The following is a 41,443-nucleotide window of genomic DNA, read 5'->3' on the forward strand; positions in this document are numbered from 1 at the left end:
CCGGATCATCCATCCGATAACGCCTCCAAGAGAACCGGCGCCGCCGCCAAGACCAAAGTCCCGCTGGCCGCCGCCGATGAACAGGCTTCTACGGGCCCACAGCCCAACCGTCAACGGCCAAATGACGGATTTGCGAAAAAACTTGCATCCGGCTCGGCAGAAGCCGCCCATGGCCCGCCTGTGCCCCGCAAACGGGATTTCCCGCGAGATGTGCCATTCGAACCGGTGAGCCGTGCCCCTCCGCTCCCCCGCCGTGCCCTGCCTCGGGGCCGTTCCCAGCCGGTTCGGTTGAGCGGAGCCCCCTACCCTCTCGCGGGATCAGGCGGACCGGGCGCCTGCGCGGCGCCTTGCATCGCGAAGCACGTAGGCGGCGGCGCCCAGCACCATGGCTGCGAGGGCGAACCAGGTCAGGGCGTAGACGAGGTGGTTGTCCGGGAACGCCACGACCGTCAGGCCCCCCTGCGGTAGGCCTCCGGGATTGGGTGTCGCATCGGCATCGACGAAATACGGCGCCACCCGCGACAATCCGCGATCGGCGGCGATGGCGGCGACATCGCGCGAGTACCAGCGCCCGGCCGCCGGATCGTTGTCGCGCAGGAAGGCGCCGCCGGGCTCCGACAGACGCAGCAGGCCGGTGACCCGCACGGGACCGGCGACCTGGCCCGCCGCGCGGGTGGCGGGGTCGCGGCGGTCCCTCGGCACGAAGCCGCGATTGACCAGGATCGTCCCCCCCTCCGCCATCAGGGGGGTCAGCACCCAGAACCCCGCCCCGGCCTCGGTCACGGCCTGGACCAGGGTCTCGCGGTCATGGGCGAACAGGCCCGAAACGAAGACGCGGGTGTAGGGCTCGCAGGCCGGGGCACAGTCGGTGGGGGCCGGCACCGGCGCCGCCTGCAGGCGCGCGTCGACCCGGGCGACGAGGTCGTGCTTCCAGGCGCGGCGCTGGAGCTGCCACGTTCCGAGGCAGGCGAGGCCCGCGGCGACGAGGCAGGCGAGGAGCCCGAACAGCCACAGGCCCGCGCGCGGGCGGGCCTGTGGAGCGGGTGCGGTCACGGGCGGCCCGCGCCGGCGATCAATGCTGGTGCTGATGCGGCGCCGGCGCCGCGACCCCCGGTTCGGTCGGCGTCGATTGGGGGGCCGGCATGTGCATGCCGTGGTCGGCCGGCATCATGTTGGTGTCGAGGTGGTACATCACCCACACGGACCCCACGAGGGTGATTAGCACCAGGGTCAGGGTGAAGATCAGGGCGAGAATCGTCCACCCGCCCTCGGACTTCGTGTTCATATGCAGGAAGTAGACCATGTGGACCACGATCTGCACCACGGCGAAGCCCATGACGACGATGCCGGTGAGCCTCGGATTGCCGAGGACGTCGCTCATCACCAGCCAGAACGGGATCGCGGTGAGCACGACCGAGGCCAGGAAGCCGGTCATGTAGTCCCGGAACGTGCCGTGGCCGCCGGGCTCCTCGTGGACGTCGCGCCCACTGCCCCGCGTGTGCAGGTCCTCCGATGCGACGCTCATCTAGAGGACTCCCATGAGGTAGACGAAGGTGAACACGCCGATCCAGACCACGTCGAGGAAGTGCCAGAACATCGACAGGCACATCAGCCGGCGCTTGTTCTCGTCCCCGAGCCCGCGCATCTGGACCTGGATCATGAGGATCACGAGCCAGACGATGCCGAGGCTGACGTGCAGGCCGTGGGTGCCGACCAGGGTGAAGAACGCCGACAGGAACGCGCTGCGCTGGGGCGTCGCCCCCTCGTGGATGAGGTGGTGGAACTCGTAGAGTTCGAGGCCGATGAAGCACAGGCCGAACAGGCCGGTGACGCCGAGCCACAGCAGCATGCGGCCCTGTTTCTCCTTCTCCATCTCCAGCATGGCGAAGCCGTAGGTGATGGAGGAGAACAGCAGCATCGAGGTGTTGAGCGCCACGAGCTTGAGGTCGAACAGGTCCTTCGGCGAAGGACCGGCCGCGTAGTTGCGCCCGAGCACGGCGTAGACGGCGAACAGGGCCGCGAAGATGAGGCAATCGCTCATCAGGTAGAGCCAGAAGCCCAGCATCGTTCCCCCTTCGGGATGATGCTTGCCCTGCGCGTCGTGGAAGACCGGGGTGTCCCCCGGTCCCTTGAAATCGTCGGCGGTGAAGGCCGCCGTGGAATGCGCCGCCATGGTTCTCAGACCCGTTCCGCCAGGAGTGCCGTGCGCGCATTCTCCGTCCGCACGACCTCGTCGACGGGAATGTAGAAGTCGCGGGCGTAGTTGAAGGTGTGACCGATGGTGACCACCGCCAGCGCCACGAAGCTGAGCGCCGCCAGCCACCAGATGTACCAGATCATCGCGAACGAGAAGACGATGCTGAGCATCCCGAGGATGATGCCGGCCGCGGTGCTGCGCGGCATGTGGATCTTGTTGAAGCCGCTCACCGGCCGGACGTAGCCGCGCTTCTTCATGTCCCACCACGCGTCATGGTCGTGGACCACGGGCGTGAAGGCGAAGTTGTAGTCCGGCGGCGGCGAGGAGGTCGCCCATTCGAGGGTACGGCCGTTCCACGGATCGCCGGTCAGGTCGCGCAGTTCCTCGCGCCTCAGGAAACTCACCACCAGGGTGACGATGAACGAGGCGATGCCGAGCAGGATGAGGAACGCCCCGAAGGCCGCGATGACGAACCAGATCTGGAGCGACGGGTCGTCGAAGTGCTGCACCCGGCGCGTCACGCCCATGAGCCCGAGGATGTAGAGCGGCATGAAGGCGAACCAGAAGCCCGTGAGCCAGAACCAGAACGAGGTCTTGCCCCAGAACGGATCGAGCTTGTAGCCGAAGGCCTTCGGGAACCAGTAGGTGATGCCCGCGAGCATGCCGAACAGCACGCCGCCGATGATGACGTTGTGGAAGTGCGCGACGAGGAAAAGCGAGTTGTGCAGCACGAAGTCGGCCGGGGGCACCGCGAGGAGCACGCCGGTCATGCCGCCGACGGTGAAGGTCACCATGAAGCCGACGGTCCAGAGCATCGGCACGTCGAAGTCGATGCGGCCCCTGTACATAGTGAACAGCCAGTTGAAGATCTTGGCCCCCGTCGGGATCGAGATGATCATCGTCGTGATGCCGAAGAAGGAGTTCACGCTGGCGCCCGACCCCATGGTGAAGAAGTGGTGCAGCCACACGAGGTAGGACAGGATCGTGATCACCACCGTGGCGTAGACCATCGAGGCGTAGCCGAAGAGGCGCTTGCGCGAGAACGTCGCGACGATCTCGGAGAACACGCCGAAGGCCGGCAGGATGAGGATGTAGACCTCCGGGTGACCCCAGATCCACACGAGGTTCACGTACATCATCGGGTTGCCGCCGAGATCGTTCGAGAAGAAGTGCGTGCCCACGTAGCGATCGAGGGACAGCATCGACAGAACGGCGGTGAGGACCGGGAAGGCGGCCACGATGAGGATGTTGGTGCAGAGGGACGTCCAGGTGAAGATCGGCATCCGCATCATGCTCATGCCGGGGGCCCGCATCTTCACGATGGTGGCGATGAGGTTGATGCCCGAGAGCAGCGTCCCGATCCCGGCGATCTGCAGCGCCCAGATATAATAGTCGACGCCGACCCCGGGGCTCATGGCCGGTCCCGACAGGGGCGGATAGGCGAGCCAGCCCGTGCGGGCGAATTCGCCGACGAACAGCGAGGCCATCACCGTGAGGGCGCCGCTGACGGTCATCCAGAAGCTGAAGTTGTTGAGGAACGGGAAGGCCACGTCGCGGGCGCCGATCTGCAGGGGCACGACGTAGTTCATCAGGCCCGTCACCAAGGGCATCGCCACGAAGAAGATCATGATCACGCCGTGGGCCGTGAAGATCTGGTCGTAGTGGTGCGGCGGCAGGTAGCCCTCGTTGGCGCCGAAGGCCATGGCCTGCTGGGCCCGCATCATCAGGGCGTCGGCAAAGCCGCGCAGGAGCATGACCAGGGCCAGCACGATGTACATGATGCCGATCTTCTTGTGATCGACGCTCGTGAACCAGTCGCGCCACAGGGGCCCCCAGAGGCGGAAATAGGTGAGGCCGCCGAGGACCACGAGGCCGCCGAGGCCGACCATCGCGAAGGTGACGAGGAGGATCGGCTCATGCAGCGGAACGGCGTCGAGGGTCAGCCGCCCGAACAGGAGCTTCTGAAGATCCGGATTGGAGAACATGGGCCTGTCTCGTGAGAGGAGTGCCGAATGGGGCCGCGGGCGGAGGCGTCCGCGTTATTTGTTGAGCTGACCGGGGGCGACGGGATCGGTGCCGCCGGGTCCGTCGCTCTTGGTTCCGTCCCCGGCCGGAGCGGCATCCCCCGCGCCGGTGGCGTGACCGGAATGATCGTGGCCGGAATGGTCCGATCCCGAATGCGGCTTCACCTCGGGCGCCGTGGATTTCGGCTTCATGCCCTGCGGCTGCTCGGGGCTGTGCGACGACCGCCCCGAACCGCCGACGGTGGCGGCGTTGCCCTCGTCGCCGCGCTCGGCGTAGCGATTGTCGTATTCCAGGCGCGCCCGGTTGGCGTGGCTGTCCTTGCCGGCGCCGCCCTTGGCGTCGATGGCCATCATCTCGTGCATGCACATCTTGCCGGGCACGGCACACATGTTGAGCACCCGCCCGTAGAGGCCGGGATCGACGGAGGAGTAGAACGTCACCGGCTCGCGCTCGCTCGGCCGCTCGAGTTCGAGGTAGGCGTCGCGGCTGAGCGGCTTGTCGGCCGCCTTCGCCTTGGCGACCCAGGCGTCGAAGCCGGCCTGATCGAGGCCGACGAAGCGGAAGTTCATGCGGGAGAAGCCCGAGCCGCTGTAGTTCGCCGACATGCCCTCGAAGGTGCCGGGCTTGTTGATCACGGCGTGCAGCTTCGTCTCCATGCCGGGCATGGCGTAGATCTGCCCGGCCAGCGCGGGGATGAAGAACGAGTTCATCACCGTGGCGGCCGTGATCTTGAACGTGATGGGCACATCGACGGGGGCGGCGATCTCGTTGACGGTGGCGATGCCCTGATCTGGGTAGAAGAACAGCCACTTCCAATCGAGTGCGACGACCTCGACCACCAGGGGCTTCACGTCCTTCGGCAGGGGCCGCGACGCGTCCAGGCGGCTCAGCGGCCGGTAGGGATCGAGGGTGTGGGTGCTGATCCAGGTGAGCGCGCCGAGCGCGATGACGATCACCAGGGGCGCCGACCAGATCAGCACCTCGAGGTGGGTCGAGTGGTGCCAATCAGGATCGTAGGTCGCCGCCTTGTTCGACGCGCGGTAGCGCCAGGCGAAGAACAGGGTCGCGGCGATCACCGGAATGATGATCAGCAGCATCAGCCCCGTGGAGGCGAGGATGAGGTCGCGCTGCCGCATGGCGATGTCGCCCGACGGCTGCATCAGCACCATGTTGCAGCCCGACAGCAGGCCGAACACGGGCAGGAGGAGGAGCGGTCTCAGAATTCTGACGGTCATGGGATCGGCTGACGCGGACTCGATGATGCCGCCCGTGCCGTGCCGCGGATCGGCGTCACGTCGAACGTGGCGCCTAGTGCGATGCAACAGACCGGCCTGACAAGGGGAAAGGTATGCTCTCAGGTAGGCACTGGGAGCATAGCCAAACCCTTTCCCCCGAGGCAATGTCCCTTACCGCCTCAGGGACATTCTCCCGCCCCGGTGGCATCGTGTCCCCGTCCCGGCCGCGGCGCCGCGGCTGCGACAGGGCAGCGCCGTTTCCGGGCCGGAGCGGCTTTCGCTTTGACGGGTGGTGGCGGCAGGCCCTAATCAGGACCGAGACTAGGTCAGGATCGAGACGAAGGGGCCGCGCCCAGGCGGACGCATCGCCCCCCATCCATCAACCCAGCGAGCAGACGTTTCCCGATGAGCGCAGATTACGCAGTGCCGTCCTCGTCGGAGGCGGAGCGCCACGCCCACGAGGCCCTCTCGGACCATACGGTCGCCCCGGGCGAGATCGCCATCGGCGTGGTGATCGGCCGCGCCGCCGAGTATTTCGACTTCTTCGTCTACGGCATCGCCTCGGTGCTCATCTTCCCGAAGGTGTTCTTCCCCTTCGCGACGCCGCTCGCCGGCACGCTGTATTCCTTCGCGCTGTTCGCCCTCGCCTTCGTCGCCCGGCCCATCGGCTCGGCGATCTTCACGGAGATCGACCGGCGGCACGGGCGCGGGGTGAAGCTCACCATCGCGCTGTTCCTGCTCGGCGGCTCCACGGCGGCCATCGCCTTCCTGCCGAACTACGCGACGCTGGGCGCCACCACGATCTGGCTGCTCGCGGCCTTCCGGTTCGGCCAGGGCCTGGCGCTCGGCGGCGCCTGGGACGGCCTCGCCTCGCTGCTCGCCCTCAACGCCCCCGAGGGAAAGCGCGGCTGGTACGCGATGATGCCGCAGCTCGGCGCGCCCATCGGCTTCATGCTGGCCTCGGCCCTGTTCGCGTTCTTCCTCGCCAACCTGTCGGAAGCCGACTTCCTCGATTTCGGCTGGCGCTACCCGTTCTTCGTCGCCTTCACCATCAACGTGGTGGCGTTGTTCGCCCGCCTGCGCCTCGTGGCGACGGAGGAATTCGTCCGCCTCATCGAGATGCGCGAACTCGAGCCGACGCCGGTGCTCGAGACCGTGCGGGTGCATGGCCGCGACATCCTCGTCGGCGCCTTCGTGCCCCTGGCAAGCTTCGCGCTGTTCCACCTCGTGACGGTGTTCCCGATCTCGTGGATCAACCTGTTCACCCAGCGCTCGGTGGGCGAGTTCCTCATGGTGCAGTTCGCCGGGGCGGTCGTCGGTGCCGGCGCCATCGTGATCTCGGGCATCGTCGCCGACCAGATCGGACGCCGGACCCTGGTGGCCATCGCGGCCGGCTTGATCCTGCTGTTCGCCCTCGGCAGCATCGTGGCCCCACTGCTCGTCGGCGACAGCGAGGTCGGCCAGACCATCTACGTGTTGGTGGGCTTCGGTCTGCTCGGTCTCTCGTACGGCCAGACCTCGGGCTCGGTCACGAGCAACCTCGGCACCCGCTACCGCTACACCGGCGCGGCGCTCACCTCGGATCTGGCTTGGCTCATCGGCGCCGGTTTCGCGCCGCTGGTCGCCCTCAGCCTGTCGAGCGAGTTCGGTCTCGCCTGGGTCGGCGTCTACCTGCTGTCCGGTGCCGTCGCGACCCTCGCGGCCCTCGGCTACAACCGGCGCACCACCGCGACGGCCTGAGTGACTCGCCGTTCCACGGATGCGTGGAACGGCGCACCGCCCTACTCGGAACGGTCGCGCCCTGCTTGCGGCGCGGCATCCTCGTCCTCGTCCTCGGCGGTGGGGATCGCGTAGCGATCCGTCAGCCAGCGGCCGAGATCGACGTCGGCGCAGCGGGTCGAGCAGAACGGACGGAACTCCGGCTTGGCCGGCTTGCGGCAGATCGGGCACGCCTCTTCGGGCGCCGTCGGCCAGGGAATCGGTCCGGTCACAGGCTGCTCCCCGGTGCTTGTCCCCACGCTCCCCGAACGGGAAAACCCTCGCCTTCCAAGAGACTTAGGGTCTCGTAGAGCGGCAGGCCGATCACCGCGCTGTGCGAGCCGACGAGCTTGACCACGAAGGCGCCGGCCAGCCCCTGGATGGCGTAGCCGCCGGCCTTGCCGCGCCATTCCTCCGAGGCGACGTAGGCCTCGATCTCGCGACTCGACAGCCGCTTGAACCGCACCCGGGTCTCGACCACGCGTTCGCGCCGGGTGCCCTTCGGCGACAGGAGGCACACCGCCGTGTAGACCCGGTGCTGGCGCCCCGAGAGCAGGCGCAGGCAATCGGCGGCCTCGTCCGCCACCTCGGCCTTCGGCAGGACGCGGCGCCCCACCGCCACCACGGTATCGGCAGCAATCACAAAGGCTTGGCGCATGTCGTCACGCCGCCGCGCCGCATCGCCCGCGACGTCGAGCTTGTCGCGCGCCAGGCGCCGGGCGAGCTCGCGCGGGGTCTCGGACTTGCGCGGCGTCTCGTCGACATCCGCCGGCAGGAGCGCGTCGGGCTCGATCCCGGCCTGCTGCAACAGGGCGAGCCGCCGCGGCGAAGCGGAGGCGAGGACGAGGCGGGCGCCGCCCGATGGCGCGGGTGACCCTGAGGCATCTGCTGTCGTCACGTGCGAACCGTCATGCGAAAAAAGTGATCCAGCCAAAGGACTTACGGGAACCTCCGCCGGCCCGGAGCGACACCGCCCGGCAAGCCGCGCGACGCTATCGGAATCCGGCCCGTATGGGAACGCACGCAGCCCCCATCAAGGCCGTGGACAACGCGACCGTGTCTGGTATGGTCCCTCCCGCGGCCCCAAACGCCGCACCGCAGGCCCCACGCCGCGGCTCGCGGGCGTAGTTCAGTGGTAGAACGTCAGCTTCCCAAGCTGAATATGCGGGTTCGATTCCCGCCGCCCGCTCCAAGCTTTCTCCTTTTAAATGAAACGCTCAGCGCCCTCGGCGTACCTGCTCGGAGTTGCGTCTCACAGACGGATCTCACACAGCCGTCGTTTTTTTCTAGGACGGCAAAGTCTGCTGTTGGGCTTGGCGTTCGAGGGCGGTGAGGTAGGCATCGGGATCGCGTCGGAAGCGGGTTCGTGCGACGCGCGCTTGGCGCCTGTCATCGAGGGATCTGCGCAGGTCTTGCCACCGTGCGCGATCGACCCGGCCGAGATCGCGTCCGGACAGGATTCGAGCCCGCGTGCCGATGCCTGCCACGAGCCGGACCGACCCGCGCAGCACCGCCCCGGGCGAGGCTGTCTTGCGCCCGGTGGCGCGGCGCTCGTGATAGCGCTGCGAGCCGAACAATTGCTCCAGGGCGTTGTTGGTGCGGGGCAGGCCGGCGACGTCGGGCGCGTGGAACAGTCCGGGCCGATAGCTCCGCGCGACCTTGCGGAAGTGGTCGAGGGCCGCGCCAAGATCGACCACGCGCCAACGGTGGCGCTGCATCGCGGCGAGCAAACCGTCGAAGCGCCGCCGGACCTGGGCGCCCGTCTCCCCGGCGGGATCGGCCAGCAGGCGGGCGGCGGCGTGCACGAAGACGAAGCCTTGGCGGACCGCCGGCCAGAGCGCGGCGGTGCGGGCGAACGCCCGCCCGATCAGGAGCGCGAGCCGGGCGAGCGGGCGCGAGGCCCCCCTTTTGAGCGCACCCGCTCCAGGCTGCCGGCCACCATCTCCAAGCGCTCCTTCAACCGCAGCCCTGCCGCATCGAGCGGTGCGCGCCCGTCGTCGGTGATCGCGCTGCGCACGGCGCTGGCGTAGCCGCGCACCACGTTCGCCTCGGCGTCGCTGCGTCCCTCCACCGCCCGCTCGATCGGGCGCACGCCACGCACCGCTTTCTTCAGTTCCTTCTTGGCGTGCCGGTCGGCCTCGAAGATCGGCAGCGCCGCCTCCCGCAGGAAATGGAAGTGGCAGAGTTGATGTGGAACCTCCGGAAGGGCCGTGGCCACCGCCTTGCGGATGGAGTGCTGACCGTCGCTGATCACGCCCGCCACCGGCACGCCCACGGCGTCGACCACCTCGCGCAGTAGCACGGTCAGATCCTCCGCGGTCCCCGACAGCAGGCTGCGCGCCAGCAGGACCGTCCCCGAGAGACAGTCGCGTAGCACCCAGAGCACCTCGTGGCCGACATCCGGCTGCAGACCGTCGAGGGCGAGGACGATCCGGTCCTGCCCACCAAGCTGCCGGCGCAGGTGCTGAGGATCGCCGAGCCGGGTCGACACCACCTCGTCGTAGCGGTCGAGCAGGTTTGTCACGCTGCGCGCGGCGATGGGCACGCCGCGATCACGCAGGATCGCGTGGATCTCCGGCACCGAGCGATGTTCGCGGTGGCGCAAGGCTCCCACCAGCGCCATCACGTCGAGGCCGAACTCGTGCTGCGGCAGCGCCAGTGCGCCTTCGGCCTCCGGGCGGTAGGGCTTGCGGAAGCGGGCGCAGCCCTCGGCCTCGCAGCGGCGGATCTTCAGGCGCAGCCGTTGCGTGCCGGACAGCGTCACCAGCGTGCGTCGGTTCTCGTAGCGGATCCGCATGCTCTGGCCGCAGGCCGGGCAGAGCCGCCGAGCGGGCTGAAGCACCCGTTCCACATCCGGTGTCCGCGATTGCGTTCGCGACATCCCGCGCCTCTCAAAAGGCGCCCCCACCACCAAGCCTACCAAACAGCAGACTTTGCCGTCCTAGTTTTTTTTGGCTGTTTGCCTCTTGCCAGCGCCGGAGGTAGCTGCCCTCTCACATCAGGGAGCGGCGATGCGAATTTCCCATTTCGTTGACATCATGCCGGCGCGAGCCAAGGGAGTAGGACGCCGCTGCGATCGGCCGCCCTACCGCTTATCTGAGCGATTCGACGATCTGGAAGACGCCGCAGAATTCGCCCTGGTCCACCTCGAAGAACGCGGACGGATGCTCACCGAGTGATCGTTCAACATCGTCGACGAAGCAGGCCGCATCATTCTCACGGCTGACAACCCAAAGCCATGAATCGATGCGAGGTCGCCTGCGAAGCGCGCATTGGTTCGCTTGGCCGTATCTCGTCTGCCGCCGGCAACGCGGGGCGGGGGGCCAGTAACCCAACGTCTACGGCGCAAGCTGCAGAGCCAGGCTCGACACGTAGGGCGCGGAGGCGTTTGCCTTCGCTTCGTTCTCCGAAGGACCGAACAATAGATCTGACTAATTTTCAGCGGACCGTTTTCAAGGCTTTAACGCCATATGGAAACCAAGCGCTCGCATGGACTTGAGCTGTATTATAGTCGCCACCAGTCCGAGATCCAGGCAGTTCAGATCTTAACACCCACGTTTGTTTGGGCTGAAAGATCGAATCATTAAATTTGTTGCGAATTCAGCAGAACAAAAAATGGAATCCTGCTGATGATGCCCTTCACAAGCTCGGCCGTTCAAGTAAGTTCTATCACGAGCGCAGAGTTGCGAGCGCCGCTATCCAGCATAAGTCTTGGCATCTTATAAATGCTAGGACGATCAGCTGAGTGTCGCTGTAGAAATTCTGAGCCTTCCCTCGCCTTGGGTGGTTCCTGTGAAGTCTTCGAAAATCGTTCTGAGTACCTTAGCCGCTGCGTTGCTAGGCTGCACATCCCTGATGCCAAGCGCATCGGCTGGCCCGTTGGACGGCTTGGCCGACGGTGCGATCGGATTTGCTCTCGGCGCGATGGTTGCTGCGCCTCGCCATGTCTACCACTCCCCTCGGCCCCAGCGGGTAATTGTCTATCGAGATCGACCGGCCCGTCGTCACGTAGCCGCCGCGCCCGCGCGCCGCAGATCCGCGCCGGTGACGAGCGGTGCCGCCATCAGCACCGTGTCCGATCCGTTCGCGGGATCTGGCGCCGCCCGGCCGATCCCCGTCGCCGGTCGATAGCGCTCGCGGCAAAGGTTGGCACTCATGCGTGTTGTGCGCCCCCTCGTCCTCGGCGCCCTGGCCATTTCGTCCGCATTCTGCGGCCCACGCGAAGCCACCGCCTGGCCCATGCTGAGCGTGGACAAGACGATGGGCAAAGTCTCGGGGTGGTCGATCGGCGTTAGCCGGTCGATGGGCGGCTGCCTTGCCGCCGCGACCTATCAGGACGAAACCACGGTTTGGATGGGCTTCGACGGCGAGAAGGACGAAGCCTTCCTCGCCTTCACCAACCCGAAATGGAGATCCATCGAGGCGGAGCGCATCTATCAGCTTGTCATGCTGACGGGGCGCGGGCGGTGGAAGGGCCAATTCTTGGGCTTGGCGCACGGGGACCACAAGGGTCTCATCGCGTCTGGGCTGAAGAAGGGCTTCGTTGTCGACATCGCCCGAGCCGGCGGGATCGAGGTTGTATTCGAGCAAAAACGGATCGCGAAGCTCTCCTTGTCGGGATCTTCTGACGCCATCGGCGCAATGATCGACTGCCAGAAAGCCATCGTCGAAGCGAAAGCCGAGAGTCCGTCTCCGAAGGGGAAGACAATCCCCGACGGAGGCTCGACGCCACGGCGGAATGGTACCTCTTCGGGCACCGGTTTTTTTGTGTCCGATGCTGGGCACGTGCTCACGAATAATCATGTCATTAGCGGCTGCGCCGAAATCGACGTCGCGAAATTCGGTCTGCCGTCCCTAAGGGCTCGCCTCGTCGCCACCGACGTCCAGAATGACCTCGCCGTGCTGAGCACCGGCTTCGACCACCCCATGGTCCCGGCCCTATCCTTAAAACCGCGGGTCGGCGAAAGCGTTTACGCGTATGGGTTTCCGCTGCCGGACCTGCTGGCCGCATCCGGCAACTTCACGGTGGGAAACATCACGGCGGCGGCGGGCCTTGGTGACGACACGCGGATGCTGCAGATCTCGACACCGGTCCAACCTGGCAACAGCGGCGGGCCCCTGATCGATCAATACGGCGCCGTGGTCGGTGTCATCGCCTCCAAGTTGAATGCTATGACCGTCGCCAAGGTCAACAATGACATTCCGCAGAACGTTAACTTTGCCATCAAGTCGACGATCGCCCTGAACTTCTTGGATTCCAACGGGATCGTCACGCCGACCGGCACGAAAAACGCGACTCCGATGGACCCGGCTTCCGTCGCCGAACAGGCAAAGATGTATACGGTCCACGTCACCTGCCGCTGAGGGCAACTGCCCTCGGCCGGCCGAGATCACCCTGCCGCCCCGTCCTGGTCCGTTCCCCGACAGGACTTTCGCGTCGACGCGCGACTATCTCCGACCGATCAGTTGCAGCCGACGCTGCCGCATAGAGTGTTCGCACCCGTCGCCGACACACTTACGGGCGGCGGCGCGAACAGCGCGGCGCGGGCGAGGCGAGCTTCCTCGTTATCGGGCTTGAGACGGAGAACCTCGTCGTAGTCGCGCGCTGCCGCCGCCCGGTCGCCGAGCTGCGCATGAGACTTGGCGCGGTTCGTGAGCGGCCAAATGAAGGTAGGCCGCAAGATGTGGGCCCGCGTGAAGTCGGCGACAGCGGCAGCATGGTTGTTCAGGCCAGCCTGCGCGATCCCGCGATTCTGGAAGCTGTAGGGGTAAGCGTCATCCGCCCGGATCGCACTCGTGCAGTCGACGACTGCCGCCGGAAAGGCTGAGCGGTCGTTGTGGGCCATGCAGCGCCCATCTAGGGCAATGGCGCGCTGTCGGGGCGTGCGGGCTTCCGCGAGGAGGGCCGAACAGCCGGTCACGCGGGCCTCTGCCTGACCGGACCGGCAGTCCTGCGCCGCATTTGCGAGCGCCCGCGATCCCGGTCCCGCTCCCCACGTGACGAGGATGGCGATGGCGAGGGGAAGGCGCGGGAGGGTTGGTGTACTGAACATCCTCGTGTTTCCTCAGCAGCACCGATTGGTGAAACGGTCACCGCTCGGCAGTTGCATGGAGTTCATCATCTTCAGGAGCTCAGCGCGGTACACCTCCCCGTATTCGGCCGGGAAGCGGCCGCCGATATGTGTGATGGCGCTGCGGTCGTCGCGGCGGATCGAGACGAAGTCGAGGTAGGTCCGGTCGTCGAAGGCGCCTTGGCCGCGGGCAGTCCCGCGTCCTTCGAGGATGAACCCGCTACGACCAGGCGCTGTGATGATCTCCTGCGATCGTGAGACCTGTGTCCGGCGCGGCAGGATCTGCTCGTTCATATACTGCCGGGCATCACCGCAGCGCTCGTTCGGGCTGACCTGAACGTAGATCGCCACCTGTTCCCCGTGCTGGCGCGACTGCCAGACTGTGCTGAAGGATTGCTTCTGCGCGTCGAAATGATCGTCGGCCATGGGTTTGATCTCAAGCAACTGGCTCGAATAATTCAGGGTCCAGCCTGACGCGCTTCGCGCAGGCGTGCGCTGGTTCTGGAGCCTTTCTTCGTCGGCCCTTCGCTGGGCGTCGAGACGTTCTGCTTCGCGGCGGCGCTCTTCATCCGCCTGACGTTGCGTCTCTGCCCGCCGACGGACCTCTTCCTGCCGGTCCCGCTCGCGTTGGGCCTGCTCCTCCCACCGGCGCCGGTCGTCGGCCTCCCGCTGCTGACGCAGTTGATCGGCGTTCTGCTGACGGTCACGGAGGCGGTCGCATTCAAGCACGTGGCCCTCGACGATTCCACGAAACCGGCCGGCCGGGTAGGCGCCAAGATAGCTCGACGCGCTGAGTCGATACGCGAGGGCAATTCGCTCGGCCTCAGATAGGCGGATCTCAACAGGCGGCTCGTGGGGATGGGCGTGCATCTCGCATCCGACTCCTGTTAGAACAGAGGGGGAACAAACCGCATCTCGGCCGGTGGTTCAATCGATACGGCCAAGTCTGGAAAGGCGCCGGTGGACGCCTGTGGAGTGCGGGGTAGAAGCTCAATGCCGACGCGGCTTTACCGCTTCCACTGCACGGACGGGCACGATCTCGTGGTCGATCTGCGCGGTCGGCGGATTCTGACGGTGGCACTGATGCGCCTTCACGCGGAGCAGGTCGCCCTCGACCTCATGGCCCGGGGCGCTCGGCTCGATTGGTCGGACTGGCACGTCGAGGTCTACGACGAGAAGGGCCGCGCGGTGCTGGCGAAGGCGTTCACCGAGGTTCGGTATGACCGGCAGGCCGGGCGTGCCTAACGGGAGATGACCGTGGCAATGAAGACGACGTTCCGGGTGCGGGCCTCCGTGGTCAAGACGAAGCAGCTGGTGCCGGGCGAACTCGAAGCCGCGACGATCCTCGGCCAGTTCGGCGAGGTGCCGCAGGACTTCGCGGAGAGCGTGCAGGGCGGTTGAAGCGGGCATCCGGCGCGGCGGTGATGGGCGAGGTCTACATCGCGGTGGGGCGCCTGCTGCCGTTCGCGGCCGGGCTCGGCGTGGACGAACTTACACTGCGCCTGATCGCCCTGACGGTCTGGACGGACAGCGTGGAGCGGACGGCCGAGGAGAAGGTGGGCGAGGTCCGACGTCGGTTGATGCGGGCGGCGGGGGCATAGAACGACGAAAGCCCCGCGCGGCTCGTGCCGGCGGGGCTCTGGGTAGGAATCAGAAATGACAAGCGGCGATATTTGGAGGGCTGGCTTGGTCGGGGCGGTCTCCGCTGCGATCTTCCTTTGGGGGTATCGTCGGCATTAGAAAGAAATCCGAGACGACCCACGTTTCAAGAAGCTGGACGCCGCCGAGCGCGAACAGAGAACCGGGCTGCCTGAGCGACCGCCCTCGTTTTTCGACCGCCTGTTCAGGCGTAAAAAGCCCGGCGCGCCATGATGGCGGCCGGGCCTGGATCAGAGCAGCTCTGCGGGCTTATGCAGCGATCTTGTAGTTCGTAGGATCCGAGCCGTCGATGCGGATCGGCGCCGTCTCAGCGCTCGGCACGCACCAGCCCGCGATTTCACGAACGCCGGACTCGGGCAGATTTAGCGCCTCTATCGCTCCGAGCCGGATGATAGCCTCGGCGTTGCTGTCGATCTCGATTTCATTGCGCTCCCACCGACTTACGGCCAGCGGCTCGCGATGAACGATCGCCGCCAACTGAGCTTGAGTCATTCCCATCTCCGTTCGCAGGAACCTCAATTCAGGCCCGGTGATTGCCGACTGCTTGATGACGATTCCGTGGGCGATGGCTTGATGCAGGCCATTGATGTTGGGGATCGTCACGCATTCTTCGCCCGCGTCATCTTCGACGAGGTTGCCCCCCTCGATGTAGACGTTGTCGAGACCGCTCTCCTTGTAGCGATACGCGTTCATAGTTTCCCTCGTACAAATAGGCAGGGGTCATCCTTGACCCCAAAAGATGTATCAATTTCTACCGCCGAGCCTTCATTTTTCGTCTTTCCACATTACTGTAACTAATTTGATAAGACCAGAATTAGGGTCTGGAACGGCTACCACACGAACGATCCTGTTGCCCGAATTAGGCGAACGGCTCTCAACGCGGTACTTAAACAGACTAGGTTGGGTAGACTCCTGGGCGGCGTCACAAACGAAACCATGTTTCAGCACGTACAGCGCATCGCCTATGAACAAGTCCCTGATTGAGAGCTGGTCCCGGGCGTGCCCTGAGGATGTCAGATTTAATTGGTCGCTCTTGGCGAGCTTCCAAATTTCATCGGTCGCATCCGCTGGCTTCCAGGGCTGAAGTTTCACCACCCGTTCCCCCGGTGTTGAGCGAAGCACTTATCATGGTGATAAGTTCCTTGCCATACATAATAGGGAGTATGCGCATCACAAGTGGGTGGGACTGTCACCAGGGCAACACTCGCTCGGAATGAACCGCCCGCGCCGAGGGCCTATCAACGCTTGGCCACACAGCGAAGTGCTAAGTCGCACGCACGAAAAACCCGCCACGGCCGGGGCCGGGCGGGTGGAGGTGGAATCCTCGGGAGGAGCGACGCATCCTCTCATTTGATAGGTTTCATGCAAGCCCCCCATCGCTGACGTCCCTTCCGGTCCGTGAACAGACTGCCGAGGATCATGCCGACGAGGGCGGCGATCAGGGCATAGACGGTGCAGAGATCTTGCGGGTCGTGCGGGGGTCCTCGGTAAGTACCCTATGCGAACACGATACGGGAACGACAAAGCCGACGATGGAAAGCTTGGAACCGGCCCCTTCGCCGACAGCTTTCCTGGGGCAATGGCGATCAGGCAGTTGCGGAACGATGATCCTCCCTTGAGGTTGCGACGGATCGGATTTGCCGCGGGAGCTGTGCTCGTCCTCAGCAGCCTCGGCTTTCTCGCGGTCGCCTGGCACCCTGCTATTCCGCCGGTTGAATCCGTCCCGAGAGCCGCACCTGAACACGTTCGCGCCGGCGAGCGCCTGGCAAAACTGGGCTATTGCGCCTCGTGCCACACAGCTGAAGGCGGTCAGCCTTATGCCGGTGGGCGGCCGATCGCGACTCCGTTCGGCACGATCCACGCCACCAACATAACCCCGGACCCAGGTACCGGGATCGGCCGATGGTCCCTCGACGCTTTCACCCGTGCCATGCGGCAAGGGATCGACCGGGACGGACGCCACCTCTATCCAGCGTTCCCCTACACGCACTACACCGGCCTGACGGACGACGATGTCGGTGCACTCTACGCCTACGTGATGAGCCGCCGCCCCGTCGAAGCGACGGCGCCGGCCAACACCCTACCGTTCCCCCTCAACCTGCGTCCGTTGATTGCCGGCTGGAACCTGTTGTTCTTCCGGGAGGGACGGTTCGCCCCCGACCCGGGGCGCGATGAGGCCTGGAACCGGGGCGCCTACCTCGCCGAGGCCCTGAGCCATTGCGGCGCCTGCCACAGTCAGCGCAATTTCCTTGGCGCCGAGGTCACTGCACGAGCCTACACAGGCGGCGAAGCGGACGGCTGGTGGTCGCCGGCCCTCGGGGCCAAGAGCACGGCCGCTCCGCCATGGACTGAAGCGAGCCTCGCCCGCTACCTCGTCGGATGGGATCCGCAACATGGCGGTGCAGCGGGGCCCATGGGTACCGTGCTGAAGGCTCATGCGGGCGTACAAGGCTCCGAGATCAAGGCGCTCGCCCGCTACACGGCCAGCTTGTTCCCAATGCCGGCACCGGACCGAGCACCCCTCGACAGGCCGATACCGGAGGACGATCCTTCACTGACGCGCGGCGCGACGATCTACGCCGGGGCGTGTGCGACCTGCCACGAGAGCGGCGGCTGGGCCGCTGGCGGCGTACCCTACACTGTCACCTCGCTCGGACAGCGCAGTTCCGTGACGGGTCCCGATCCGCGCAACCTGATCCACGTCCTGCGCGACGGGATTGCACCGGAGCAGGACAGCGCCGGCCCGATCATGCCGGCTTATGGCGACACGCTCACCGCCGGCCAGGTCACGGATCTCGCCGCCTATCTTCGAGCTCGGTTCAGCGATGCGGGCCCGTGGCTGAAGCTGGACGAAACCGTTCGTGCCCTGATGCCGAGAGCCCCCGAGCCGCGCAGCGCGACGAAACTGGAGGGCCGGCCTTGATGTCCACGGATACGACCCTTCTGGTGAACGGACGCCATGAAACCTTCTCGGCCGATCCCGAGACCCCGCTGCTGTACGTCCTGCGGGACGACCTTGCCCTCAACGGCGCCAAGTTCGGCTGCGGGCTCGGCCAATGCAGGGCCTGCACCGTGGTGGTGGGCGGGCGGCCTGTCCTGTCCTGCCTCACCCCCATCGCGGCGCTCGCCGGGCGTGCCGTCACCACGGTAGAGGGCCTCAGCACCCCCGAGGCACCGGGCCCCCTGCAACAGGCCTTCATCGACGAAAACGCCGCGCAGTGCGGCTACTGCATCGCCGGCATGCTGATGCGGGCCCATGCCCTGCTCCAGCGCAACCCATCGCCAAACGAGGCCGAGATCCGGGAGGCGATGCGACTGAACCTCTGCCGCTGCGGCACGCATCTGCGCATCCTCGCGGCGATTCGGCGCGCGGCGGACCGCCCCGATACGCGACGGGCGGATGGAGCGCAGCCATGACCCAAGGTCTCAGCATTTCGCGCCGAGCCCTCGTCGGCGGCGGCCTCGCCCTGCTGATCGGAGCTTCGCTCAAGGGAGCGACCGAGGCTCAGGAAGCCGTGACGCCGCCCCCGGTAAGGCCCGGGCTTCCGGGCGGGCTCAAGCACACGCCTCTGGTTGACGCTTGGATCCAGATCGGTTCGGACGGCGGCGTCACCGTCCTCACCGGAAAGGCCGAGCTCGGGCAGGGCATCAAGACGGCCCTCATCCAGGTGGCGGCCGAGGAACTCTCCCTAGCGCCCGCCGGCCTGCGCCTCGTGACTGCCGACACCGGCCTGACGCCGAACGAAGGCTACACCGCCGGCAGCCATTCCATGCAAGATTCGGCCACTGCGATCCGGCACGCGGCGGCCGGCGCCCGTGCGATCCTCGTCGCGGCGGCCGCGCGACGCTGGGGCATCGCGCCAGAAGGCCTCGGCCTCGACAATGGGGCTGTTATGGCGCCGGACGGGCGGCGGCTTCCCTTCGCGGACCTGATCGCGGAGGCCGACCTTCACGTGGAGGCGACGGAGAACACGCCCGTACGCAATTCGAAGGATCACACCGTCGTGGGCCGAGCGCTGCCGCGCATCGACATTCCCGGCAAGGTCGCGGGCGGTGCCGCCTAAGTTCAGGACATTCGCGCGCCCGGCATGGTCCACGCGCGCATCGTGCGACCGCCCCGGGCCGGCGCGCGCCTCGTCGACGTAGAAACTGCAGCGGTGACCGCCCTGAAAGGTGTGATCCGGGTCCATCGGGACGGCGACTTCCTTGCCGTGGTGGCCCGGCGCGAATACGACGCGGTCCTGGCCATGCGCGCCCTTGAGCGGGCCGCGCGCTGGGAGGGTGGCGCAACACTACCCGAGCCCGGGCGCTTGTTTGAGATCCTGGCAGCGTATCCGGCCGAGCGCACCGTGATCCAAGAAGCCGGACAAGCGGCCGCGCCACCGGGAGGGCGAACCCTGACGGCTCGCTATCGGCGACACTACCAGATGCACGGGTCCATTGGCCCGTCCTGCGCGCTCGCGACGTTCGACGGGACGGAGCTGACGGTGTGGAGCCACGCGCAGGGGATGTTTCCCCTCCGCAAGGCCATTGCCGAGATGTTGTCCCTGCCGGAAGATCAGGTTCGCTGCATCCACGCAGAGGGCTCGGGCTGCTACGGACACAACGGCGCCGACGACGCTGCCGCCGACGCGGCGCTCCTCGCCTATGCGCTTCCAAGCCAGCCCGTCCGCGTGCAGTACACCCGCGAGCAGGAACACCTGTGGGATCCCTACGGCGGAGCGATGATAGCCGACGTCTCCGCGACCCTCGGTGCTCACGGCCGCATCTCGGATTGGAATTACTGCGTTCGCAGCCCGACACACCTGACCCGGCCAGGCGGCGCGGGGCAGCTTCTCTCGGCGCGCCTCCTTGCGAAACCATTCGCTGAGCCGCCGCCCAAAGCCCTGCCGCAACCCGAGGGCGGCGGCGACCGTAATGCGATCCCGCTCTACGCACTGCCGCGGGCGAGGGTCGCCCACGACTTCGTCTCGGCAATGCCTCTCCGGGTTTCGGCCCTGCGCAACCTTGGCGCCTACGTCAACGTCTTTGCCATCGAGAGCTTCATCGACGAGCTTGCGGAGGCCACGGGAGCCGATCCGGTCGCCTTTAGGCTCGCCCATCTCGATGATCCACGGGCGAGGAGCGTGATCGAGACGGCCGCGGCGCAGTTCGGATGGGGCAAACCCGTCGGCCCCAGACGCGGAGTCGGGCTCGCCTTCGCTCGATACAAAAACCTTGCGGGCTACGCTGCCGTGGCCCTCGAGGTTTCCGTCGATGCGGACACCGGCCGCGTGCGCATCCAGCGGACTGTGGCGGCCATCGATGCCGGCGAGGTCGTCAATCCGCACGGCATCCGGGACCAGGTCGAGGGCGGGATCATTCAGGCGATGAGCTGGAGCCTCTACGAAGAAGTGCTATTCGACGCCCAGGGCGTTCGAAGCCGGGATTGGAGCACCTACCCCATCGCCCGCTTCACCGATGTGCCCGAGACCATTGCAGTCCATCTCGTCGACCGGCCCGGCCAACCGTTCCTTGGGGTAGGCGAGGTCGTGCAGGGGCCGACCGCCGCCGCCCTCGGCAATGCAATCCGAAACGCGACAGGGGTGCGCCTGCGCGATCTGCCCATGAGGGCAGCGCACATCAAGGAAGCGCTCGCCACTTGAATGCAGTTGGCGACCGTGCGCCAATCACCGCGCTGGCCCGGCCCGAAGGGGATTCGCATGCCGATCGGGCCGAGGTCGCCCCTGGCCCCGTCCGCGATCAACCAATAAGCCCGCCGCCGAAAGTACCGTCGGCGAAGTTCGAGCGCCCTTCATACAAGCCGTACTGCAGGAAATGCTGCATTGGGTTGAGCCCAACCAGCGTGACATCGCCATAGGCCTTCAGATAGTTCGAGGAGTCGAAGCCGACGGACGGGTCGCGTCCTTCCTTCCACCCATACTGATCATAGTGGGTTAGAGGATTGATGTTGGCCCCCGCTACGTCGGTGTAGGCATTGAGGTAGGCTTGGGCCTCGAATACCGCGTTCGGATCGCGGCCCTCTTTCCACCCGTACTGCTCGAAGTGGTTGCGGGCGTAGGCGAAGCTGTCACCCGTCTTCGCCGCTTCCACAGCGACATCGGAATATGACAGGAGGTAGAACTCCGCATCGAAGGCACCACCCTTGAGGTCTGCAGTTCGACCGATGGCCTCATTGATCGAGCGGCCCTGCGCCTGGCCGTACTCGATGTAGTGCTGTAGCGGATTCAGACCGGCCGCGGCCACGTCCGGGTTGCGAGCGAGGTAGTACTCGTTGTCGAACGACGCGCCGGGATCGCGGCCCTGCTTGAAGCCCGCGTCGCGGTACTGGGAGAGGGCATCCGTCCCGGCTTGAACTGCGTCCTGATTGGCGGTGCGGTACCCGCTGGTGGAGAAAAAGGCATTCGGGTCACGGCCCTCGGCAGCACCGTACGCTGCATAGTGCGCGTCGGCATCCTGACCCGCGGCGGCGACATCGCCGTAGCGGTTGAGGTAGTACAGGTCGTCCACCAGGGGAGAGCCGTCTGCCACGTCGACGGTGCGGTCGCTGAACTGGAACTGCTCGATGCCGCGTAGGGTATCAGTACCTTCCGCGCCTGTGATGGTGACGTAGCCATCAGCACTTCGGCCAAGGGTCGCCGAGCCGAGCGTGTAGGCGAAGATCGCCCGGTCTATGCCTGAACCCCCGTCTAGGAGATCATTGCCGCCACCGCCGATGAAGGTGTCGTTGCCGGCACCGCCCGAGAGCGCATCATTGCCAGCGCCTCCGACAAGAAAGTCGTTCGCAGACCCACCGGTGATGACGTCGGCACCCATGCCGCCGTTGATGTAATACGGACGTGCGTCTTGGGTGGCAGCGAGGGTGTCATTACCGGATGTCGCGAGCGTGACGAATTCGAAGCCGTCGCCACGCTGAACGCCGGAGACGAGATCACGTACGTCGAAGGTTGTGCCAGGTGCCGCGGCGAAGGTGATGCCTTCATCATCGAATCGACTGACCGCTCCGGTGAGCGTGTCGTCTGCGCCTTCGGCCTGGAGGCGCACAGCGAAGCCGCTGTCCTGATTGGCCAGCGTACCGCCATCATTGATGTTGCCGTTGCCAACTTCAGCCGAGGTGAAGCTAAGCCGCACTTGTCCAGCGGCAGCCGCAACCACATTGACGAGATCGGAGCCATCGCCAAGATCGACGCTGTCAGCTCCATCCGTTGAGACGTTGAAGGTTGCGGTGTCGTCACCGGCGCCTCCGAAGATCGTGTCGTTGCCCTGGCCGCCCGTCAGGGTGTCGTTGCCGGCGCCGCCATCGAGAATGTCGCTACCAACGCCGCCATTGATGAAGTCGTTACCATCGCTGCCGTAGAGGCTATCGTTCCCAGCGCCGCCAACAATGTAGTCGTTGCCTAGACCGCCGGTAATATTATCACTACCCATACCGCCATTGATATATTGGGGCCGCGTGTCCTGGACGGCAATAAGGGTATCGTCTTCGGACGTTCCAAGAATTACTGAAATAAACCCGCTGCCATAACTTATGTTCGAGCCGCGCTCTTGGACAAAAAGACCAGCCCCGGACTCAAATGTAATGCCTTCATCATCAAACCGAGCACCATTTCCAGTAAAATTATAATCAGTATATCCGCTCAGGTATGAAGAAGATGTTCTTTCAATGGACACGGCCAAATCGCCGTTTGGGTTTGTTAACGTATTTCCAGCCAGAGGACTGCCATTTCCAACCCCGTCCGACTCTAGCGTAAGTCTAGTTTGAAATTGATTAAATTTTATCGGCGGTGTATTTGCAAGGACATTTACCGTATCAAATCCCGAACCAAGATCGGTTTTATCTAATCCGCCTAATGGCGCTTCATAATTTACGGTATCGTTCCCGTCACCGCCGGTAATTATATCATTCCCGGGAAGCCCGTTGATTACATCGTCCTCTGGACCACCGACCAATACATCAGCCCCAAAAGTACCGGTAATTACTGCCATAGAACTAATGCTCCACATCGATACACTCGAGGCAGCATGGGTAACACGCTGTGTGCATCAAATCTTTGATTCGCCTCCCATCGTATGCCAACCTTCGCCAAGGAGGCGAGAAGTTTTTGCCCATTCCCACAGCGCTAACATTCGATCTACCAGATGCTGTGAGACCCTGTTTCATAAGGCTCGGGCCATCCGTCTGACGAGGATCAAAGCTACGGCGAGGACGAAGCAGGTGAGCGCAGAGGACGGAGTAGCCTCATGGTCGCGAAGAGGCTGCGGCAGGGGGCGATCCAACTGAGCGTCCGCTCGATGACCTACCGCCTGGGCTGCACCGCAAAGCCCTTCTGGCCCTCCTTGGGTTCGACGATGTCGACCGTGATGGTTGTGGCAGCGCCAACGCGCTCGCCTCGATAGGCACGGTCGGCAAAGCAGTGCGCCAAAAAGGGAAACAGTCCGCGCGAGGCGCGACGCAGGGCGATCGCGCCGTGGCTGTCTTGCAGGTCAGCGGGTAAGACCGCAGCCACGAGGAGGCGGCCGTCCGTATCCGTCAGCGTGTGGCGTTTGCGCCCGACGACCCGCTAGGCCGGATCGTCACCGCGTTCGCCGGCCACCCCCACGCCACGTCGGAGCGATCTGTCCGGCCCGGGGCGTCGGCGCAGGCTTGGTCATGCCCCGCTGCACCACCGAAGCCATGGCCCATCACCTCGAAGAGATCGCTGCGACCGTCGCTCCGGGTGCCCACGCCGTGCTCCTGCTCGATCAGGCCGGCTGGCACACCACTAGGAAGCTGCCCGTCCCCGTCAAGATCATCCTACTGCCCCTGCCGGCGCGCTCACCCGAACTCAACCCCGTCGAAAACCTCTGGCAGTTCATGCAGGACAACTGGGTCGGCAATCGCTTCTTCCGATCCTATGCCGACATCCTCGACCACTGTTGCGACGCCTGGAACAGGATTATCGCCCAGCCCTGGCGCATCACCTCCATCGGATTGCGCCAATGGGCACATGCGTGCTGATCAATGGGAGTTGGTATTACGTATCATCCGACCGACCCAGCGGAGGGACGCGCAGCTCCGAAGTCCCGCCCTCAGCCCCCTACGCTCGCCTGGCTCACGAACTTCGTGGTGAGGTAGGCCTCGATGGCCTCCGAGCCGCCTTCGCTGCCGTAGCCCGAATCGCCGACGCCGCCGAACGGCGTCTCGGGCAGGGCCAGACCGTGGTGGTTGATGCCGATCATCCCGCTGTGAACCCGTGCGGCGACCTCGGTTGCCCGTGTGCCGGAGCGGGTGTAGGCATAAGCCGCGAGACCGTAGGGCAGGCGGTTGGCCTCGGCGTATGCCGCTTCGTCGTCGGAAAACCGCTGGATCAGCGCGACGGGCCCGAACGGCTCCTCGTTCATGATGCGGGCCTCGACCGGCACGTCGCAGAGCACCGTGGGGGCGAAGAAGTTGCCGCGGTTGCCGATGCGGTGCCCCCCGGTCCGCAGGTCCGCCCCGCGGGCGACGGCGTCGGCGCAGAGGGATTCCATCGCCTCCAGGCGCCGGGCATGGATCAGCGGCCCCATGGTGGTCTCGGGATCGAGACCGTCGCCGACCTTGCGTGCCTCGCTGAAGGCGACGAAGCGATCGCGGAACACTTCATAGATCGAATCGTGGACGAGGAAGCGGGTCGGTGCGACGCAGACCTGTCCGGCATTGCGGAACTTGTTGGCGCCGAGGACGGCCACCGCCTGCTCGATGTCGGCGTCGGCGAAGACGAGGGCCGGGGCATGGCCGCCGAGCTCCATCGTCACCCGCTTCATGTGGCGCCCGGCCAGGGCCGCGAGTTCCTTGCCGACCGCGGTCGAGCCCGTGAACGAGATCTTTGCGATGACCGGGTGCGGGATGAGATACCCCGAGATCGCAGCCGGATCACCATAGACGAGCGAGAGCACGTCGCCCGGCACGCCGGCATCGAGGAAGGCGCGTACGAGTTCGGCGCAGCTCGCCGGGGTGTCCTCCGGTCCCTTCAGGATCGCCGGACAGCCGGTGCAGAGGGCGGCCGAGACCTTGCGGACGGCCTGGTTGATGGGGAAGTTCCAGGGGGTGAAGGCCGCCACCGGCCCCACGGGCTGGCGCAGGACCATCTGGACGACGCCGTCGGCGCGGGCCGGGATGATGCGGCCGTAGGCGCGCTGCCCCTCCGCCGCGAACCAGTCGACGACATCGGCGGCCGCCAGGGTTTCCATCCGCGCCTCGGCCAGGGGCTTGCCCTGCTCCAGGGTCATGATGCGGGCGATGCCGTCGGCGCGCTGACGCAGGAGATCGGCGGCCCTGCGCATGGTCTTGCCGCGCTCGAACGCCGAGACCCGACGCCAGGCTGCAAAGCCGCGTGCGGCGGCCGCGAGCGCGCGGTCGAGATCGGCCGGGGTGGCGATGGCGCAGGTGCCGAGCGTCTCGCCGGTGGCCGGGTTGAGGACCGGCAGGGTCTCGCCGCCGGCGCCCTGGGCCCAGGCACCAGCGATGTGCAGGCTCACGTTCGGATACGTCATCGTCGGCTCCCGCGCAGTTGGACCTGCGCGGGTTGTCCGCCCTTCGCGCGCCGCCCGCAACCCGTGCGGCGCCGCGCCGGACGTCAGGCCGCCATGCGCTCGGCCACGGCCTGATCGGGTCCGCGCAGAACCACGCTGCCCCCGCGCGTCGCCTGGAGGGTACCGCCCTTCGGCACCACGTTCCAGCCTTCGCGGCACCCGTCGATGGGCTCGGAGACCACCACGAGGCCGGTCTCGGTCTGGCGGTAATACAGGCTCGGGGGCCGCCCGTCGCAGGCCCAGCGGTAGGCGGTCAGGGTCTCGCCGTCCGTGACCACGGCGGTGAAGCGCAGGGGCTCGGCCGCTTCGGCGGCCTGCATGAGATCGCGCACGATCGAGAGGGTACGGGCCATCGCACCGACGGGGTCCTCGGCGAGGCCGTTGGCGAGGGCCAGGAGGAAGATCGCCTCCGAATCCGTGGTGCCGCGCCGGACATCGTAGAGATCGTCGGGGATGAGGGCTTCGAGACGGCGCTTGATCTTGTGGTAGCCGCCGATCTGCCCGTTGTGCATGAACAGGTGCCGGCCATGGGCGAAGGGGTGGCAGTTCGCCCGCGTCGTCGCCGTGCCCGTCGAGGCACGGACATGGGCGAAGAACATCCGCGCCCGCACCTGTTGGCATAGGTTGACGAGGTTCTCGTCGGACCAGGCCGGGCAGACATCGCGGTAGAGGCCGGGCTCGGCCCGCTCGCCGTACCAGCCGATGCCGAAACCGTCGCCGTTGGTCTCGGTCTTCGCCTCCGTCGCGTGCAGCGACTGGTGGACCAGCGAATGCGTCGGCGCGCAGACGAGGTCGGTCAGGAAGACGGGGTCACCGGAATAGGCGAGAAAACGGCACATGGCAGGCAGACACCTCCTGTGGGATTCGGGCGGGGCGCCTCCCATCCGCCGGTGAGCGACCCCGCTTCGCGCACCTGCCGTTTCGTCATCGAAGCCCCGACACTCGGGCGATCGTGGTGAACAGAACGTTAACCCGCCGCCGGACCGAGGCTGTGCCGCTTCGATGCAAGAGACGCACCGCATCCCTGCGATGGACCCACACCGTGGCGAGAAGACGATGACGGCGGCGCGAAGGACCACGGATGCCCGACCGGGATCGACGGTTGCGGGAACCGCATAGCCGAATTCGCACTTGCGACCCTTGTCCAACAAGACGTGGCAGCGCAGCATCACTCACAGAGAATCAGCGCTCGAACCGATTGTCTCCTCGATCGGTACCAACGCACGCCGTCGCGCCGACGACCTGCCTTCGATTCAACCCCGACTTCGCTTCAACAGAGCCCGACTTCGCTTCAACAGAGAAGGAGACTTCATGGCCCAGCCCCTGCCAGATTGTCCGATCGCCCTCGTGGTCGAGGACGACGCTGCCGTGCGCGACCTCGCGACGGCCGTGCTCGAAGAGAGCGACCTCGATGTCATCGCCTGTGACAGCGCCGAGGCGGCGATCTCCGTGCTCGAACGCTCCGGCGGCAACGTCGCCCTGCTGTTCGCAGATGTACGCCTCGGCGCCGGCATGGACGGAATCGACCTCGCCACGGCCGTCGGGCGCCGGTGGCCGGACGTGCGGGTGGTGCTGACCTCCGGCGGCGACGCCAAGGGTGCCGGGCGTATCCCGAGCCGGGCGGTCTACATGCAGAAGCCCTGGCGCGCCCTCGACGTCCTGGTCCAGGCCGAGCACGCCACCGTGGCGGTCCGCGCAGCCTGAGTTCTCACGCACCGCCGCTCATCCCTGCGGCGGTACCGTTCCGACAACGAAAAAGCCCGACCGCGAGGCGGCCGGGCTTTTTCGTGACCGGGTCCGATCCTGAAGGGATCGAACCGACGGGATTTCAGGATGCGGCGCCGCCGACGGGGGGCAGCACGGTCGGGGCGGTCGGGGCGAACGGCGAACCGCCCGGGCGACGCGGCGCACCGGCACCGAAACGGGGCTTCGGCTTCGGAGCGGCGATCAGGCCCTCGCGGATGGCGGTCTTGCGCGCCTGCTTGCGGGCGCGGCGGACGGCCTCTGCCTTCTCGCGAGCCTTGCGCACGGAGGGCTTCTCGTAAGCCTTGCGCTGCTTCATCTCGCGGAAGATGCCCTCGCGCTGCATCTTCTTCTTGAGGACGCGGAGAGCCTGATCAACGTTGTTGTCGCGAACGAGTACCTGCAACGGTCTAGATCCTCTGAGACATAGGTTTGTTGAACAGCGCCGATCCCGGGGCCAATCGCGGTCCTGGAAGGAGGATGGAACCGACAAATGCCCCGGACCCGGAATTCTCTTCCGGGCGGGACGTCGGTCGGACGGCCTCGAATCGGCGCAGAAACTGCACTTGGGTGAGGCTCATACACGAAGCCTCCGCCACTTCCAACCGCCGGCACGCGATTCCGACGTCGATGTGTCAGGCGTGCGACTGGATGAAGTTGCGCACCAGCGGATAGGTCTGGCTCTCCCACTTCCGGCCCGAGAACACGCCGTAATGGCCGACGCCCGCCTGGAGGTGATGGCTCTTCATGTGCGGCGGCAGACCCGTACACAGGTCGTGAGCCGCCATTGTCTGGCCGACCGCGCAGATGTCGTCGCGCTCGCCCTCGACGGTCATCAGCGCGGTACGCCGGATCGACCGCATGTCGATGGGGTTGCCCCGGTAGGTGAGCTCGTTCTTGGCCAGGGTGTAATCCTGGAACACTGTCCGGACGGTCTCGATATAGAACTCCGCGGCCAAATCGAGGACCGCGAAATACTCGTCGTAGAACGTTTCGATCTGCTGCGCCTTCTCGGTCTCGCCGTTGGCGAGATGCCAGAACAGATCGGCGTGACCCTGCATGTGGCGCTTGGCGTTCATGGAGACGAAGGCCGAGACCTGCATGAAGCCGGGATAGACCCGTCGGCCCGCCCCCTTGTGGCGCTGGGGCACGGTGGCGATGAGATTCTTCTCGAACCACGCGATGGGCTTCGAAGTGGCGAGGTGGTTCACCGAAGTCGGACTGATGCGGCAATCCACCGGTCCGGCCATGAGGGTCATGCTGCGCGGGTGCGCGACATCCTTCGACTGGGCCATCACGGCGGCGGCGGCCAGAGCCTGCACGGCCGGCTGGCACACGGCGACGAGGTGGGCACCCTCGCCGATGGCGCCGAGGAACTGCACGAGGTGATCGACGTAGTCGTCGAAGCCGAAGGCACCGGCTTCGAGGGGCACGTCTCGGGCGTTGTGCCAGTCGGTGATGTAGACGTCGTGGTCGGCGAGCAACGTCCGCACGGTGCCGCGCAGGAGGGTGGCGAAGTGGCCCGACAGGGGCGCCACAACGAGGACCGGCGGTTGCGGCGTGTCGACGTCCTTGCGGAAGCGCAACAGGGTGCCGAACGGCGTGGCGAAGACGGCCTCCTCGGTCACGGCGACCTCGCGGTTGCCCACCGTGACGGTGTCGATGCCGTAAGCGGGACGCGTGAAGGTCAAGCCCGCGCGCATCATCATGCGGGCGCCAGCCGACCACCAATTCATCGGCTCGCGGTATCCGGCGGCGGTCCAGGGTGAGACCGCGTCGTGGACGAGTCGACCCCACGCACGGGTCTGCTCGGCCAGATCCGTCTGGGCATCGAAGGCACGATAAAGCATGAAGCCTGAACTCCTACACGAACGACCGGATCGCGGAACGTCCGCAGAGGACGGACCAGGCAAAAGGCCCGCCACCGATGGGGCGCTAGGCTGAGCCAGGCGAGCGATCAACGCAACGGGCCTGCCGAGCGATCCCCCGGGGCTGTTGTACACCTGCATCACCGACGCCCTCCGGTCCGAACCGATCCCGCCCCTCGACTCCCGGGCAGAAAAATAGTGCACTCCCGCACCATAGTGCCCGTTCGATTGTGCGAGCATTGCACGGCGGCGCAGCGCGGATCCGCCATGACGTCTCGGTTCCGGCATGACATCTCGGCGGCTCACCCTGCCGAAGCGTTCACGCTTTTGCCCGGATCGGGGCCGGCGAGGCACGATCTCCACTCCGTGGCCCAATCGGCTTGCCGTTCTCGCGGTTCGGCACGAGTCTTGGATCGCCACCAGCCTCGGCCCGTGTGCTCCGCACGCGGTCGACCAGAAACACCGGGGGACCCCCATGCCAGCGGCGACACTTACCATCTCGAGTCGCAACTATTCGTCGTGGTCCCTGCGCGGCTGGCTCGTCTGCCGGATGGCCGGCCTCGACTTCGAGACGGAACTGCTCTCGGGCAACGATGCTTCGACCCGGGCGGAGCTGCTCCACCTCTCGCCGTCCTTCCTGGTGCCGCGCCTGTGCCACGGCGAGATCGTCGTGTGGGACACCCTGGCCATCGCCCAATACCTCAACGAGATTCGACCGGAGGCCGGGTTCTTGCCGAAGGACGCCGTGGCGCGGGCGCATTGCCGGTCCATCGCGGGCGAGATGCATGGCGGCTTCATCAACCTGCGTTCGGCCCTGCCGATGAATCTCAAGGCCCGCCACACCGGGTTCAAGATCTTCAACGGCGCGCGCGGCGACATCGACCGGATCGTCACCATCGTGGACGAGTGCCTGTCGCGCTATTCCGGCCCCTACCTGTTCGGGGAGACGCCGAGCCTGGCCGACGCGATGCTGGCCCCCGTCTGCACCCGGTTCGTGACCTACGACGTCCCGGTCTCTGGCGCGACCGCGGCCTACCGCGACACCATCCTCGCCTGGCCCCTGATGCAGGAATGGCTGGATTCGGCCCTGGCCGAGCCCGACGAGATCGAAGAACTCGACATGGAGTTCTAGGGAGGCAGCTCATACAGCCGATTGCCGCTGCTCGGGTACTCTGTCTTAGGTTTGAAGTTTCCGGTCCCGGAGAATCGGGGGGGGGGGGCAAGGGCTGTCGACGCTCGGATGACGTTTGGGCGTGGATCGAACCGCACCTGCCCCACGGTCAACCGGGTAAAACTCGGGTCAATTAAAGACAAGTCATCGGTCAGTAACCTGCACGTCCTGAAGATGGGTACCGGTGGCAGGTTACGCCCTCGGTTTACGGCTCGCGACACGACGGTCCACGATCACTACAACGGGGGCTCGCAGCGTAGGGTCCGGCAGTGCCTGTTTCTCAGAACAGCGCCAAAGGCCGCATGTCCGACGAGCGGATGCTCGATGCCGTGCACGCGAAGGCAGACCGCTCGGCATCCGGCGAAAAGGTTAAGACCGGAGCCAGACGATCGCCCGCTCGCGCGGCGGTTCGAGGAGTAAAGTCCAATGCTTGGCCGAGCGGTCTCCCTGACGCTCGGCAACGTGTCCGACATCAGTGGAACGCTGCCGCTGCTTCGGGCTGTCGTCCCACCCAGACGTCTGATCGCCGACAAAGCTTACGACGCACGGAGCCCGAGGGATTGGCTGAAGCGCCACCGGGTGAGTGCCGCCATCCTGCAACGGCCACCCGAACCATGGCCTTCGAGTTCAATCGGATCGCCTGCCTGCAGCGCACTCGGATCGAGCGCTTGTTTGGACATCTCAAGAATTCGCGGCGTGTCGCAACCCGCTATGATCGCTTGTCCTGCAACTAACTGGCGGCCGTTGCGCTCGTATCCTACTTCGTCGCACAGGCCACAATGAGTCCCCTACTAACCTTCCGGCTACCCATTGCCGACACGATGCAGTAGCCTCTCAGTCGGCTCGGTCCAAAATACCGGCCAAGTCACTGGGGAACTCGCGATCAGAAGCAGCACGCAAGAAAAGCTGATGCTTCACCGCGATAGCTTGGAGCGGTCGGCGGGAATCGAACCCGCATATTCAGCTTGGGAAGCCCTGATAGGTCTCTGATTTTCAAGGGCGACGTTCCCTGTGTGCGTCCGTTCAAGGTCTCTCTGTTCACGGGCGCGCATGACACCGGACCGCTCCCACCACGGGTGACCAGAAACGCAAAAAGCCCCGCCCAGCCGGAGCCGAGCGGGGCGAAACAGGCAGGTTCCGGCGGGGAATCCTGGTGGTCATCCTCTCGCGAGAGCTGGAAGGCTTGTGGCCGGTTCCTCCGGCCGGAGTAGGACTGGCCTGCTGCCGGTTCCGTGGACACGCTCTTAAGCTAATTGGGCCTGTTTTTCGAACTCGATCGGGCTGACGTAGCCGAGGGTCGAGTGCCGGCGGGCCGGATTGTAGAAGCGTTCGATGCAGTCGAACACGTCGGCCCGAGCCTGGTCCCGCGAGCGGTATGTCTTTCGAGCCGTCCGTTCGGTTTTCAGCGACGAGAAGAAGCTCTCCATCGCGGCATTATCCCAGACGTTTCCGGATCGGCTCATGGAGCAGGTGATGCCGTGATCCGCCATGAGGCGCTGGAACGGTTCGCTCGTATACTGGCTGCCCTGATCCGAGTGATGCAGCAGGGGATTCGGCTTGCCCCTGCGCCAGCCAGCCATCAGCCTAGCGTCGGTGACGAGTTGGGTTGTCATGCTGGCCTGCATCGACCAGCCCACGACCCGACGTGAGAACAGGTCGATGACGGCCGCCACGTAAAGCCAACCTTCCGCCGTCCAGATGTATGTGAAGTCGGCGATCCACTTTTGGTTCGGCCGATCCGGTTCGAACTGTCGATCCAGGATGTCGGGGGAGACGACGGAGCGCTCACCATCATCCTTGGGCAGGCTGCGCCGTCGTGGCCGGGCCCGCAAGGCGTTCTCTCGCGTGAGCCGCTCAATCCGATGTAGCCTGCAGTTGATGCCGTCCGCGAGCACGTCGTGCCAGATCCGACGCGCTCCATAGGTGCGGTCGCTTGCCGCGAAGCTCGCCCGCACCTTCGACAGGATCGCGGCGTCGTCCTGGACTCGCCGGCTTGCCCGCCGGGTGAGCCAAGCATGGGAGCCGGACCGGGAGACGTCGAGGGCGTTGCACATCCACGCAACCGGTCAGATCGAGCGATGCTTGACCACGGAGGCGAACTTCATATCGCATCACTCGCGAAGTACGCCGCGGCCTTGTTTAGGCTATCGCGCTCCGCCTTCAGACGGGCGACCTCTTTACGCAGGCGCTCGATCTCGACCTGCTCGGCCTTCATCTGCCCAGGACCGGGAAACGCCTCGGCCGGATCGGACGAGAACTCCTTGATCCATTTGCGCAGGACGTTCTCGTGCACGTCCAGATCACGGGCAGCTTGCGCGACCGAAACGCCCCGCTGCTTGATCAGCCGAACCGCCTCGACCTTGAACTCTCGACCAAACTTGCGAGGCTGCACCCCACACCTCCGCTTCCATCATGAAACCCAGACTGGGTGTCTACGGAACCGGCGGCAGGCCACTACGAGGGTTCGATACGCCTCCCCAGCGAGCGCCACCGTCTCCTTGTGGGTGAGCCGCTTTGGTCCCTCGCGCACGGAACGCCAAACACCCTCCGGGTACGCAACGGCTACCGCCTGACGAGCCTTCGCCTCTTGAGGGTCTCGGGTCCGCAGGGAGGTGCGAACATCCGCATCCTTGGCCGTGATGGTCTTCTCGACCACGCTATCCCCCATTGGAATAGCGAGGAGCCGTCCGCGAACCTTCGGCAGCACGTCAGCCGAGATGCGCTGGATGAGTTGGTGGGCGGTGCTGCCTTGCCGCTTCATGGGGCGCGGCATCCGAAGGGGCATGTTGAACGCATCTGTTGAACAGTCAGATGCGGAGAAAACCCTTCAAGATCAAATGCTTTTTGCGGATCAGCGGCTTAGCCAACTGATGGTGCCCAGGAAAGGACTCGAACCTTCACCTCTTGCAAGACTGGTACCTGAAACCAGCGCGTCTACCAATTCCGCCACCTGGGCCTGTCGGGGCCGCGTGCGGCGCCGACGTGGGTTCGTTTAGGCGGCGCGGGGGCACCCGTCAATCGTGATTTTGAGGTGGCGCACGAAACGGTCGGTCCGGTCCGCGTCGGGGCGCGGCGTCCCTGCGGACGCCGCGCCGTGTCGCCTGCCCTCAGGCGCTCGGCCAGTCGCGGATATCGACGAAGTGCCCCGCCACCGCCGCCGCCGCCGCCATGGCGGGGGAGACGAGGTGGGTGCGGCCCCGGTGGCCCTGACGGCCCTCGAAGTTGCGGTTGGAGGTCGAGGCGCAGCGCTCGTTGGGGCTGAGGCGGTCGGCGTTCATGCCGAGGCACATGGAGCAGCCCGGCTCGCGCCAGTCGAACCCCGCCGCCTTGAGGATGCGGTCGAGGCCTTCCGCTTCGGCTTGGGCCTTCACGATGCCGGACCCCGGCACCACCATGGCGGAGACACTGGCGTGGACCTGGCGGCCCTCCACCACCTTCGCCACGGCGCGCAGATCCTCGATGCGGCCGTTGGTGCAGGAGCCGATGAACACCCGGTCAATGGCGATGTCGGTGATCTTCGTGCCCGGAACCAGCCCCATGTAGTCGAGGGCCTTCTCCTTCGACTGGCGCTTGTTCTCGTCGAGAATCGTCGCCGGGTCCGGCACGGCGCCGGAGATCGAGACCACGTCCTCCGGGCTCGTGCCCCAGCTGACGATGGGGGGGAGGTTCGCCGCGTCGAGCCGCACTTCGCGGTCGAAATGCGCGCCTTCGTCCGAGACCAGGGTCTCCCAATAGGCGCGCGCACGCGCGAACGCCTCGCCCCGCGGGGCCTTCGGACGCCCCTCGACATACGCGAAGGTGGTGGCGTCGGGCGCGACGAGGCCGGCGCGCGCGCCGCCCTCGATGGACATGTTGCAGATGGTCATCCGGCCCTCCATCGAGAGGGCGCGGATGGCCGAGCCCGCATACTCGATGACGTAGCCGGTGCCGCCGGCCGTGCCGATCTCGCCGATGATCGCCAGGATGATGTCCTTGGCCGTCACGCCGGGCGGCAGGGTGCCGTCCACGGTGACGCGCATGTTCTTCGCCTTCTTCTGCAGCAGCGTCTGGGTGGCGAGCACGTGCTCCACCTCCGAGGTACCGATGCCGTGGGCGAGCGCCCCGAAGGCGCCGTGCGTCGAGGTGTGGCTGTCGCCGCACACGATGGTCTGGCCCGGCAGGGTGAAGCCCTGCTCGGGGCCGATCACGTGGACGATACCCTGGCGCCGGTCGAGGGCGTCGTAGAACTCGATGCCGAAGTCGCGCACGTTCTCGGCGAGCGCCTCCAGCTGGATGCGGCTCTCCGGGTCCTCGATGCCGAAGCTGCGGTCCGAGGTTTGGACGTTGTGGTCCACCACCGCCAGGGTCTTCTCCGGGTGGCGCACCCGGCGCCCGGCGACGCGAAGCCCCTCGAACGCCTGCGGGCTCGTCACCTCGTGGACGAGGTGGCGGTCGATGTAGAGGAGGCTGGTGCCATCCGGCTCGACATCGACGACGTGGTCGTCCCAGATCTTGTCGTAGAGGGTGCGCGGCGCGGTCATGATCGGGCTGTCTTCGCGTTTTCTGAACGGGCTTGGGAGACGGGCTTGGAAGACGGGCTTGGGCACCCGGTTCTCCCTTTAGTAGTATTCCAGACCGTCCGGCGAAAGTGGGGCGCCCGTCCCCTCTGGCGGATGGCTGCGGCGCGGTTTTCGCATATCGGCTCGGACGATGCCGGGGTGGGGCGGCGGGCGTCGGCTGTGGGGACCCGCGCCGGCTCACTGGACCGGTCCCGGCCCAAGTCCTAAAGCGGAAGGGCACCCCGCCGGGGTCGCGCACCGGAGTCCCGAAGGTCCGCCATGACGCCCGTCGATCTGCTGCTGCTCAAACCCATGCAGCCGAGCGTGATGGAAGCCCTGGCGACGCGCTTCACCCTGCACCGGGCCGACACGGCTCCGGACGCGGAGGCGTTCTATGCCGAGATCGGCCCGCGCATCCGCGCCATGGCGACGGGCGCGCAGGCGCCCGTGGACGACGCCCTCCTGGCGCGCCTGCCCAACCTCGAGATCGTGGCGAGCTTCGGCGTCGGGTACGATACCATCGACACCGCCGCGGCCGCCGCACGGGGCGTGGTGGTGACGAACACGCCCGACGTGCTGTCGGACGAGGTCGCCGACCTCGCGATGGGCCTGCTGCTCGCCACCTTGCGCCAGATCCCCCAGGCGGACCGCTACCTGCGCGCGGGCCACTGGCCGACCCGGCCCTACCCCCTCACCCCCACCCTGCGCGGGCGCACAATCGGCATTCTCGGCCTCGGGCGCATCGGCCGGGCCATCGCGACGCGGCTCGAAGGCTTCGGCGTCGCCCTCGCCTATCACGGCCGCCGCCGGCAGCCGGAGGTGTCCTACACCTATCACGCCACGCTGCTCGGCATGGCCCGGGCCGTCGACGTGCTCCTCGTGGTGGCGCCCGGCGGACCGGAGACGGACGGCCTCGTCGACGCCGCCGTGCTGGCCGCCCTCGGTCCGGAGGGGATCCTGATCAACGTGGCCCGCGGCAGCGTGGTGGACGAGGCCGCCCTCATCGCGGCCCTGCGCGACGGGACGATCCTCGGGGCCGGGCTCGACGTCTTCGCACGCGAGCCGCACGTGCCGGCCGACCTCGTCGCCCTGGATCACGTGGTGCTCCTGCCCCATGTCGGCTCGGGCTCCGTCCACACCCGCGAGGCCATGGGCCGCCTCGTCGTCGACAACCTGCTCCACTGGTTCGACGGCCGGGGACCGCTGACGCCGGTGCCGGAGACGCCAGTGCGGGAGACAGCGGGGCGGGAGACACCCGGGCCGGAGACGTTTCGGAGCGCGGGCGCGTGAGCCCCCGCGCGCCGGCCCGCATCCTCGGTTTCCTCTCGGTCCTCACGGTGGGCGGCGCGGTGTTCGCGCAAGCACCGCAGGTTCAGCAAGCACCGCAGGTTCAGCAACCGCCGCAGGCTCCACAACCGCCGCAGCCGCCGCTAGAGGCCTCCCCCCCTCAGAATCCGCAGGGCGTGGCCGCGCCCGAGGTCGCGCCCGCCGCGCCCTTCGTCGAGAGCCTGCCGAAGGACATCGCCGGGGTGCCGGGCACCTGGGACCTGTCGCGGGACGGCAGCACCCGGCGCTGCGTCATCACCCTGTCGAGCGAGAGCGGCGAGGCGGGGCGGCGGCTGTCCTTCCCCGCCGGGTGCCGCCGGGCCCTGCCGGTGCTCAACGGCGTCGCCGGCTGGCTGTTCACCGACGGCACCCTGCGCTTCGTCGACAGGAACGTGCGGCCGGTCCTGCCCTTCACCCGCCGGCCCGACGCGCGCAGCCTCGCCGCCACCACCGAATCCGGCGAGCAGTACAGCCTCGTCCCCCTCCAGATCCTCGCCATGCTGCCGGCCGTGCCGGAGCCGGCGCGACCGGAATCTGCCGCGTCCCGGTCGGACGCCCAGCGTCCGGCGGCACCGGAGACGGACCTGGGCGGCGAGCCGCCGCCGGCCGGGATCTATACCCTCGACCGGTACCGCGACCCCGATACCTGCCGGCTGGAGCTGACGCCGGCCCGGCCGCCCGCCCCGGTCCGCATCCTCGAGGGATGCCGCGACACCGGGCTCGGCGTGTTCAATCCCGTGTCCTGGCAGTTCGCGCGGGGGCGGCTCACCCTCACCGCCCGGCGCGGGCATACGGTCACGCTGATCCCCACGGGCGACGGGCGCTGGCGCCGCGACCCGGAAGTCGGCACCACCTTCATCCTGCGCCGGGTCGTGGCCCCGTGAGCTGGGTCGCGGCCCCGTGAGCCGGGTCGCGGCCCCGTGAGGAGGCCGCACGGGTTTGCCCCATGCGCGGCCCCGGATTATGCCGACGCGATGCTCACCGTCGCCGCCCTCTATCGCTTCGTCGATCTGCCCGATCCGCTGGCGCTGCGTGCCTCCCTGGAAGCCCTGTGCGGTGGCCTCGGGATCACCGGCACCCTCGTGCTCGCCCGCGAGGGCATCAACGGCACGGTGGCGGGGGCGGCGCCGGCCATCGAAGCCTTCCTCGACGCCCTGCGCACCCGAGCGCCGTTCGGCGCGCATTTCGGCGCCGTCGAGGTCAAGATGTCCTCGGCCGAGGCCCCACCGTTCGGGCGCCTCAAGGTGCGGGTGAAACCCGAGATCGTGACCTTCGACGGCGGAGCCACCCATCCGGCCCTGGCGCCGGCGAGTCCCGTGGCCCCCGAGGCCTGGAATGCGCTCCTGGACACGCCGGGGCTGCTGCTCATCGACACCCGCAACGCCTTCGAGGTCGCCCTGGGAAGCTTTCCCGGGGCCGTCGATCCCGGCACGAGGCGGTTCAGCGAGTTTCGCGCCTACGTGGACGGTCTCGACCCGGCGGCGCACCCGAAGGTGGCGATGTTCTGCACCGGCGGCATCCGCTGCGAGAAGGCCGGAGCCTACATGCGGGCGCGCGGCTTTTCCGAAGTCCACACCCTGGCGGGCGGGATCCTGCGCTACCTCGAAACGGTGCCGGATGCGCAGAACCGCTGGACGGGCGACTGCTTCGTCTTCGACGGTCGCATCGCCCTCGGCCCCGCCCTGGTCGAAAGGCCAGACCACGCTCCGGAGACACTGCGATGATCGACCCGGCGATGCGCGATCCGGCGACGAGCGACCCCGATCTCGGCACCCGCATCGACGCCCTCGAGATGCGCCTGACCGAGCAGGACGCCGTCATCGACGACCTCAACGCCACCATCACGGCGCAGTGGCGTCAGATCGATGCCCTGTCGCGGCGGATGGCGAAACTCGTCGAGGAGGTCGAGGAGGCGGGCCACCGTCCCGGTTCGAACGCGCCGGAACCACCGCCGCCGCATTATTGAGCGCGCCTTCCCGCACCGGTCCTTCGCGATACGGATCCCTTCGTCGATTGGGCCCGAACCCATGCTCATGCGTACGGGCGACACCTTCCCGATGACGGACCCCATGCTCGGTGACGGATTCCATGGGCGCCCGTCCGCGAGGGCGGGCACGCCGTGCGAGGCGCGATCCACATGGGCGGCCCTGCGCGTGCCGATCGCCGGGCAGAGCCCCCCACCCCGGAGGGGACGGGCACCGGCCTCGATCGATCGCGACGGAGGTCGTCTCAGGGGCCGAAGATGCGAGCCGTCAGTTTCGATTTCGCCAGGTCGCGAAGGCACACGTAGAAGATCGGGGTGAAGATCAGTCCGAAGACTGTGACGCCGACCATGCCGAAGAACACGCTCGTTCCGATGGCGTGGCGCAGTTCGGCTCCGGCGCCCTTGGCGATCATCAGGGGGACGACGCCGAGGATGAAGGCGAGGGACGTCATCAGGATCGGTCGCAATCTCAGGCGGCCGGCTTCGACGACGGCGTCGACGATCGATCGCCCCTGGTTCTCCAGGTCGCGGGCGAACTCGACGATGAGGATGGCGTTCTTGGCGGCGAGGCCCACGAGGACGACGAGGCCGACCTGGGTCAGGATGTTCTGGGTCAGGATGTTCTGGGTCAGGATGTTGTTGTCCTGTCCCATCCACAGGACGCCGCTGATGGCCGACAGCAATCACATCGGCACGATGAGGACGACGGCGAGCGGCAACGTCCAGCTTTCGTACTGCGACGCGAGGACGAGGTAGACGAAGACGACGCTCAACAGGAAGGTGACGATGCCGCCTCCGGCGAGGCGTTGCTGATAGGACAGCTCCGTCCACTCGATCGCGAACCCTTCCGGCAACGTTCGGGCGGCGATCTCGTCGACGAGGGTGAGCGCCGCATCGGAACTGACCGCCGGGACGGCCGAGCCTATGATCTCGGCGGTCGGGAACAGATTGTACCGCGGCACGCGATCCGGCGCACTCTGCGTGCTGAACGACGCGACCGAGTCGAGCGGCACCATGGCGCCGGTGTCGCTTCTGGCCTTGAGACGGCCGATCTGTTCGACGTCGAGGCGGCTCAGTCCCTCGGCCTGGGCGATCACCTGATACGTCCGCCCGGACAGATTGAAGTCGTTGACGTAGGCGCTGCCGAGATAGGCCTCGAGGGTCGAATGAACGTTCTGAACCGGCATGCTCAGCATTTCGGCCTTGGTGCGATCGACGTCGACGAAGAATTGCGGCGCGTTGGTCGAGAACGGCGTGAACGCGAGCAGGATGCGGGGATCCGCCTTCAGCGCCGCCAGCAGGTCGTCGGTCGCGCGCGCCAGCGCGACGGGGCCGTTGTTGTTCAGGTCCTGAACTCGGAGCGAGAAGCCGCCCGAGGCTCCGATCCCCGGATGGTCGGTGGGGCGATGACGGTGATCTGCGCGCCGGTGATGTCGGCGACGCGTCTGTTCACTTCGGCCCGGATCGACGCCGCGGACTTCGCCGGACCGGAGCAGCCTCGCGAAGACAGTGGCCTTGCCGCCGGTGTGGGGGTGATGCGGCTTGAGAAGGAGGCCGGCCAGGGCCGGACTGAGCGAGAGCGAGTTGAACGCCGAGATCAGCGTCGCGACCGAGATCACGACGGCGAACTGCCGGAAGAATTCGCCCGAGATGCCGACGATGAACATCGTCGGCACGAAGACCGAGGTCAGTACGAGCGCGATGGAGATGAGGGCTCCGCCGACCTCGTCCATGGTCTTTCGGGCGGCGTCCTTCGGCGACAGGCCTTCGACGATGTAGCGCTCGACGTTCTCGACCACGACGATGGCGTCGTCGACGACGATGCCGACGGCCAGAACCAGGGCGAACAGGGTCAGCGTGTTGATGGTGTAGCCGAGCATCGCCATGGCGGCGAACGTGCCGACGAGCGACACCGGGATCGCGAGCAGCGGAATGACGGTGGCGCGCACGTTCTGCAGGAAGACGATGACCACAAGGACGACGAGGGCGATGGCTTCGTAGGTCGTCACTTCGAGCGCCTTGATCGACGTGCGTACGAAGAACTCGATCGGATTGTAAGTCATTCGGAATTCGACGCCCGAGGGCCGATCGCGCTCCAGCGCCGCCACCGTGGCCTGGATCGTTTCGGAGCCCTGGAGCGCGTTCGTGCCCGGGCGCTGGAAGACGAGCAGGGCGACGGCGGCCGAGTCGTTGATGTAGGCGTTGGTGCCGTAGTTCCGTGCGCCGAGTTCGGCGCGGCCGACATCCCTCAGCCGGACGACGCGGCCGCCGTCGGTGTTGCGGATGATGAGATTCTCGAATTCCTCCGGCTGCCGGAACCGGCCCTGCACGGTAATCGAGGGCTGGAATACCCGGCCGGAGGGCGCGGGAGGCTGCGCGAGCACGCCGCCGGCGACCTGGACGTTCTGCGCGCGGAGCGCGTCCACGACCTCCATCGCGGACATGCCCATCTCCGAGACCTTGTTCGGATCAAGCCATATCCGCATGGCGTATTCGCGCGCGCCCACCGGCTGAACGCTGCCGACGGTGGGCAGCCGGCTCAGCACCGGCACGACGCGTTGAAGCGCATAGTTCGACAGATAGAGCCGATCCCGGCTCCGATCGGGCGAAACGAGTTGCACGACGAGCAGGAAGTCGGGGGCGTTCTTCGCCACGGTCACGCCGATGCGGCGGACGACCTCCGGGAGGCGTGGCTGGGCGAGGGCCACCCGGTTCTGCACCAGGACCTGCGCCTTATCGAGATCGGCGCCGACGCGGAACTGATCCTCCCCCGCTTTCGCGGACACGGGGTTTAGCTTGCATTCCGCTCGGCTTGCTCGGGCGTGATATAACCGAGCGCCGAGTGGATGCGCTGCCGATTGTAGTAGCCCTCGATGTAGGCGAACAGGTCGCGTCGGGCCTCGTCCCGGGTCGCCCCTCGTCGTTGGTGGACGAGTTCGACCTTGAGTGTGTGGAAGAAGCTTTCCATGGGAGCATTGTCGTAACAACAGCCCGTACGGCTCATGGAGGGCGTCGCCTTCATGTCGGCAAGCTGCTTTCGGTAGGCCTCGGCGGCGTATTGGCTGCCGCGATCCGAGTGACAGATGAGCCCAGCGGCCGGTCGCTGCCGTTGGGTGGCCATCATCAAGGCGGCCGATGTCAGCTCGGTCCGCATGTGGTCGCGCATGGACCAACCGACGATTCTTCGCGTGGCGAGATCGAGGACGGCGGCCAGGTAAAGCCAGCCCTCTCCGGTGGGGAGGTAGGTGATGTCGGCGAGCCAGACCGTGTTGGGCAATGCCGCCGAGAACTGCTGCTTCAGGAGGTTGGGCGCGATC

General features: G+C 66.5%; 35 protein-coding genes, 2 tRNA genes and 5 pseudogenes. 18 read left to right on the forward strand and 24 right to left on the reverse strand.

Annotated features, from left to right (window positions below):
• Positions 1 to 318 precede the first annotated feature (318 nt).
• Genes ASF52_RS09160 through cyoA form a run of 5 tightly spaced genes read right to left on the reverse strand, consistent with a single transcriptional unit; the run spans position 319 to position 5,457 of the window.
• Complete coding sequence (locus tag ASF52_RS09160; protein ID WP_156630016.1) at positions 319 to 1,053, reverse strand: SURF1 family protein; 735 nt, start codon at positions 1,051 to 1,053, stop codon at positions 319 to 321.
• 19 nt (positions 1,054 to 1,072) lie between these two features.
• Positions 1,073 to 1,525 carry a cytochrome o ubiquinol oxidase subunit IV gene (gene cyoD / locus ASF52_RS09165; RefSeq protein WP_082515259.1) on the reverse strand — a complete coding sequence of 151 codons (453 nt, stop codon included), beginning with the start codon at positions 1,523 to 1,525 and terminating at the stop codon, positions 1,073 to 1,075.
• On the reverse strand, positions 1,526 to 2,173 hold the full coding sequence (gene cyoC, locus ASF52_RS09170; protein ID WP_056171054.1) for a cytochrome o ubiquinol oxidase subunit III: 648 nt from the start codon (positions 2,171 to 2,173) through the stop codon (positions 1,526 to 1,528).
• 5 nt (positions 2,174 to 2,178) lie between these two features.
• A complete protein-coding gene (cyoB, locus tag ASF52_RS09175) occupies positions 2,179 to 4,182 on the reverse strand; it encodes a cytochrome o ubiquinol oxidase subunit I (protein ID WP_056171056.1) in 2,004 nt (667 codons plus the stop codon).
• A gap of 54 nt (positions 4,183 to 4,236) precedes the next feature.
• On the reverse strand, positions 4,237 to 5,457 hold the full coding sequence (cyoA, locus tag ASF52_RS09180) for a ubiquinol oxidase subunit II (RefSeq protein ID WP_082479026.1): 1,221 nt from the start codon (positions 5,455 to 5,457) through the stop codon (positions 4,237 to 4,239).
• A 405-nt stretch (positions 5,458 to 5,862) separates the two neighbouring features.
• Here cyoA and ASF52_RS09185 point away from each other — a divergent pair, with 405 nt between their 5' ends.
• Positions 5,863 to 7,197: an MFS transporter gene (locus ASF52_RS09185; protein WP_056171060.1), complete on the forward strand. Its 1,335-nt coding sequence runs from the start codon at positions 5,863 to 5,865 to the stop codon at positions 7,195 to 7,197.
• Between the two features lie 41 nt (positions 7,198 to 7,238).
• Here ASF52_RS09185 and ASF52_RS09190 read toward each other — a convergent pair whose 3' ends face one another.
• Both ASF52_RS09190 and ASF52_RS09195 read right to left on the reverse strand, forming a co-directional pair.
• The gene (locus ASF52_RS09190; protein WP_056171063.1) at positions 7,239 to 7,448 is read right to left on the reverse strand and encodes a DNA gyrase inhibitor YacG; all 210 of its coding nucleotides are present in this window, start codon (positions 7,446 to 7,448) and stop codon (positions 7,239 to 7,241) included.
• A complete protein-coding gene (locus tag ASF52_RS09195) occupies positions 7,445 to 8,113 on the reverse strand; it encodes a Maf-like protein (protein ID WP_056171066.1) in 669 nt (222 codons plus the stop codon). The genes ASF52_RS09190 and ASF52_RS09195 overlap by 4 nt, the downstream gene beginning before the upstream one ends.
• 220 nt (positions 8,114 to 8,333) lie before the next feature.
• Between ASF52_RS09195 and ASF52_RS09200 the strand changes: the two genes are divergently transcribed.
• Positions 8,334 to 8,407: transfer RNA gene (locus ASF52_RS09200), tRNA-Gly, on the forward strand.
• A gap of 94 nt (positions 8,408 to 8,501) precedes the next feature.
• Here ASF52_RS09200 and ASF52_RS21945 read toward each other — a convergent pair.
• Positions 8,502 to 10,012, reverse strand: a protein-coding gene (locus ASF52_RS21945; protein ID WP_156630024.1) for an ISNCY family transposase whose coding sequence is annotated in 2 segments (ribosomal slippage) — positions 8,502 to 9,115 and positions 9,115 to 10,012 — 1,512 coding nt in all. Because the reading frame shifts where the segments join, the coding sequence is not laid out codon by codon here.
• A gap of 1,358 nt (positions 10,013 to 11,370) precedes the next feature.
• Between ASF52_RS21945 and ASF52_RS09215 the strand changes: the two genes are divergently transcribed.
• Positions 11,371 to 12,579, forward strand: a complete 1,209-nt coding sequence (locus ASF52_RS09215; protein WP_056171075.1) for a S1C family serine protease — start codon at positions 11,371 to 11,373, stop codon at positions 12,577 to 12,579.
• Between the two features lie 98 nt (positions 12,580 to 12,677).
• Here ASF52_RS09215 and ASF52_RS09220 read toward each other — a convergent pair whose 3' ends face one another.
• On the reverse strand, positions 12,678 to 13,061 hold the full coding sequence (locus ASF52_RS09220; protein ID WP_244473759.1) for a tetratricopeptide repeat protein: 384 nt from the start codon (positions 13,059 to 13,061) through the stop codon (positions 12,678 to 12,680).
• Between the two features lie 219 nt (positions 13,062 to 13,280).
• Complete coding sequence (locus ASF52_RS09225) at positions 13,281 to 14,156, reverse strand: hypothetical protein (protein ID WP_200937393.1); 876 nt, start codon at positions 14,154 to 14,156, stop codon at positions 13,281 to 13,283.
• 123 nt (positions 14,157 to 14,279) lie between these two features.
• Here ASF52_RS09225 and ASF52_RS09230 point away from each other — a divergent pair, with 123 nt between their 5' ends.
• From ASF52_RS09230 to ASF52_RS22500, 3 genes are read left to right on the forward strand one after another with little or no spacing between them, the layout of a single operon-like run.
• On the forward strand, positions 14,280 to 14,531 hold the full coding sequence (locus ASF52_RS09230; protein ID WP_056171079.1) for a DUF6894 family protein: 252 nt from the start codon (positions 14,280 to 14,282) through the stop codon (positions 14,529 to 14,531).
• Between the two features lie 12 nt (positions 14,532 to 14,543).
• Positions 14,544 to 14,687 carry a hypothetical protein gene (locus ASF52_RS22945; RefSeq protein WP_200937392.1) on the forward strand — a complete coding sequence of 48 codons (144 nt, stop codon included), beginning with the start codon at positions 14,544 to 14,546 and terminating at the stop codon, positions 14,685 to 14,687.
• Positions 14,684 to 14,887, forward strand: coding sequence for a hypothetical protein (locus ASF52_RS22500; protein ID WP_156630018.1), 204 nt, complete (start codon positions 14,684 to 14,686; stop codon positions 14,885 to 14,887). The genes ASF52_RS22945 and ASF52_RS22500 overlap by 4 nt, the downstream gene beginning before the upstream one ends.
• A gap of 307 nt (positions 14,888 to 15,194) precedes the next feature.
• On the opposite strand, the gene ASF52_RS09235 is transcribed toward ASF52_RS22500, so the two are convergent.
• Complete coding sequence (locus ASF52_RS09235; protein WP_056171082.1) at positions 15,195 to 15,638, reverse strand: helix-turn-helix domain-containing protein; 444 nt, start codon at positions 15,636 to 15,638, stop codon at positions 15,195 to 15,197.
• A gap of 72 nt (positions 15,639 to 15,710) precedes the next feature.
• Positions 15,711 to 16,067, reverse strand: a complete 357-nt coding sequence (locus tag ASF52_RS23700; RefSeq protein WP_156630020.1) for a DUF4258 domain-containing protein — start codon at positions 16,065 to 16,067, stop codon at positions 15,711 to 15,713.
• 457 nt (positions 16,068 to 16,524) lie between these two features.
• Here ASF52_RS23700 and ASF52_RS09240 point away from each other — a divergent pair, with 457 nt between their 5' ends.
• The 4 genes from ASF52_RS09240 (at position 16,525) to ASF52_RS09250 (ending at position 20,590) form a co-directional block, all read left to right on the forward strand.
• On the forward strand, positions 16,525 to 17,868 hold the full coding sequence (locus ASF52_RS09240; protein WP_082515260.1) for a cytochrome c: 1,344 nt from the start codon (positions 16,525 to 16,527) through the stop codon (positions 17,866 to 17,868).
• A complete protein-coding gene (locus ASF52_RS09245; protein ID WP_056171087.1) occupies positions 17,868 to 18,362 on the forward strand; it encodes a (2Fe-2S)-binding protein in 495 nt (164 codons plus the stop codon). Before ASF52_RS09240 ends, ASF52_RS09245 begins: the two co-directional genes overlap by 1 nt.
• Positions 18,359 to 19,009, forward strand: a complete 651-nt coding sequence (locus tag ASF52_RS23705; RefSeq protein ID WP_443136669.1) for a molybdopterin cofactor-binding domain-containing protein — start codon at positions 18,359 to 18,361, stop codon at positions 19,007 to 19,009. Before ASF52_RS09245 ends, ASF52_RS23705 begins: the two co-directional genes overlap by 4 nt.
• Before the next feature lie 93 nt (positions 19,010 to 19,102).
• The gene (locus tag ASF52_RS09250) at positions 19,103 to 20,590 is read left to right on the forward strand and encodes a xanthine dehydrogenase family protein molybdopterin-binding subunit (protein WP_443136670.1); all 1,488 of its coding nucleotides are present in this window, start codon (positions 19,103 to 19,105) and stop codon (positions 20,588 to 20,590) included.
• A gap of 97 nt (positions 20,591 to 20,687) precedes the next feature.
• Here ASF52_RS09250 and ASF52_RS09255 read toward each other — a convergent pair whose 3' ends face one another.
• Together ASF52_RS09255 and ASF52_RS23710 are read right to left on the reverse strand one after the other, a co-directional pair.
• Entirely contained in the window at positions 20,688 to 22,931 is a 2,244-nt protein-coding gene (locus ASF52_RS09255) for a calcium-binding protein (RefSeq protein WP_156630027.1), read from the reverse strand.
• Positions 22,932 to 23,242: 311 nt separating this feature from the next.
• On the reverse strand, positions 23,243 to 23,452 hold the full coding sequence (locus ASF52_RS23710; protein WP_056171093.1) for a hypothetical protein: 210 nt from the start codon (positions 23,450 to 23,452) through the stop codon (positions 23,243 to 23,245).
• Positions 23,453 to 23,493: 41 nt separating this feature from the next.
• On the opposite strand from ASF52_RS23710, the pseudogene ASF52_RS09265 reads away from it, so the two are divergent.
• A pseudogene (locus ASF52_RS09265) lies at positions 23,494 to 23,943 on the forward strand (transposase); the annotation flags it as partial.
• 71 nt (positions 23,944 to 24,014) lie between these two features.
• On the opposite strand, the gene ASF52_RS09270 reads toward ASF52_RS09265, so the two are convergent.
• Both ASF52_RS09270 and ASF52_RS09275 read right to left on the reverse strand, forming a co-directional pair.
• Positions 24,015 to 25,457, reverse strand: a complete 1,443-nt coding sequence (locus ASF52_RS09270) for an NAD-dependent succinate-semialdehyde dehydrogenase (RefSeq protein ID WP_056171099.1) — start codon at positions 25,455 to 25,457, stop codon at positions 24,015 to 24,017.
• An 83-nt stretch (positions 25,458 to 25,540) separates the two neighbouring features.
• On the reverse strand, positions 25,541 to 26,335 hold the full coding sequence (locus tag ASF52_RS09275) for a class II glutamine amidotransferase (protein WP_056171100.1): 795 nt from the start codon (positions 26,333 to 26,335) through the stop codon (positions 25,541 to 25,543).
• Between the two features lie 472 nt (positions 26,336 to 26,807).
• Between ASF52_RS09275 and ASF52_RS09280 the strand changes: the two genes are divergently transcribed.
• Complete coding sequence (locus tag ASF52_RS09280; RefSeq protein ID WP_056171103.1) at positions 26,808 to 27,200, forward strand: response regulator; 393 nt, start codon at positions 26,808 to 26,810, stop codon at positions 27,198 to 27,200.
• 124 nt (positions 27,201 to 27,324) lie between these two features.
• Here ASF52_RS09280 and rpsU read toward each other — a convergent pair whose 3' ends face one another.
• Positions 27,325 to 27,645, reverse strand: a complete 321-nt coding sequence (gene rpsU, locus ASF52_RS09285) for a 30S ribosomal protein S21 (RefSeq protein ID WP_056171108.1) — start codon at positions 27,643 to 27,645, stop codon at positions 27,325 to 27,327.
• Between the two features lie 229 nt (positions 27,646 to 27,874).
• Positions 27,875 to 29,089, reverse strand: coding sequence for a polyhydroxyalkanoate depolymerase (locus ASF52_RS09290; protein WP_056171112.1), 1,215 nt, complete (start codon positions 29,087 to 29,089; stop codon positions 27,875 to 27,877).
• 493 nt (positions 29,090 to 29,582) lie between these two features.
• On the opposite strand from ASF52_RS09290, the gene ASF52_RS09295 reads away from it, so the two are divergent.
• Both ASF52_RS09295 and ASF52_RS22515 read left to right on the forward strand, forming a co-directional pair.
• Positions 29,583 to 30,239: a glutathione S-transferase family protein gene (locus ASF52_RS09295; protein WP_056171114.1), complete on the forward strand. Its 657-nt coding sequence runs from the start codon at positions 29,583 to 29,585 to the stop codon at positions 30,237 to 30,239.
• A 125-nt stretch (positions 30,240 to 30,364) separates the two neighbouring features.
• Positions 30,365 to 31,012 (forward strand): annotated as a pseudogene (locus tag ASF52_RS22515) (IS5 family transposase).
• Positions 31,013 to 31,522: 510 nt separating this feature from the next.
• Here the strand turns inward: ASF52_RS22515 and ASF52_RS09305 are convergent.
• From ASF52_RS09305 to leuC, 3 genes and pseudogenes are all read right to left on the reverse strand, one after another.
• Positions 31,523 to 32,670 (reverse strand): annotated as a pseudogene (locus ASF52_RS09305) (IS3 family transposase).
• 479 nt (positions 32,671 to 33,149) lie between these two features.
• A tRNA-Leu gene (locus ASF52_RS09320) sits at positions 33,150 to 33,234 on the reverse strand.
• Positions 33,235 to 33,385: 151 nt separating this feature from the next.
• A complete protein-coding gene (leuC, locus tag ASF52_RS09325; protein ID WP_056171123.1) occupies positions 33,386 to 34,798 on the reverse strand; it encodes a 3-isopropylmalate dehydratase large subunit in 1,413 nt (470 codons plus the stop codon).
• A 297-nt stretch (positions 34,799 to 35,095) separates the two neighbouring features.
• Between leuC and ASF52_RS09330 the strand changes: the two genes are divergently transcribed.
• The 4 genes from ASF52_RS09330 (at position 35,096) to ASF52_RS09345 (ending at position 38,108) form a co-directional block, all read left to right on the forward strand.
• On the forward strand, positions 35,096 to 36,106 hold the full coding sequence (locus ASF52_RS09330; protein WP_056171124.1) for a 2-hydroxyacid dehydrogenase: 1,011 nt from the start codon (positions 35,096 to 35,098) through the stop codon (positions 36,104 to 36,106).
• Entirely contained in the window at positions 36,103 to 37,026 is a 924-nt protein-coding gene (locus tag ASF52_RS09335; RefSeq protein WP_244473760.1) for an AprI/Inh family metalloprotease inhibitor, read from the forward strand. The genes ASF52_RS09330 and ASF52_RS09335 overlap by 4 nt, the downstream gene beginning before the upstream one ends.
• 90 nt (positions 37,027 to 37,116) lie before the next feature.
• On the forward strand, positions 37,117 to 37,866 hold the full coding sequence (gene trhO, locus ASF52_RS09340; RefSeq protein ID WP_056171127.1) for an oxygen-dependent tRNA uridine(34) hydroxylase TrhO: 750 nt from the start codon (positions 37,117 to 37,119) through the stop codon (positions 37,864 to 37,866).
• Positions 37,867 to 37,877: 11 nt separating this feature from the next.
• Positions 37,878 to 38,108 carry a SlyX family protein gene (locus ASF52_RS09345; protein WP_056171141.1) on the forward strand — a complete coding sequence of 77 codons (231 nt, stop codon included), beginning with the start codon at positions 37,878 to 37,880 and terminating at the stop codon, positions 38,106 to 38,108.
• Positions 38,109 to 38,371: 263 nt separating this feature from the next.
• Here the strand turns inward: ASF52_RS09345 and ASF52_RS23715 are convergent.
• The 3 genes and pseudogenes from ASF52_RS23715 to ASF52_RS09360 all read right to left on the reverse strand — a co-directional run.
• A pseudogene (locus ASF52_RS23715) lies at positions 38,372 to 39,622 on the reverse strand (efflux RND transporter permease subunit).
• Positions 39,617 to 40,885, reverse strand: a pseudogene (locus ASF52_RS23720) (efflux RND transporter permease subunit); the annotation flags it as partial. The pseudogenes ASF52_RS23715 and ASF52_RS23720, both read right to left, overlap by 6 nt.
• A gap of 32 nt (positions 40,886 to 40,917) precedes the next feature.
• The coding region (locus ASF52_RS09360) for an IS3 family transposase (protein WP_156630022.1) at positions 40,918 to 41,443 on the reverse strand (526 nt) is incomplete at its 5' end.

It is taken from the genome of Methylobacterium sp. Leaf112 (assembly GCF_001423295.1).
In the GTDB taxonomy this organism is placed as follows: Bacteria; Pseudomonadota; Alphaproteobacteria; order Rhizobiales; family Beijerinckiaceae; genus Methylobacterium.

What these genes read in the sequence shown, in the direction of transcription:
- cyoD (WP_082515259.1), bottom strand. Translation starts at nt 1,525, where the DNA reads ATGAGCGTCGCATCGGAGGACCTGCACACGCGGGGCAGTGGGCGCGAC.
- cyoC (WP_056171054.1), bottom strand. Translation starts at nt 2,173, where the DNA reads ATGGCGGCGCATTCCACGGCGGCCTTCACCGCCGACGATTTCAAGGGA.
- cyoB (WP_056171056.1), bottom strand. Translation starts at nt 4,182, where the DNA reads ATGTTCTCCAATCCGGATCTTCAGAAGCTCCTGTTCGGGCGGCTGACC.
- cyoA (WP_082479026.1), bottom strand. Translation starts at nt 5,457, where the DNA reads ATGACCGTCAGAATTCTGAGACCGCTCCTCCTCCTGCCCGTGTTCGGC.
- ASF52_RS09185 (WP_056171060.1), top strand. Translation starts at nt 5,863, where the DNA reads ATGAGCGCAGATTACGCAGTGCCGTCCTCGTCGGAGGCGGAGCGCCAC.
- ASF52_RS09215 (WP_056171075.1), top strand. Translation starts at nt 11,371, where the DNA reads ATGCGTGTTGTGCGCCCCCTCGTCCTCGGCGCCCTGGCCATTTCGTCC.
- ASF52_RS09220 (WP_244473759.1), bottom strand. Translation starts at nt 13,061, where the DNA reads ATGGCCCACAACGACCGCTCAGCCTTTCCGGCGGCAGTCGTCGACTGC.
- ASF52_RS09225 (WP_200937393.1), bottom strand. Translation starts at nt 14,156, where the DNA reads ATGCACGCCCATCCCCACGAGCCGCCTGTTGAGATCCGCCTATCTGAG.
- ASF52_RS09230 (WP_056171079.1), top strand. Translation starts at nt 14,280, where the DNA reads ATGCCGACGCGGCTTTACCGCTTCCACTGCACGGACGGGCACGATCTC.
- ASF52_RS09235 (WP_056171082.1), bottom strand. Translation starts at nt 15,638, where the DNA reads ATGAACGCGTATCGCTACAAGGAGAGCGGTCTCGACAACGTCTACATC.
- ASF52_RS09240 (WP_082515260.1), top strand. Translation starts at nt 16,525, where the DNA reads ATGGCGATCAGGCAGTTGCGGAACGATGATCCTCCCTTGAGGTTGCGA.
- ASF52_RS09245 (WP_056171087.1), top strand. Translation starts at nt 17,868, where the DNA reads ATGTCCACGGATACGACCCTTCTGGTGAACGGACGCCATGAAACCTTC.
- ASF52_RS23705 (WP_443136669.1), top strand. Translation starts at nt 18,359, where the DNA reads ATGACCCAAGGTCTCAGCATTTCGCGCCGAGCCCTCGTCGGCGGCGGC.
- ASF52_RS09255 (WP_156630027.1), bottom strand. Translation starts at nt 22,931, where the DNA reads ATGGCAGTAATTACCGGTACTTTTGGGGCTGATGTATTGGTCGGTGGT.
- ASF52_RS09270 (WP_056171099.1), bottom strand. Translation starts at nt 25,457, where the DNA reads ATGACGTATCCGAACGTGAGCCTGCACATCGCTGGTGCCTGGGCCCAG.
- ASF52_RS09275 (WP_056171100.1), bottom strand. Translation starts at nt 26,335, where the DNA reads ATGTGCCGTTTTCTCGCCTATTCCGGTGACCCCGTCTTCCTGACCGAC.
- ASF52_RS09280 (WP_056171103.1), top strand. Translation starts at nt 26,808, where the DNA reads ATGGCCCAGCCCCTGCCAGATTGTCCGATCGCCCTCGTGGTCGAGGAC.
- ASF52_RS09290 (WP_056171112.1), bottom strand. Translation starts at nt 29,089, where the DNA reads ATGCTTTATCGTGCCTTCGATGCCCAGACGGATCTGGCCGAGCAGACC.
- ASF52_RS09295 (WP_056171114.1), top strand. Translation starts at nt 29,583, where the DNA reads ATGCCAGCGGCGACACTTACCATCTCGAGTCGCAACTATTCGTCGTGG.
- leuC (WP_056171123.1), bottom strand. Translation starts at nt 34,798, where the DNA reads ATGACCGCGCCGCGCACCCTCTACGACAAGATCTGGGACGACCACGTC.
- ASF52_RS09330 (WP_056171124.1), top strand. Translation starts at nt 35,096, where the DNA reads ATGACGCCCGTCGATCTGCTGCTGCTCAAACCCATGCAGCCGAGCGTG.
- trhO (WP_056171127.1), top strand. Translation starts at nt 37,117, where the DNA reads ATGCTCACCGTCGCCGCCCTCTATCGCTTCGTCGATCTGCCCGATCCG.
- ASF52_RS09345 (WP_056171141.1), top strand. Translation starts at nt 37,878, where the DNA reads ATGCGCGATCCGGCGACGAGCGACCCCGATCTCGGCACCCGCATCGAC.